At 70.3% G+C, this 57,671-nt stretch carries 49 protein-coding genes and 1 tRNA gene; 22 read left to right on the top strand and 28 right to left on the bottom strand.

Annotated features, from left to right (window positions below):
* The first annotated feature begins 7 nt into the window (after positions 1-7).
* The 5 genes from D473_RS0104540 to D473_RS0104520 are packed head-to-tail and all read left to right on the top strand — an operon-like array spanning position 8 to position 4,991.
* Positions 8-1,486 (top strand): sugar ABC transporter ATP-binding protein, encoded by a 1,479-nt coding sequence (locus D473_RS0104540; RefSeq protein WP_017607904.1) that lies wholly within the window; start codon positions 8-10, stop codon positions 1,484-1,486.
* On the top strand, positions 1,483-2,529 hold the full coding sequence (locus D473_RS0104535) for an ABC transporter permease (protein WP_017607903.1): 1,047 nt from the start codon (positions 1,483-1,485) through the stop codon (positions 2,527-2,529). Before D473_RS0104540 ends, D473_RS0104535 begins: the two co-directional genes overlap by 4 nt.
* Entirely contained in the window at positions 2,519-3,583 is a 1,065-nt protein-coding gene (locus D473_RS24200; RefSeq protein WP_017607902.1) for an ABC transporter permease, read from the top strand. The genes D473_RS0104535 and D473_RS24200 overlap by 11 nt, the downstream gene beginning before the upstream one ends.
* Complete coding sequence (locus tag D473_RS0104525; RefSeq protein ID WP_017607901.1) at positions 3,580-4,644, top strand: rhamnose ABC transporter substrate-binding protein; 1,065 nt, start codon at positions 3,580-3,582, stop codon at positions 4,642-4,644. Before D473_RS24200 ends, D473_RS0104525 begins: the two co-directional genes overlap by 4 nt.
* 11 nt (positions 4,645-4,655) lie before the next feature.
* Complete coding sequence (locus D473_RS0104520) at positions 4,656-4,991, top strand: L-rhamnose mutarotase (protein ID WP_017607900.1); 336 nt, start codon at positions 4,656-4,658, stop codon at positions 4,989-4,991.
* A gap of 51 nt (positions 4,992-5,042) precedes the next feature.
* Here D473_RS0104520 and D473_RS0104515 read toward each other — a convergent pair whose 3' ends face one another.
* Genes D473_RS0104515 through D473_RS0104495 form a run of 5 tightly spaced genes read right to left on the bottom strand, consistent with a single transcriptional unit; the run spans position 5,043 to position 9,684 of the window.
* Positions 5,043-5,777 (bottom strand): cupin domain-containing protein, encoded by a 735-nt coding sequence (locus D473_RS0104515; protein ID WP_017607899.1) that lies wholly within the window; start codon positions 5,775-5,777, stop codon positions 5,043-5,045.
* Positions 5,774-6,682, bottom strand: coding sequence for a DUF6807 domain-containing protein (locus tag D473_RS0104510; RefSeq protein WP_017607898.1), 909 nt, complete (start codon positions 6,680-6,682; stop codon positions 5,774-5,776). The genes D473_RS0104515 and D473_RS0104510 overlap by 4 nt, the downstream gene beginning before the upstream one ends.
* Positions 6,675-7,811, bottom strand: coding sequence for a Gfo/Idh/MocA family protein (locus D473_RS0104505; RefSeq protein ID WP_152436768.1), 1,137 nt, complete (start codon positions 7,809-7,811; stop codon positions 6,675-6,677). Before D473_RS0104505 ends, D473_RS0104510 begins: the two co-directional genes overlap by 8 nt.
* Before the next feature lie 42 nt (positions 7,812-7,853).
* Positions 7,854-8,729: a carbohydrate ABC transporter permease gene (locus D473_RS0104500; protein ID WP_017607896.1), complete on the bottom strand. Its 876-nt coding sequence runs from the start codon at positions 8,727-8,729 to the stop codon at positions 7,854-7,856.
* On the bottom strand, positions 8,719-9,684 hold the full coding sequence (locus tag D473_RS0104495; protein WP_017607895.1) for a carbohydrate ABC transporter permease: 966 nt from the start codon (positions 9,682-9,684) through the stop codon (positions 8,719-8,721). The genes D473_RS0104500 and D473_RS0104495 overlap by 11 nt, the downstream gene beginning before the upstream one ends.
* A 366-nt stretch (positions 9,685-10,050) precedes the next feature.
* On the opposite strand from D473_RS0104495, the gene D473_RS0104490 reads away from it, so the two are divergent.
* A complete protein-coding gene (locus D473_RS0104490; RefSeq protein WP_026126600.1) occupies positions 10,051-11,358 on the top strand; it encodes a Gfo/Idh/MocA family oxidoreductase in 1,308 nt (435 codons plus the stop codon).
* A gap of 51 nt (positions 11,359-11,409) precedes the next feature.
* Here the strand turns inward: D473_RS0104490 and D473_RS0104485 are convergent, their stop codons facing one another.
* A complete protein-coding gene (locus D473_RS0104485; RefSeq protein ID WP_017607893.1) occupies positions 11,410-12,648 on the bottom strand; it encodes a right-handed parallel beta-helix repeat-containing protein in 1,239 nt (412 codons plus the stop codon).
* A 383-nt stretch (positions 12,649-13,031) separates the two neighbouring features.
* Between D473_RS0104485 and D473_RS0104480 the strand changes: the two genes are divergently transcribed.
* The 6 genes from D473_RS0104480 to D473_RS0104455 all read left to right on the top strand — a co-directional run bounded on the left by D473_RS0104480 (position 13,032) and on the right by D473_RS0104455 (position 21,912).
* Entirely contained in the window at positions 13,032-15,074 is a 2,043-nt protein-coding gene (locus D473_RS0104480) for a beta-galactosidase (protein WP_017607892.1), read from the top strand.
* A 106-nt stretch (positions 15,075-15,180) separates the two neighbouring features.
* Positions 15,181-17,448 carry a rhamnogalacturonan lyase gene (locus D473_RS0104475; RefSeq protein ID WP_449406440.1) on the top strand — a complete coding sequence of 756 codons (2,268 nt, stop codon included), beginning with the start codon at positions 15,181-15,183 and terminating at the stop codon, positions 17,446-17,448.
* A 139-nt stretch (positions 17,449-17,587) separates the two neighbouring features.
* Positions 17,588-18,742: a Gfo/Idh/MocA family protein gene (locus D473_RS0104470; RefSeq protein ID WP_017607890.1), complete on the top strand. Its 1,155-nt coding sequence runs from the start codon at positions 17,588-17,590 to the stop codon at positions 18,740-18,742.
* Positions 18,739-19,899 (top strand): dihydrodipicolinate synthase family protein, encoded by a 1,161-nt coding sequence (locus D473_RS0104465; RefSeq protein ID WP_017607889.1) that lies wholly within the window; start codon positions 18,739-18,741, stop codon positions 19,897-19,899. The genes D473_RS0104470 and D473_RS0104465 overlap by 4 nt, the downstream gene beginning before the upstream one ends.
* Positions 19,896-20,816 carry a sugar phosphate isomerase/epimerase family protein gene (locus tag D473_RS0104460; protein ID WP_017607888.1) on the top strand — a complete coding sequence of 307 codons (921 nt, stop codon included), beginning with the start codon at positions 19,896-19,898 and terminating at the stop codon, positions 20,814-20,816. The genes D473_RS0104465 and D473_RS0104460 overlap by 4 nt, the downstream gene beginning before the upstream one ends.
* A gap of 16 nt (positions 20,817-20,832) precedes the next feature.
* Positions 20,833-21,912, top strand: a complete 1,080-nt coding sequence (locus D473_RS0104455) for a mandelate racemase/muconate lactonizing enzyme family protein (protein WP_017607887.1) — start codon at positions 20,833-20,835, stop codon at positions 21,910-21,912.
* Between the two features lie 28 nt (positions 21,913-21,940).
* Here the strand turns inward: D473_RS0104455 and D473_RS0104450 are convergent, their stop codons facing one another.
* The 3 genes from D473_RS0104450 to D473_RS0104440 all read right to left on the bottom strand — a co-directional run bounded on the left by D473_RS0104450 (position 21,941) and on the right by D473_RS0104440 (position 25,132).
* Positions 21,941-22,975 (bottom strand): LacI family DNA-binding transcriptional regulator, encoded by a 1,035-nt coding sequence (locus D473_RS0104450; protein WP_017607886.1) that lies wholly within the window; start codon positions 22,973-22,975, stop codon positions 21,941-21,943.
* Positions 22,976-23,052: 77 nt separating this feature from the next.
* A complete protein-coding gene (locus D473_RS0104445) occupies positions 23,053-23,940 on the bottom strand; it encodes an NAD-dependent epimerase/dehydratase family protein (RefSeq protein WP_017607885.1) in 888 nt (295 codons plus the stop codon).
* 43 nt (positions 23,941-23,983) lie between these two features.
* Positions 23,984-25,132 (bottom strand): Gfo/Idh/MocA family protein, encoded by a 1,149-nt coding sequence (locus D473_RS0104440; RefSeq protein WP_017607884.1) that lies wholly within the window; start codon positions 25,130-25,132, stop codon positions 23,984-23,986.
* A 475-nt stretch (positions 25,133-25,607) separates the two neighbouring features.
* Here D473_RS0104440 and D473_RS0104435 point away from each other — a divergent pair, with 475 nt between their 5' ends.
* On the top strand, positions 25,608-26,903 hold the full coding sequence (locus D473_RS0104435; RefSeq protein ID WP_026126597.1) for an ABC transporter substrate-binding protein: 1,296 nt from the start codon (positions 25,608-25,610) through the stop codon (positions 26,901-26,903).
* Positions 26,904-26,940: 37 nt separating this feature from the next.
* Here the strand turns inward: D473_RS0104435 and D473_RS25990 are convergent, their stop codons facing one another.
* From D473_RS25990 to D473_RS0104420, 4 genes are all read right to left on the bottom strand, one after another.
* Positions 26,941-27,579, bottom strand: a complete 639-nt coding sequence (locus D473_RS25990; RefSeq protein WP_051042957.1) for a Fic family protein — start codon at positions 27,577-27,579, stop codon at positions 26,941-26,943.
* Entirely contained in the window at positions 27,576-28,277 is a 702-nt protein-coding gene (locus D473_RS25985) for a hypothetical protein (protein ID WP_051042956.1), read from the bottom strand. Before D473_RS25985 ends, D473_RS25990 begins: the two co-directional genes overlap by 4 nt.
* A gap of 496 nt (positions 28,278-28,773) precedes the next feature.
* A complete protein-coding gene (locus D473_RS0104425; RefSeq protein ID WP_017607882.1) occupies positions 28,774-30,576 on the bottom strand; it encodes an ATP-binding protein in 1,803 nt (600 codons plus the stop codon).
* 276 nt (positions 30,577-30,852) lie between these two features.
* Positions 30,853-32,304, bottom strand: a complete 1,452-nt coding sequence (locus tag D473_RS0104420; protein WP_017607881.1) for an amidohydrolase family protein — start codon at positions 32,302-32,304, stop codon at positions 30,853-30,855.
* Between the two features lie 254 nt (positions 32,305-32,558).
* Here D473_RS0104420 and D473_RS0104415 point away from each other — a divergent pair.
* Positions 32,559-32,632 (top strand) — tRNA-Pro (locus D473_RS0104415).
* Between the two features lie 49 nt (positions 32,633-32,681).
* On the opposite strand, the gene D473_RS25980 is transcribed toward D473_RS0104415, so the two are convergent.
* Positions 32,682-33,212 carry a glycosyl-4,4'-diaponeurosporenoate acyltransferase CrtO family protein gene (locus D473_RS25980; protein ID WP_017607880.1) on the bottom strand — a complete coding sequence of 177 codons (531 nt, stop codon included), beginning with the start codon at positions 33,210-33,212 and terminating at the stop codon, positions 32,682-32,684.
* 40 nt (positions 33,213-33,252) lie between these two features.
* Positions 33,253-34,110 (bottom strand): flavin reductase, encoded by an 858-nt coding sequence (locus tag D473_RS27070; RefSeq protein ID WP_241474705.1) that lies wholly within the window; start codon positions 34,108-34,110, stop codon positions 33,253-33,255.
* On the opposite strand from D473_RS27070, the gene D473_RS28645 reads away from it, so the two are divergent.
* Positions 34,034-34,357 (top strand): aldehyde dehydrogenase family protein, encoded by a 324-nt coding sequence (locus D473_RS28645; RefSeq protein ID WP_394296760.1) that lies wholly within the window; start codon positions 34,034-34,036, stop codon positions 34,355-34,357. The two genes, D473_RS27070 and D473_RS28645, sit on opposite strands and share 77 nt — an antisense overlap.
* Here D473_RS28645 and galK read toward each other — a convergent pair.
* From galK to D473_RS0104385, 4 genes are read right to left on the bottom strand one after another with little or no spacing between them, the layout of a single operon-like run.
* Entirely contained in the window at positions 34,317-35,459 is a 1,143-nt protein-coding gene (gene galK / locus D473_RS0104400; protein WP_017607878.1) for a galactokinase, read from the bottom strand. The two genes, D473_RS28645 and galK, sit on opposite strands and share 41 nt — an antisense overlap.
* A complete protein-coding gene (gene galE, locus D473_RS0104395) occupies positions 35,456-36,427 on the bottom strand; it encodes a UDP-glucose 4-epimerase GalE (RefSeq protein ID WP_017607877.1) in 972 nt (323 codons plus the stop codon). The genes galK and galE overlap by 4 nt, the downstream gene beginning before the upstream one ends.
* Complete coding sequence (gene galT / locus D473_RS0104390; protein ID WP_017607876.1) at positions 36,424-37,458, bottom strand: galactose-1-phosphate uridylyltransferase; 1,035 nt, start codon at positions 37,456-37,458, stop codon at positions 36,424-36,426. The genes galE and galT overlap by 4 nt, the downstream gene beginning before the upstream one ends.
* The gene (locus D473_RS0104385; RefSeq protein ID WP_017607875.1) at positions 37,455-38,243 is read right to left on the bottom strand and encodes a DeoR/GlpR family DNA-binding transcription regulator; all 789 of its coding nucleotides are present in this window, start codon (positions 38,241-38,243) and stop codon (positions 37,455-37,457) included. The genes galT and D473_RS0104385 overlap by 4 nt, the downstream gene beginning before the upstream one ends.
* 193 nt (positions 38,244-38,436) lie before the next feature.
* Between D473_RS0104385 and D473_RS0104380 the strand changes: the two genes are divergently transcribed.
* The 6 genes from D473_RS0104380 (at position 38,437) to D473_RS28640 (ending at position 46,638) form a co-directional block, all read left to right on the top strand.
* A complete protein-coding gene (locus D473_RS0104380; protein WP_017607874.1) occupies positions 38,437-39,732 on the top strand; it encodes an ABC transporter substrate-binding protein in 1,296 nt (431 codons plus the stop codon).
* A 110-nt stretch (positions 39,733-39,842) separates the two neighbouring features.
* Positions 39,843-40,727, top strand: a complete 885-nt coding sequence (locus tag D473_RS0104375) for a carbohydrate ABC transporter permease (protein WP_026126596.1) — start codon at positions 39,843-39,845, stop codon at positions 40,725-40,727.
* Entirely contained in the window at positions 40,724-41,650 is a 927-nt protein-coding gene (locus D473_RS0104370; RefSeq protein WP_017607872.1) for a carbohydrate ABC transporter permease, read from the top strand. The genes D473_RS0104375 and D473_RS0104370 overlap by 4 nt, the downstream gene beginning before the upstream one ends.
* Positions 41,647-43,797, top strand: coding sequence for an alpha-galactosidase (locus tag D473_RS0104365; RefSeq protein WP_017607871.1), 2,151 nt, complete (start codon positions 41,647-41,649; stop codon positions 43,795-43,797). The genes D473_RS0104370 and D473_RS0104365 overlap by 4 nt, the downstream gene beginning before the upstream one ends.
* Positions 43,797-45,671 (top strand): glycoside hydrolase family 2 TIM barrel-domain containing protein, encoded by a 1,875-nt coding sequence (locus tag D473_RS25500; RefSeq protein WP_394296759.1) that lies wholly within the window; start codon positions 43,797-43,799, stop codon positions 45,669-45,671. The genes D473_RS0104365 and D473_RS25500 overlap by 1 nt, the downstream gene beginning before the upstream one ends.
* On the top strand, positions 45,643-46,638 hold the full coding sequence (locus D473_RS28640; protein ID WP_394296758.1) for a beta-galactosidase small subunit family protein: 996 nt from the start codon (positions 45,643-45,645) through the stop codon (positions 46,636-46,638). Before D473_RS25500 ends, D473_RS28640 begins: the two co-directional genes overlap by 29 nt.
* Before the next feature lie 93 nt (positions 46,639-46,731).
* On the opposite strand, the gene rpsN is transcribed toward D473_RS28640, so the two are convergent.
* From rpsN to D473_RS0104315, 9 genes are all read right to left on the bottom strand, one after another.
* Positions 46,732-47,037, bottom strand: a complete 306-nt coding sequence (gene rpsN, locus D473_RS0104355; protein WP_017607870.1) for a 30S ribosomal protein S14 — start codon at positions 47,035-47,037, stop codon at positions 46,732-46,734.
* A complete protein-coding gene (gene rpmB, locus D473_RS0104350) occupies positions 47,037-47,273 on the bottom strand; it encodes a 50S ribosomal protein L28 (protein WP_017607869.1) in 237 nt (78 codons plus the stop codon). The genes rpsN and rpmB overlap by 1 nt, the downstream gene beginning before the upstream one ends.
* A gap of 62 nt (positions 47,274-47,335) precedes the next feature.
* On the bottom strand, positions 47,336-47,587 hold the full coding sequence (gene rpsR, locus D473_RS0104345) for a 30S ribosomal protein S18 (RefSeq protein WP_017607868.1): 252 nt from the start codon (positions 47,585-47,587) through the stop codon (positions 47,336-47,338).
* Between the two features lie 3 nt (positions 47,588-47,590).
* On the bottom strand, positions 47,591-48,691 hold the full coding sequence (locus D473_RS0104340) for a CobW family GTP-binding protein (protein ID WP_017607867.1): 1,101 nt from the start codon (positions 48,689-48,691) through the stop codon (positions 47,591-47,593).
* Positions 48,692-48,841: 150 nt separating this feature from the next.
* Positions 48,842-49,306, bottom strand: a complete 465-nt coding sequence (locus tag D473_RS27060; RefSeq protein WP_152436766.1) for a hypothetical protein — start codon at positions 49,304-49,306, stop codon at positions 48,842-48,844.
* A 109-nt stretch (positions 49,307-49,415) separates the two neighbouring features.
* Positions 49,416-50,930, bottom strand: a complete 1,515-nt coding sequence (locus D473_RS0104330) for an Nramp family divalent metal transporter (RefSeq protein WP_017607865.1) — start codon at positions 50,928-50,930, stop codon at positions 49,416-49,418.
* Between the two features lie 183 nt (positions 50,931-51,113).
* Positions 51,114-53,267, bottom strand: a complete 2,154-nt coding sequence (locus D473_RS0104325; RefSeq protein WP_017607864.1) for an acetate--CoA ligase family protein — start codon at positions 53,265-53,267, stop codon at positions 51,114-51,116.
* A gap of 3 nt (positions 53,268-53,270) precedes the next feature.
* Complete coding sequence (gene frc / locus D473_RS0104320; protein WP_017607863.1) at positions 53,271-54,500, bottom strand: formyl-CoA transferase; 1,230 nt, start codon at positions 54,498-54,500, stop codon at positions 53,271-53,273.
* Between the two features lie 16 nt (positions 54,501-54,516).
* Entirely contained in the window at positions 54,517-56,214 is a 1,698-nt protein-coding gene (locus tag D473_RS0104315; RefSeq protein WP_017607862.1) for a thiamine pyrophosphate-binding protein, read from the bottom strand.
* 199 nt (positions 56,215-56,413) lie between these two features.
* On the opposite strand from D473_RS0104315, the gene sucC reads away from it, so the two are divergent.
* Positions 56,414-57,586 carry an ADP-forming succinate--CoA ligase subunit beta gene (sucC, locus tag D473_RS0104310; RefSeq protein WP_017607861.1) on the top strand — a complete coding sequence of 391 codons (1,173 nt, stop codon included), beginning with the start codon at positions 56,414-56,416 and terminating at the stop codon, positions 57,584-57,586.
* Positions 57,587-57,671 lie beyond the last annotated feature (85 nt).

Here is a 57,671-nt window from a genome sequence, read left to right as displayed (position 1 = left end):
GGTCCGTGTGGCCAAGTCCTTCGCCAGCGTGCGGGCACTGCGGGACATGTCCCTGGAGCTGCGTTCCGGGGAGATCCACGCCCTGGTCGGGGAGAACGGGGCCGGCAAGTCGACCCTGGTCAAGACGATCGCCGGCGTCCACCGCCCCGACTCCGGGTGGATCCGGGCCGACGGTGTCCCCGTCACCTTCGCCCGACCGGCCGACGCCCAACGGGCCGGTGTCGCCGTCATCCACCAGGAACCCACCCTCTTTCCCGACCTCTCCGTGGCCGAGAACATCTTCATCGGCCGCCAACCCCGCACCCGGCTGCGCACCATCGACCGTGCTCGCATGCGCCGCGAGACCGAGGAGGTCTTCAACCGCCTCGGCGTCCCACTCGGCCCCGACCACCCGGCCCGCGGACTGTCCATCGCCGATCAACAGCTCGTGGAGATCGCCAAGGCCCTCACCCGGCGGGCGAGGGTCCTGGTCATGGACGAACCCACCGCCGCCCTCTCCGGCGTGGAGGCCGAACGTCTCTTCACCGTCGCCCGCACCCTGCGCGACCAAGGCGTCGCCCTGCTGTTCATCTCCCACCGCTTCGACGAGGTCTTCGCCCTGTGCGACCGGATCACCGTCGTGCGCGACGGGTCGTTCGTCTCCTGCGACCCCGCCGCCGACCTCGACGTCGATACCGTCGTGCGCCGCATGGTCGGGCGCGGGGTCGATACCCTCTACCCCAAACAGGAGACCGAACCGGGCCGGGTCCTGCTGGAGGTCGAGGGGCTCACCCGCGGGGGCGTCTTCGACGGCATCGGCTTCACGGTCCGGGCCGGTGAGATCGTCGCGCTCGCCGGGCTCGTCGGCGCCGGCCGCAGCGAGGTCGTGCGCGCTCTCTTCGGCGTCGACCGCTACGACGCCGGCAGCGTCCGGGTCGGCGGGGCCCGGCTCGCCCAGGGCGACCCCAAGGCCGCCATGGCCGCCGGCCTGGCCCTGGTTCCCGAGGACCGGCGCGAACAGGGCCTGGTCATGGAGGCCTCCATCGCCCGCAACGCCACCTCCACCCGCCGGGGCGCGCTCAGCCGCCTGGGCCTGCTCACCTCCCGGGCCGAGGACGAGGCTTGCCGTAGCTGGGGTGAACGCCTGAGCCTGAAGTACCGGCGGCTCACCGACCCCGTCTCCACCCTCTCCGGCGGCAATCAGCAGAAGGTCGTCCTGGCCAAGTGGCTCGCCACCGGGCCCTCCGTCCTGTTCGTGGACGAACCCACCCGCGGGATCGACGTCGGAACCAAGGCCGAGGTGCACCGCCTGCTGTCCGGTCTCGCCGGAGAGGGCCTGGCGGTGGTCATGGTCTCCAGCGAGCTCCCCGAGGTCCTCGGCATGGCCGACCGGGTACTGGTCATGCACGAGGGCCGCATCACCGCTGAACTCGACCGCGACGAGGCCGACGAGGAATCGGTCATGTACGCGGCCACCGGACAACCACCCCGCGAGGCCCTCCGATGACATCGACGACAGCCCCCACGGGGCCCCGGCCCGAGGGCCCGCCCTCCGACAAGGGGACAGGCCGCGCACGCCCTCAACGCCCGGTACGCGAACTCGGCGTACTGCTGGCCGTGGTCCTGCTCGTCGCCGGAACCTGGATCCAGAACCCCGGATTCCTCTCCCAGCAGGGCGTGCGCGACCTCTTCCTCGGCGCGACCGTGCTCTCCGTGCTCGCCGTGGGCCAGGCCCTGGTCCTGATCACCAAGAACGTGGACCTCTCGGTCGGCTCGGTCATGGGCTTGTCGGCCTTCGGTACCGCCGCCCTGTTCGCGGCCTTGCCCGGGATCCCCGTCCCCCTGGCCATGGCCGCCGGGATCGGTATCGGAGCCCTGTGCGGCCTGGCCAACGGCCTGCTCGTGGCCACCGTCCAGGTGCCCGCGCTCGTGGTCACCCTGGGCACCCTCTACGCCTACCGGGGGTTCGGCCACTGGTGGGCCGACGGCGGACAGATCAACGCCCACCAGATGCCCGAGGCCTTCCTCGCCCTGGGCGGGGTCAGTGTGCTCGGGGTCCCCCTCCCCGCGGCGGTGGCCGCCGCGGTGGTCGTGGCCACCGGGTTCTACCTGGCCCGCTACCGGTCCGGCCGCGAGCTCTACGCCATCGGTTCCGACGCCCACGCCGCCCGCCTGTCCGGGATCTCCGTCGGACGGCGGGTCGTGGCCGCCTTCGCCGCCAACGGCGCCCTGGCCGGGCTGGCCGGCGTGCTCTTCACCGCCCGCTACGGCACGGTCGACTCCACCGCCGGGTTCGGCATGGAACTGGAGGTCGTGGCAGCGGCAGTGGTCGGCGGGGTCGCCATCGCGGGCGGGGTCGGAACCGTCTACGGGGCCGCGCTCGGCGCGGTCCTGCTCACCACCATCACCGCGGCCCTGCCCATCTGGCAGATCGACCAGTTCTGGCACCAGGCCGTGGTCGGCGCGCTCATCCTGTCCGCGATCGGCCTGGACCGCCTCCTGGCCCTGCGCAACGCCCGCAAGCTCGGAGGAGGCACCCATGGCCCCTGAACGCACCGCCCCCGCGCCCCGGCCCAGGGAAGAACCGGCCCCCCGGCCCGGCCGTGTGCGCTCCCTGCTCTCGGCCCGCGAGAGCCCGGTCGTGGCCGCCCTCCTGGTCTCCCTGGTCTTCGCCTCGTTCTTCCTCGACATGTTCGCGACCGGGCGCAACATGGGGTTCCTGCTGCTCAGCGTGGCCGCCATCGCCCTCATGGCCCTGCCCATGACGCTCATCGTCATCACCGGTGAGATCGACCTGTCGGTGGCCAGCACCCTGGCGCTGAGCAGCGCCACCCTCGGTGTGCTGTGGGAGGCCGGGATCCCCATCGAGACCGCACTGTTGATCTGCCTCGTGCTCGGGGCGGCACTGGGCGCCTTCAACGGGCTGCTCGTCACCGTGTTCGGCCTGCCCTCGCTGGCCGTCACCATCGGCACCATGGCCCTGTACCGCGGGCTCGCCTACGTCCTGCTCGGCGACCGCGCCGTGGCCAGCTACCCGCAGGACTGGGTCAGCGGCGTACGCGCCCCCTTCCTGGGCATCGCGGGTCTGCCCTGGATCGCCGTGGCGATCCTGGCCCTGGCCGCGCTGTTCGCCGTGCTGTTGCACGCCACCGCCATCGGCCGCTCCTTGTACGACATCGGCAACAACACCGAGGCCGCCCGTTTCACCGGTGTGCCGGTCCGGCGCACCGAGTTCTGGCTCTTCACCCTCAGCGGGACCGTCGCCTCCGGTGCCGGCGTCTTCTGGACCCTGCAGTACGGCACCTCGCGCGCCGACACCGCCTTCGGTCTGGAGTTGCAGGTCGTGGCCGCCGTCCTGCTGGGCGGGGTGTCGATCTTCGGCGGCGTCGGAACGGTCCTGGGCGTGATGAGCGGGGTCCTGCTGCTGGGCACGGTCCGCAACGCCCTCCAACTGCTCGGCGTCAGCGGCGACGTGTTGCAGATCGTCACCGGCCTCATCCTCATCGCCTCGGTGGTCGGCCCCAACCTCGTCGCCTCCCTGCGGCGCCGAATACCCGTCCCCACCATCCTCCGACCCCCGACACACCACGGAGAGAGACCATGACCGATCCGCGCCCGCGCTTCCTCCCGCTCGGCGCCCTCACGGCCGCCGTCCTGCTGACCGCGGCCTGCGGCGGCACCACCATCGACGACGCCCAGGACGAGGGCGCCGGCGGCCCCACCGGCACCTCCGACCCCGACGCCGAGATCCCCGAGGGCCTGTCCGTCGACTTCCTGCCCAAGCAGCTCAACAACCCCTTCTTCGACCTGGTCAACGCCGGCGGCGCCGAGGCCGTCGAGGAGCTCGGGGGAGAGGCCACCGAACGCGGCGCCACCGAGGCCACCGCCGACTCCCAGGTGGAGTACATCAACGCCGCGGGCCAGGTCGGCAGCGATGTCATCGTCATCGCCGCCAACGACCCCGACGCGGTCTGCCCGGCCCTGGACGAGGCCCGCGACGGCGGGGCCGTCATCGTCGGCTACGACTCGAACGCCAACTGCACCGACGTCTTCGTCAACCAGTCCTCCAACGAGCTCATCGGTCAGGCGCTGGTGGACATGGTCGACGGGCAGCTCGGCGGGGAGGGCGAGTTCGCGATCCTGTCGGCCACACCCAACGCCACCAACCAGAACGCGTGGATCGAGGAGATGGAGCAGATCCTCGACGGCGACGAGTACTCCGGCCTCGAGCTGGTCGACACCGTCTACGGCAACGACGACGACCTGGAATCCTTTCAGGAGATGCAGGGCCTGGTGCAGTCCCACCCCGACCTGGACGCCGTCGTCTCACCCACGACCGTCGGTCTGGCCGCCGCTTCGCGCTACGTCAGCGACTCCGAGTACCAGGGCGAACTCGTCGTGACCGGGCTCGGCGAACCCGGCCAGATGCGGGAGTTCGTGCACGACGGCACCGTCGAGGAGTTCGCGCTCTGGGACCCGCACGACCTCGGCTACCTCGCCGGATACACCGGCGCGGCGCTGCAGGCCGGACAGATCACCGGCGCGGAGGGTGAGACCTTCACAGCAGGCGACCTCGGCGAGTTCACCTTCGAGACCGACGGCGAGCTCGTCCTGGGCCCGCCCCTGGTCTTCGACGCCGACAACATCGACGACCACGACTTCTAGGAAGGAACCCCGTGAGTACCAGTACCGGACGCCGGCGGGTCTGCTTCGTCCTGAGGGTGCGGCCCGACCGGATCGAGGAGTACGAGGAACGGCACGCCCGCGTGTGGCCGTCGATGCGCGAGGCCCTGGCAGCCGCGGGTTGGCACAACTATTCCCTCTTCAGCGACGGCCGCGGCACGGTGATCGGGTACCTGGAGACCGACGACTTCGACCGGGCGCGCGCCGCCATGGCCGGGACCGAGGTCAACGCCTTCTGGCAAGCCGAGATGGCGCCGCTCTTCGAACCGATGGAGGGCCGCCCCGACGAGGGGATGGTCCCCCTGACCGAGATCTTCCACCTGCCCTGAACGGGCGGCCCGGGGCGCCCGTCCCCGCGGCGGGCGCCCCGGCCGGAAGGGTCAGGGCAGGGGCCCCTCGCGCGGGCGCCAGGTGTGCAGGCGCCCGCACATGCCGAACCGGTGGGGCACCGGGGCGGGGTCGGTGCGTACCACCGTCGCCTCGCCCATGATCCCTGGATCGCCCTCGGCCAGGGCCAAGAGCTGGCGGCGGGTGCGTTCGGTCTCCTCCTGCACGCTCTGTTCCCAGAGCTCCTGCCACCGCTGGACCTGCGGGCGTGCCAGCGCGGCCGCGTCACGGTGGAAGGCGTTCAACGCCCGCGGCCCCTGTTCGCGCACGGCCGCCACCAGCTCGCGGTAGCCCTGCATCGCCAGGTCACGGCGTGCGCGTGCGGCCTCGGCGAGCTCCCCCTCCGCGGCCTCGGAGGGCAGAGCGGCCGCCTCGGTGTAGGCGGCGGGGTCGGCCAGGATCTCCCGGGGGAAGGTCAGGACCGCGTCCCCGGCCTCGGGCAGCCCCGCATTCTGCATGACCACGACCAGTTCCAGGTCCTCGGCGTTGACCAGCCGGTGCACCGTACCGGGCCCGAACCACAGCACGTCGCCGGGAAAGAGCGGGTCCTCCGCGGTCCCCTCCGGGGTGAGGGTGTGCACCTGCCCGCTGCCCCCCGTCACGAGATAGGCCTCGGTCGAGGCGGTGTGCACGTGCGGGGTGCCCCCGTGCAAACCGTCCGATGCCGGCCAGCCGTAGACCCGAACCCGGCTCACGGCGGTGCTCCCGGGAAAACGCGGGGTGCTCACAGCGCGAACTCCTTCGCCAACGCGCCGCTCTCCTCGGCCGTGCAGCGGCGGTCCACGAACACCAGGCGGTGGTGCAGCGACAGCCTCTGCCCGGGCGTGAGCACGACCTCCTCGCCGAAGGCCGGGGACGGGCTCAGCACCGGTATCGGCGTCGTGCGCACGAACCATCGGATCGGTACCGGAGCGCTGCTGGAACCGGCGAGGTAGACCATGGTCGCGCCGCCGTCGATCTCGTCGTGTTCGGCGCTGAACGCGACCCAGTCCGCCTCGGCGCCCATGAGGCCGTCGCCGGTGCGGCCGTTCGAGGCGACCGCGTCCCCGCCGGTCCACGAACGCGGCCCGCGCCAGAAGAACCCGGTGTAACCCGCGTTCGGCCGTCCCGCGGTGGTCGGACTACCCAGATGCAGGTCCTGGCCCCGCACGTTGCTCAGGGCCGAGGAGAAGTCGAGCGCCCACAGGCCGCGGCCGCGGTCGACCGAGTGGAACCGGTGGCTGCGCACCTCCTCCAACCAGTGCTCCCCGGTCGAGGCCACCCAGGTGAGGTCCTCGGCGATCGTGGCCGCGCCTTCGCCGTCCTCACCGGACGAACGCAGCCGATCGTGCCGGATGCTGCCGTTGTTGTCACGCCACTGGTACCCGTCCTCGCGGGCAAAGGTCGGACCGCCCCAGAAGTTCTGGTCCGAGACGTGGGACAGGGTCATCTGCAGGCCCTTGTGCCAACGGTGGTCCGAGGGGCGGTAGCCGGTCAGCGGGGCACCGCTCAGGGTGCGTAGGGGATGCAGATAGGGCTTGGGGGACTCGGCCTGCGGGGCGTCGTCGCGCAGGACGTAGCGGGCGATGTCGACCTCTCCGACGGTGACGGCGAGGGCGTCGCCGGTCCGTGCGATGCGGGGGGTCTCAGGCATGGGCGCGCGTCTCCGTTCGTGCCAGCGCGGCCGAGGCCGCTGCCGGGTCGGGGCCGTACATGGCGTGGTGGAAGGCGTCGTCGGGGGTGAGTTCGGTGCGCCGCACGGTCGTCCCGGTCAGCGCCGAACGGTACATCCCGGCCACGAGCTCGAGGGCGCGGCGGCCGTCGTGCCCGCCGGCCGCAGGACGCCGACCCTGCTCCATCGCGTCCAGGAGTCCGGTGAGCTGGCTCTGGTGCGAGCCGCTCTCGTCCCGGGCCGGCGGCCACCACTGCGGGGCGGTTTCCTCCTCCTGCGCCGCCGGTGTCACGCGCCAGTGCGAGTTGTCGTAGCCGTACAGGTGCTCCAGCTCGACCGTGGCGTGTTCGAAGTCGAAGCGCAGGTAGCTCGTTTCCCGGGGTGAGAGCACGCTGTTGACTACCGACACGCTCGCGCCCGACTCCAGGCGCACGATCGCCATGGCCACGTCCTCGGTCCGGGTCTCGCGCGCCTTGGTCTCCATCACCGCGGTCACTTCGGACCAGTCGCCCAGCAGTGAGAACATCAGGTCCATCTGGTGGATGCCGTGCCCCATGTTCGGGCCGCCGCCCTCGGTCTCCCACCGCCCGCGCCAGGGGACCTCGAAGTAGGAGGGGCCGCGGAACCACAGAGTGTGGCACACGCCGACGAGAGGGCGCCCGAGCACGTCCTCCTCGACCAGTCGGCGCAGGTGCCGCGCTCCCGACCCGAAGCGGTGTTGGAAGACGTAACTTGCGTAGGGACCGCCCTCGCCCTCGTGGCTGCTCACCTCGTCGTACTCGGCCAGGGACAGTACCGGCGGTTTCTCGCACCACACCCAGGCCCCGGCGTCCAGGCTCGCGGCCACGGTCCCCTTGTGGTCGGCGGGGGGCGTGCCCACGACGACGAGGTCGGGGGACTCGGCGCCGAGCATGTCCTCGACGGAGGTGTAGCGGCCGGGTACGTCCCACTCCTCGGCGGTGGCCGCCACGAGGGAGGGATCGAGGTCGACCAGCGCGGTCACTGTGACACGGTCTCCCATGGCGGCCAGCGCGGGCAGGTGTGCGCCCCGGCCGATGGTGCCGCAACCGACCACGGCGGTACGTACGGGGGAGGAAGGTGGAGAATTCACTGGCGGCTCCTGGGATCCATGGAAAGCGAACGTGCGGCGGCCCTACTTGATCCCGGTCGTGGCGATGCCCTTGACCAGATATCGCTGGCCGGCGAGGAAGAACCCGAAGACCGGTCCCAGCGCCACGGCTGACAGCGCGAACAACGGCCCCCAGGAGGTGGCGGAGGTGACGTCGATGAATGTGCGCAGGGCCACGGGGACCGTGTACATGTCCGGGTCGGTCAGGAAGATCAATTGGCTGAAGAAGTCGTTCCAGGTCCAGATGAAGGTGAAGATCGTGGTCGTGGCCAGAGCCGGAAGCGACAACGGCAGGATGATCCGGCAGAAGATCCGTACGTGCCCGCACCCGTCGATGCGCGCCGCCTCGTCCAGGTCCTTGGGCAGGCCTCGGATGAACTGGACCATCAGGAAGATGAAGAAGGCGTCGGTGGCCAGGAGCTTCGGAACGATCAGCGGATAGAACGTGTTGATCCAGTCCAGCTGCGAGAACATGATGTACTGCGGCACGATCAGGACGTGGATCGGCAGCATGATGGTGCCGAGCATGAGTGCGAAGAACAGCTTCTTGCCGAAGAATTCCAGCCGGGCGAAGGCATAAGCGGCCATCGAACACCCGATGAGGTTGCCGACGATCGATCCCAGCACGACCACGGCCGAATTCCACATGTAGTGATGGAAGGGCCGGTCGAGCGCGGTCCACCCCTCCGTGTAGTTCTCCGGCGTGAAGTTCGAGGGGATCAGCCCCGGATCCCGGAAGATCTCGTCGGTCGGTTTGAAGGAACTGGAGACCATCCACAACAGCGGGTACAGCATGATCAGTCCGAAGACGATGAGGCCCGCGTGCGTCAGGTAGCGCCGCGGCGGCCGGTTCGCCGCCCGCTTCTCGGGTGTTCTCGGCCGTGTCGTCTCAGTTCTCATAATGGACCCAGTACTTGGAGGCGAGGAAGTTCACCGCGGTGAAACCACCGATGATCAGCAACAACAGCCAAGCCATGGCTGACGCGTAACCCATGTCGAAGGCGCCGAACCCCCGTTGGTAGAGGTAGAGCGTGTAGAAGAGCGTGGAGTCAGAGGGCCCGCCCGTGCCCCCGCTGACGATGAACGCCTGGGTGAAGGTCTGGAAGGCGTTGATGAGCTGCAGGACGAGGTTGAAGAAGATGATGGGGGTCAGCATCGGCACCGTGATGTGCCGGAACCGGTGCACCGGGCCCGCGCCGTCCACCGCCGCTGCCTCGTAGTACATCGCCGGTATCTGCCGCAGACCCGCCAGGAAGATGACCATCGGCGCACCGAAGGTCCACACGTTGAGCACGATGAGCGTGCCGAGCGCGTAGTCCGGGTGGGAGACCCAACCCTCGCCCTGGATCCCGACGAAGGCCAGGACCTGGTTGATCAGCCCGTCCTCGCCGAAGATCTGGCGCCACAGGATGGCCACCGCCACGCTGCCGCCGAGCAAGGAGGGCAGGTAGTAGACCGAGCGGTAGAAGGCCAGCCCTCGCAGCCCGCGGTCGAGCAGCATCGCCAGCGCCAGGGCGGCGGCGAGTTGGAGCGGGACGGAGACGAACACGTAGACGAACGTGACCCACAGCGCGCTGTGCAGCCGGGTGTCCCCCAGCATCCGCGTGTAGTTCTCCACGCCGACCCAGTCGTGTTCGCCGATCAGGTTGTAGTCGGTGAACGAGAAGTACAGGGAGGCCGCCAGGGGCCCCGCGGTGATGAGGAACAGCCCCAGGAGCCACGGGCCGAGGAACCCCAGGGCGGCGAGGTTGTCCTTGTTCTTCGGTCGGGCGCGTACTCCACGGCGGTGCTGTTCGGGCCGCGGCTCGTCGGCCGTAGGAACGGCCTCGGGCCTGTTTCTCTGTTGGGTGCTCACGCCGGTCCACCGCCTCGGGCAGCGCTCGGCGCGCTCGGCTGCGGATAGGGGGTCATGCTCGGTTTCCGCCGTTCTGGTGGGGGCAGGGAGGGACACGACGCCTCGGAAGGGCTGTTCGGGGCGGGACGGGGAGCCCGCCCCGAAGCCTGGCAAGCGCTATCCAAGGTGTGGTTTTTTTAACACCGGGCTTCGAAGGTGTCAATGGTGCGGATGGGTCGGAAACGGGAGTGTCCGCTGCTGATCGGGCTGTTTCTCGGTTCGACCGGGGGAGCGGTGGGGATTCGGGCGTCGATGCCGGGGAGGGGGATTGGGTACATCCTGTGCTGTATTATTGCCTGATATTTGGAAAGCGCTTACCCTTCTCGTGTGAGCGATTCCACCCACAGACGCAGGTACGCGATCGTCGGAACAGGCGCACGGGCGCGGATGTACACACGCGCTCTGGTGCACGAACACCGTGACCAGGGGCGGCTCGTGGCCCTCTGCGACTCCAACCGCACCCGCATGGACGTGCACAACCGGATCGTTGCCGAGGCCGGGCTGGACCCTGTGTCCGCCTACCCCGCCGATTCCTTCACCCGCATGCTCCGAGAACAGGCGGTGGAGGAGGTCATCGTCTGCACCGTCGACCGGCTGCACGCCGACTACGTCGTCGCCGCGCTGGAGGCCGGGGCCGATGCCATCACCGAAAAACCCCTGACCGCCGATCTCGAAGGGCTGCGCAGGATCAGCGAGGCCCAGGCCCGTACGGGCGGACGGGTCACGGTCGGGTTCAACTACCGCTACAACCCCGTACACCGGCGTGTACGGAGCCTCATCGCCTCCGGAGCGATCGGCGAGGTCGGATCGGTCCACTTCGAATGGTTGCTCGACGTGCGGCACGGAGCCGACTACTTCCGGCGCTGGCACCGCGACAAGGACCAGTCGGGCGGTCTCCTGGTGCACAAGGCCGGGCACCACTTCGATCTGGTCAATTGGTGGATCTCCGCCCGGCCCGAGGAGGTCTACGCCTCCGGCCGGCTGTTCTTCTACGGCCAGGAGAACGGGCTCCGGCACGGACTGGCCGGCGACTACACGCGCGGGCACGGTTCGCCGGAGGCACAGGAGGACCCCTTCGCGCTCCACATGGCCGACAGCCCTGACATGAGAGCGCTCTACCTGGAGGCCGAGCACGAGGACGGCTACCGGCGCGACCTCAACGTCTTCGGGGCCGGGATCACCATCGAGGACGACATGTCGGTGCTCGTGCGCTACGACACCGGTGCGCGCCTGAGCTACCACCTGGTGGCCTATGCGCCGTGGGAAGGGTACCGGCTCTCCATCACCGGCAGCCGGGGACGGCTGGAACTCGACATGGTCGAGTCCCCTCACACCGACACCGCGGCGCACGGCCCCGAGGCCGTGCGGGGCATGCATCCCCACCGTCCCGATGACGTCACCGCACGCCTGTGGCTGCGCAAGCACTGGCAAGCACCGGAGGAGATCCCCGTGAAGGTCGGGGAGGGAGACCACGGCGGGGGAGACGCCCACATGCTCGCGACCCTCTTCGGGCGCGTGGACGACGGGATCCGGCCTGACCACGCCGACGGCGGCCACGCCCTGGTCACCGGGCTGTGCGCCGACGCCTCCATGGCGAGCGGCCGGCCGGTGCGTGTGGACGAACTGCTCGCATGAGCCTCCGGCGGCCCCGTCCCCGGGGCCGCCGGAGGTCGCGTGTCACTCACCTCAGCAGGTGCGGTCCGCGCTGTTGTCCAGCTCCACGTTCTCCACGACGGTGTTCTCGCCGCAGGGGTCCTCCCTGACCTCCGAGTCGATCACGGTCAGGTTGGACAGGGTGATGTCGGAGTTGTTGGCGAACTCCTCCCGCGCGGCGAGGCGGATACCTCCGGGACCCTCGACGGTGCCCGCCTCGGCGGCCACGGTGACGTTGTGGCAGTTCTCGATCAGGATCGAGTCGTTGCCGGTTCCGGCGATGTCGACCCGGTCGATGGTGGCGCCGCCGCTCTCGGAGACGCAGAAGATGCCGCGTCCTCCCCCGCGGGCGGTGACCTGCCCGACGTGGACGGTGTCGCGGTACTCACCGTTGACCAGTCCGTTGCGGTTGGCCATGCGGAAGGCGGCGTACCCGCTGCCGGCGGCCACGTTCTCGGCGTCGATCACGCCGATGTCGGCGTTCTCGGAGTCGTTGAGCAGGAGTCCGGACCCGCCCACGTCGGTGGCGGTGAGCGTGCCCAGGGTGAACCCGTTGACCCCGTAGGTCTCCACGGCGTGGCTGGAGGCGCCGGTCACGTTGACGTCGTCGATGCTGATGTCGCGGGCTCCGCGCGTGTCGTCGTCGTCCCGGCTGTCGATGCGCATGCCCAGGCCGCCGGACAGGTCGAGATCGATCTGCCCGAAGCGCACGTCCTCCGAGCTCTGAACGAACACCCCGAAGTAGGGCGCTCCGGTCACGGCCAGGTGCGGGACCTCGACGTCGACCGCCTGCCGGATCCGCACGGGGGCGTGGGAGTCCCCTGCTTCCCCGGCCACGTCGAGGGAACCGCAGACCTCGAACAGGGTGTGGCTGGGCAGATCCAGCGATGCGTCGGCAGGGACCCGGCCGGAGCCGTTCACGACGACGCCTTGCTGCGCGGTGCGGGCGGGGTCGAGGGAGTCCACGGCGGCCTGCATGGCCTCCAGCAGCGCGGTCCCTTCGTGGACGACCTCTCCGGAGGCCAGAACGGTCCAGCCGATGTCGTCGTCGCCCTCGACCTCGGCCACGTATTCGCCCGATCCGCACTCGGCGGTCCCGGGGCTGCTCGCTGTCAGCTCCGGTTCGTCGCCGGGCGCGGTTTGGGCGGCGACCAGGAGCCCTGCCCCCACGGCCATCGCCGCGGGGGCGGCGATGAGCAGGGGCAGGGACGGCTTGCGGCGCCGGGTCCGTGCCCGGCCCGCGGGTTGCGGTGTGTGGTCTTCTCGTGCCATCGGGTCTCTCCTGTACGGCCCGGTGTGCGTACCGGGCGGTGAGCGGGGGTAGGAAAGCGCTTCCCGTGGAGGTGGAAGTTAGCACAGAGGGACAGCAACCGAAACGGGTGTTGCTGGCGCCCTCGGGTTCATGAATGCGACCTTCCAGGTCGGGGATGCAATGGAAACGTTTGCGCCCCCGAGGCCGAAGGAGTGGGAGTGCGGGGGTTGGCGAGAAAGCGCTTTCCGTTTAATGTCGGATCTCGTACGACCAGAGGAGCCTCCCCCGCGGTCTGCCGGTGCGGACCTCTCCGCCCGGGGCCGGGGCCTCGCGGCGGCGGCCGGCCGCGGACACAGGGCCCGCGGCCCCGGCCTGCAGCGCACACGAACCGGAAGGAGTGGGCGTGACCCACGAACGGCCCGCGCACCGGTGGATCCGGTGGCCGAACGACCCCGACCGCCCGAGGTTCGGCTACGGGGCCGACTACAACCCCGAACAGTGGCCCCGCGAGGTGTGGGAAGAAGACCTGCGTCTGATGGAGGAGGCCGGGGTCACCATCGTCTCCCTGGGGATCTTCTCCTGGGCCAGGATCCAGACCGGCCCGGACACATGGGACTTCTCCTGGCTGGATGAGCTGATGGACCGGTTGCACGAGAGCGGGATCGCCGTCGACCTGGCCACCGCCACCACCTCGCCGCCGCCGTGGCTGGTCACCGCCCACCCCGAGGTCCTTCCGGTCTCGCACTCGGGCAGGACCGTGTGGCCGGGCAGCCGGCAGCACTGGCGTCCCACGTCCCCGGTCTTCCGCGAACATGCCCTGCGCCTGACCCGTGCGCTCGCCGAACGGTACGGGCGGCATCCGGCCCTTGCGGCCTGGCACGTGTCCAACGAACTGGGCTGCCACAATCTCTACGACTACTCCGACGACGCGGCGGCCGCCTTCCGTGCCTGGCTACGCCGGCGCTACGGGGACCTGGACACCCTGAACGAGGCGTGGGGGACAGCGTTCTGGTCCCAGCACTACACCGACTGGAACCAGATCCTGCCCCCGCGAGCTGCGGCTTTCATCCCCAACCCCACACAGGACCTCGACTTCACGCGTTTCTCCAACGACGCCCTGCTCGAGCACCTGCGGGCCGAACGCGACCTGTTGCGCCGCATCACCCCCGAGATCCCGGTGACGACCAACTTCATGGTCAACCACCACACCCGGGACCTCGACTACGTGCGGTGGGCCCACGAGGTCGACTTCGTCGCCAACGACCACTACGTGCGTCTGGACGAGACCGGCCGCGACGAACTCTCCTTCTCCGCGAACCTCACGAGCGGGCTGGCGCGGGGCAGGCCGTGGTTCCTGATGGAGCACTCCACCAGCGCGGTGAACTGGAAACCCGTCAACCTCGCCAAGAGGGAGGGGCAGCTCCACCGGGACTCCCTCCTGCACCTCGCACACGGGGCCGACGCCGTCTGCTTCTTCCAGTGGAGGCAGTCGCGTGCCGGTGCGGAGAAGTACCACTCGGCGATGGTGCCGCACGCCGGCCCCGACAGCCGTGTCTTCCGCGACGTGGTCGAGCTCGGCAGGCTCCTGCGCGAGGACCTGGCCGAGGTGGCCGGTTCCGAGCGCCTCCCCGCGCGGGCGGCCGTCGTCTTCGACTACCAGTCGTGGCGGGCCGTGGAGCGCCCTTCCCTGCCCTCGGAGGAGATCGACTACCACCGGGAGGCGCTGGAGTGGTACCAAACCTTCCTCGACCTGGGGATCCGCGCGGACATCGTCCCCGTCGACGGCGGATGGGACGAGTACGACCTGGTGGTGGCGCCGCTGCTGCACATGGTCCCCGGCCACCTCGCCGACCGGGTGAACCGCTACGCCGACCGCGGCGGCCACCTCGTCACCACCTACTTCTCCGGGACCGTGGACGCCGACGACCACGTGTACCTCGGCGGCCATCCGGGCGCGTTCCGGGACCTGCTGGGGATCCGTGTGGAGGAGTTCTCCCCTCTCCCGGAGGGAGTGGCGGTCCCCCTGGACACCGGTGGCAGCGGCGACCTGTGGACCGAGGAGGCCACCGTCACCGGCCGGGACGTGCAGACGCTCGCGCGCTACGGCGACGGACCCCTCCGAGGGCGGCCCGCCCTCACCCTGCGCCGGATCCCGGGAGGCGGAACCGCTTCCTACACCACGACCCGGCTCTCGGCCCGAGCACGGCGCGGGTTCCTGCTGCGGATCACCGATGAGGCCGGGGTCGGCTCCGAACTCCCCGAACCCCTGCGCGGGTGCGTGGAACTGGCCGTTCGCACCGCGGAGGGCGCCGAGTACTGGTTCTTGTCCAACCGCACGGACGAGGGCGTGGTCCTCGCCGACCTGCCCGGAACCCCCTTGACCGGTACCGCCGGTGCGCACCTGCCTCCCGACGGGGTGGCGGTGCTGCGCGTGGAGCGTCCGTGAAACCCGGCCCGGCCCCTGGTCGGGCCCCTCATCCCCTGACCGATCACGACCCGATGGAGGCTGATCGACCGTGCCCACCCCCCGCAGGGCGTTGCGAAGCGCAGGTGTGCTCGCAACCGGAGTGAGCGTGCTGCTGGCGGCCGGCGCCGCACACGCGCCGGCCGAGCAGGACCGGCGAACGTACACCCGGATGGAACACCTCGACCGGGGTCTCGTGGCCGTGGAATCGGACGAAGGTGTCCTCCTGAGCTGGCGCTTGCTCGGCGACGAGGTCGACGGGCGGGGCGAAGCCGGTATGGAGGGCCCGGCCTTCGAGGTCCTCCGGGACGGCGAGTCCATCGCCGTGGTCGAGGACAGCACCAACCACCTGGACGAGGACGGCGGTGCCGGATCCTCCTACACGGTCGCCCCCGTGGGACAGGAGGGACCCGAGGGCGAGACCTCGGTCTGGGAGGAGGGCTTCCACGAGATCGGTCTGCAGCCTCCCGAGGGCGGTACGAGCCCGGACGGGGTGGAGTACGAGTACACCGCCAACGACGTGAGCGTGGGTGACGTGCTCGGCGACGGGCAGTACGAGTTCGTCGTCAAGTGGGACCCGTCCAACTCCAAGGACAACTCGCACACCGGGTACACCGGCAACGTCCTCATCGACACGTACACGCTCGAAGGGGAGCTGCTGAACCGTGTCGACCTCGGGCACAACATCCGTGCCGGGGCCCATTACACGCAGTTCCTGGTATACGACTTCGACGGTGACGGCCGCGCGGAACTGATGTTCAGGACCGCGCCGGGCACGCGGACCGTCGAACTGGACGGGGACGGGCGGGAGACCGGTTCCGAATACATCACCATGCCGGAGGAGGACCTGGAGGCCGGCCACTCCCACCGGGACGACCACCGCTTCGGTGCCGACGACTACTACGAGCACCTCGTGGAGATGTTCCGGAACTGGCACACCGAGCCCGAGGTCAGGAGCGGCCAGTGGCCTCGGACGTTGGAGGAGGCCTTCGGAGGGGAACCGCGCCACGACTACCCGTTGGGTGAGGACGAGGCCCGGGAACTCGCCGACTTCTTCATCGACGAGTACGCCCCTGACAAGAGCGAGAACAACGACCTGCGCGGATTCGAAGGGTTCGTCCTCGACGGCCCCGAGTACCTGACCGTCTTCGACGGCGAGAGCGGCGCGGAACTGGACACCGTGCGCTACGAGCCCGAGCGAGGCGACGACGGTCTCCGCTGGGGCGACTACGCGATGGAACGCATCGAACCCGCCAACCGGGTGGACCGGTTCCTGGCGGGCGTGGCCCACCTCGACGGGACCGAGCCCTCAGCGGTCTTCGCGCGCGGTTACTACACCCGTTCGGCCGTCGTCGCCTACGACTTCGACGGCAAGCGTATTCAGAAGCGATGGTCCGCCGACAGCGGGCACGTCGAGATGGACAACCCCTTCGACGACGACGGCATCCACATGCGGGACGCGGCCGACCCGGAGCTGGGTGCCTTGGCCGGGCAGGGTTTCCATTCCTTGAGCGTGGCCGACGTGGACGGCGACGGACACCAGGAGGTCGTCCACGGTTCGGCCGTCCTCGACCACGACGGGTCCCTGCTCTACTCCTCCTGCGACGGGAGCCCGGCCGTGGACGGGGAGGAGTGCGTCGGGTTCGGCCACGGGGACGCCCTGCACGTGGGCGACTTCGATCCGGACCGGGACGGGCTGGAGATCTGGTCGGTGCACGAGGACTCGGCGGCTCCCTACGGGTACGCCATGCGTGACGCCGAGACGGGCGACGTACTCTTCGGTGAATTCATGGGCGGTGACGTGGGCCGGGGGATGGTCGGTGACATCGACCCCGACCGACCCGGCGTGGAGGCCTGGTACGAGATGGGTCCGGGCGAGGGCGAGGCCGGGCTGCACGCGGCCGGCGGCGAGTTCCTGGGCGAGGACGTGCCGGGAACCAACATGAGCATCCGGTGGTCGGCGGACATGACCACCCAGACCGTGCACGGTACCGACACCGGGGACGGTTCCGAACCGCCCCGGATCGAGGACTGGGGCCGGGGCACGCTCCTGACGGCCGAGGGCACGCTGACCAGCAACGGGACCAAGGGGAACCCGGCCCTGGTGGCGGACGTGCTCGGTGACTGGCGTGAGGAGTTGGTGGTGCGCACCGAGGACGGTTCGGCGCTGCGCATCTACAGCAGCCCCGAGGTCACCGACCGCAAGGTTCACACCTTGATGCACGACCCGCAGTACCGCGTGGGTGTGGCGTGGCAGCAGACGGCCTACAACCAGCCCTCCCACCCCTCGTTCATGCTCGCCTCGAGCACCGACTGGTCGCAGGTGCCCGAGCCGCAGATCCGCTACCCCGACTAGGAAACGGGTGCGGCCCGGGACCCGTGCACGGATCCCGGGCCGCACCGGGCCCTGCTCCTCCTCCCCGATCCCGGGCTGGCGTCAGCCGTCGGGGTGGATTAGCCTGGAAAGCGCTTTCACAGAAAGGTGGTATCGACCCATGACCGTCCAGACACTGGGTGTCGCCATGAACGGCGTCACCGGCAGAATGGGCTACCGGCAGCACCTGAGCCGGTCCGTGCTGGAGATCCGCGACGCCGGCGGGGTGGAGCTGCCCGACGGAACCCGGGTGGTACCCGAACCCGTGCTCGTCGGCCGCTCGCCCGAGAAGCTGCGCACGATCGCCGAGCGCCACGGCATCGAACGCTGGACCACCGACCTGGACTCCGTGCTCTCCGACGACGGCGTCCCCCTCTACTTCGACGCCCAGATCACGCACGCCCGCGAGCCCGCGGCCCGCGCCGCCATCGCCGCCGGCAAGCACATCTACACCGAGAAGCCCGCCGCCGCGACCCTTGATGAGGCGCTCGAACTGGCCGAACTGGCCGAACAGGCCGGCGTGCGCAACGGCGTGGTCCAGGACAAGCTGTTCCTGCCCGGCCTGCTCAAGCTCCGCCGCCTCATCGACAGCGGATTCTTCGGCAAGATCCTGTCGGTGCGCGGCGAGTTCGGCTACTGGGTCTTCGAGGGCGACTGGCAGCCCGGTCAGCGCCCCAGCTGGAACTACCGTTCCGAGGACGGCGGCGGCATCGTGCTCGACATGTTCCCGCACTGGCACTACGTCCTGGAGCACCTCTTCGGCGCCGTACACACGGTCACCGCCCGCACCGCCACCCACATCCCCCGCCGCTGGGGCGAAAGCGGCGAGCCCTACGAGGCCACCGCCGACGACGCCGCCTACGGCATCTTCGACATCGAGGGCGGCATCATCGCCCAGATCAACTCCTCCTGGAGCGTGCGGGTCGACCGCGACGAGCTCGTGGAGTTCCAGGTCGACGGCACCGAGGGCAGCGCCGTCGCCGGGCTGCGCGGCTGCCGCATCCAGCACCGCACCGCCACCCCCAAGGCGGTCTGGGACCCCGACGTCGCCGACCCCGTCGACCACCGCGCCGGCTGGGCCGAGGTCCCCGACAACCGCGAGTTCCCCAACGGGTTCCGCGCCCAGTGGGAAAACTTCCTGCGCCACGTGGCGGCCGGGACCCCCTTCCCCCACGACCTGCTCTCCGGCGCCCGCGGCCTGCAGATGGCCGAGGCGGGCCTGCGCTCGGCCCGTACCGGCGAACGCATCGTCCTCGACGAGGTCACGAACACATGAACACACTGAACCTGCCCACGCAGAACGGAACCACCGCCCCCCACACCCTCACCGGAACCCCGCTCGGGGCCGCGCCCGTACCGGCCCCGCGCACCCGCACCGCCTACGCCGCCGCCCACGTGGTCGCCGACCCCCGGGCGAACAACGCCCCCGGCGACCCCGCCGTCCTCGACTGGGACCGCACGTTGGCCTTCCGCCACCACCTGTGGGACCAGGGCCTCGGGGTCGCCGACGCCATGGACACCGCCCAACGCGGCATGGGTCTGGACTGGGCCGCCACCGCCGAGCTCGTCCGCCGCTCCGGCAAGGAGGCCGCGGCACGATCGGCCCCCCTGGCCTGCGGCGTCAACACCGACCAGCTCACCGGCCCCGCCCCCGGCCTCGACGGGATCCTGGACGCCTACCGCGAGCAGCTCCGAGTGATCACCGAGGCGGGCGCGACCCCCGTGATCATGGCCTCGCGCGCCCTCGCGGCAGCGGCCGAGGGCCCCGCCGACTACACACGGGTCTACGGCGCCCTGCTGTCGGAGACCGAGCGGCCGGTCCTCCTGCACTGGCTCGGCACCGCCTTCGACCCCGCCCTCGAGGGATACTGGGGATACGCCGATCCGGCCGACGCCGTCGAACCGGTCGCCGAACTCATCACCGAGCACGCCGACGCGGTCGAGGGCATCAAGGTCTCGCTGCTCGACACCGCACACGAAATCCGCCTGCGCCGCCTTCTGCCCGACGGGGTACGCCTGTACACCGGCGACGACTTCCACTACCCCGAACTCATCGAGGGCGACGAACAGGGCCACTCCGATGCCCTGCTCGGCATCTTCGCCGCGATCGCACCGGCCGCCTCGCGGGCCCTGGCCGCGCTCGACGAGGGCGACACCGCCCGGTTCCGGGAGATCCTCGACCCCACCGTGCCGCTGTCCCGGCACCTGTTCGCCGTGCCCACCTACTACTACAAGACCGGCATCACCTTCCTGGCCTGGCTCAACGGCCACCAGGACGGCTTCCACATGGTCGCGGGCCTGCACAGCGGACGCAGCCTGCCCCACCTGTCCGAGGTCCTCCGCCTGGCCGACCGCGCCGGGCTCCTGGACGACCCCGACCGCGCCGCCGCCCGCATGCGCTCCCTCCTGGAGGTCTCGGGGGTGCCGCAGTGAACACCCGCACCGGAACCCCCGCCCCGGCCGAGCCGGAACCCGTGGACATCCCGTCCGGCAGGCCTGCCGACCTGCCTACCCCGGCCCCCGGCGACCCCAGGATCGAACGGCTCTCGCTCAACCAGGCCACGGTCAAGCGGGCCGACCTCGCCCGGGCCGTCGACGGATGCCTGCGCGCCGGCGTTCCCTCGATCGGCCTGTGGAGAGAACACGTCGCGGAGGCAGGACAGGAACGTGCAGAACGCATGGTGCGAGAGGCGGGCCTGCGCGTGTCCTCCTACTGCCGGGGCGGATTCCTGACCGACCCGGCCCGCACCGAGCAGGCACGCGAGTCCAACCTGCGCGCCATCGACGAGGCGGCCGCCTTCGGCGCGGCCACACTCGTCCTGGTGGTGGGCGGCCTGCCCGACGGAGAACGGGACCTGCGCGCCACCCGCGCCCGCATGGCCGAGGAACTGGAGTACCTCGTGCCCCGCGCGGCCGACCGCGGGGTCAAACTCGGCCTGGAACCCCTGCACCCCATGTTCTGCGCCGACCGCGCGGTGCTGTCCACCCTGGGCCAGGCGCTCGACCTCGCCAAGTGGTTCCCGCCCGAGACGGTGGGAGTGGTCGTGGACACCTACCACCTCTGGTGGGACCCGGACGTGTATCACCACATCGAACGGGCCGGGGCCCTCGGGCGCATCGCCTCCTTCCAGGTCTGCGACTGGCTCACCCCGATCCCCGACGACCCCCTGCTGGGCCGGGGCATGGTCGGCGACGGACACATCGACGTCCGTTCCCTGCACCGTGCCGTCCGGCGGGCCGGCTACGAGGGCGACGTGGAGGTGGAGATCTTCAACGCCGACGTCTGGGCGGCCGACAGCGACCAGGTCATCGACACGATGGTGCGCAGGCACGTGCAGTACGTGCTGTGAGGAGGTGGCGAGGGCCATGAGAGTCACCCGTGTGCGTGCGTTCCTGCGGCGACTGCGGCTGCACCGGGCCTGGGACGGCGGGGTCGATCGCAACGACGTGGTCGTGGTCCGTGTCGAGACCGACACCGGACCGACCGGGACCGGGTTCTCCTGGACCCCCGTCGTCGGAGGCAGAGCGGTCGAAGCCCTGGTCAACGCCGACCTGGCGCCGCTGTTGGAGGGCCGCCGCGCCCACCCGTGCCTGTGGGAGGAACTCCACTGGTCGCTGCGCGAGGCCGGCACCAGCGGGTTGACTCTCATGGCTCTGGCCGGGGTGGACATCGCCCTGTGGGACCTGGCCGGGAAGGCAGCGAACCTGCCGCTGGCCGAACTCATCGGCCGGCGCCGCGACCGTGTGGCCGCCTACGGCAGCGGCGTCAACCTCGACCGTTGCCTGCCCGACCTCCTCGCCCAGGTGCGTTCCTGGACCGAGGCCGGGCACCACGCCGTCAAGATCAAGGTGGGCTCGGCCGAGACCGGGCGCGACCTGGACAGGGTCGCCGCGGTGCGCGACCTCGTCGGTCCTGAACGCCTGCTCATGGTCGACGCCAACCAGCGCTGGGACGTGCCCGGTGCCCTGCGGGCCCTGGGCGGTCTGACCGAGCACGACCCCCTGTTCGTGGAGGAGCCGCTGCCGGCCGGCGACCTGGCGGCCCACGTACGGCTGCGTGCGCGCACCGACGTGCCCTTCGCCCTGGGGGAGAACCTGCGCACCGTCGAGGAGTTCGAACGCTATCTCGACGAGGGGGCCTGCGACGTGGTCCAACCCAACGTGGTCAGGGTCGGGGGCATCACCCCGTTCCTGCGCATCGCCGAGCTGGCCGCCCGGCGCAGCGTTCCCGTGGCCCCGCACCTGCTCCCGGAACTGTCCGGGCAACTGGCCCTGTGCCTGCCGAGAGTGGCCATGGTGGAGGACATCGACCAGGGGTCCTTCGCGGCGTTGGGCGCACTGGCCGCACCGAGCGGGGTGTGTATCGAGAACGGGTGGCTGCGAGCCGACACCGCGCCGGGCCACGGTCTGGTCCTCGCCGGCCCCGGTGAGGACCCCACGGGTTGAGCGGGCCCCGGTCCTCCGCCCAGGACGGTCAGGCGGGGGGCCGGGTACTCTCCCGGATGAGCACCTCGCCGTGCACGTCGATCAGTCGCGGCTCCTCCCGTTCCTCACGGGCCAACACCAATTCGGCCGCTTGCCGGCCCATCTGCTCCAGCGGCAGGCGCACCGTGGTCAGCGAGGGCGTCAGGTCCCGCAACGTCGGGATGTCGTCGAAACCGGCCACCGAGAGCTGCTCGGGCACCCGCACCCCGAGCTCGCGCAGCGCGGCGATCGCACCGGTGGCCATCACGTCGTTGACCGCGAACAGGCAGGTCGCCTCCGTGCCCAGCATCATCAGCCGACGCGTCGAGGCGTAACCGCCGTCCCGGGTGAAGTCCCCGTGCATGACGTCCTGGTAGTCGGGCTCCAGGCCGGCGGCGGACAGCGCCGAATGGAAACCGTCCATGCGCTCCCGCGCCGTGCTCAGGTTGTTGGGGCCGGCCAGGAGCGCGAACTTGCGGTGCCCCTGCTCGATCAGGCTGCGGGCCAACTCGGCCGCGCCGGCGTGGTTGTCGGGCGAGACGGTGTCGGCCGGCAGGACCGGCTGGGACACACACGCCACGCGCCCGCCCTGGCGGCGGAACAACTCGATCTCCCGCGTGAGAGCCTCGGTGCTCTTGCTGTCGGTGGAACGGGACCCGACCAGCACCACCGCCTTGGCCCGGTGCGAGCGCAATGCGGCCAGGATCGTGCTCTCCTTGCTGGGGGAACGGTCGGTCGTGCCCAGCACCACGACCAGGCCGTGTTCCTCCACCGTCTGGGTGACACCAGCGGCCACGGACGAGAAGTACGGGTCGGCGATGTCGTGCACGACCAGGCCCACCAAGGAACTGGAGTTGCGTGCCAGCGACTGCGCCGAGGCGTTGGGCAGGTACCCCAGCGCCCGGGCGCTCGATGTCACCCGTTCACGCAATTCCCCACTGACCTGGCGGGTGCTGGTGCTCCCGTTGAGGACCCTCGAAGCGGTCGCCAAGGACACACCTGCCGCCTCGGCCACCTGCCCCAGAGTCACGTACCCCGAACTCAACCCCTGCGTCCTTACAACTCGTGCCGATGGGAAATCGCTTCCCACATTAACCGAACCCGTGCGTGCGCCCCTCCTGGTCAATCCCCGGTACGCAGCCGGGAACGCCACGTCCCTTCCGGGCGCCACCCGAGCTCGGCGCGGGCGCGCTCGGAGGAGAAGACGGCCCGTCCGTCGGCCAGGGCCCCGGCGAAGGGCGCCGTGGCCGGGTGCAGGCGGGCCAGGAGCGTGTCCACGGGCCCGGGGCAGAGCGGGTCGGGCGCGACGGCGTTGTACACGCCCCCGTTGCGCGCCCGGTCCGGGTTCTCGACGAGCAGGGCGATCAGGAGCGCCGCGTCCTCGGCGTCCACGTAGTTGAACAAGGACGCACCGGCCAGGGCAGGGTCGCGGAGGCGCTCGCGGACGGTGTGGCCCTGCTGGGTGAGGGCCCCGTCCCATTCCTCGGGGGTGATCACGTACCCCGGGCGGACGGCGGAGAGGACACACCCGTCCGAACTCCGGGCGAGGGCGCGCACGGTCTCCTCCACCACCGCCTTGCTCAGGCCGTAGGCGTGCCAGGGGGCGATCGGGTGCTCCTCGTCCAGGGGCAACCGCAGCGGGGCCCAGGACGGGTGGTTGTAGCCGTAGACCGTGGGGCTGGAGGCCGCCACCGCACACTGCGCCCCCGCCGCTGTGGCCTCGGACAGTACCGACCAGGCCAGGGCCGTGTTCACGGTCAGGGTGCGCTCGTCCGGTTCGCCGAAGGGGACGGCGATCCCGGCCAGGTGCACGACCGCCTCCGGTGCGCTCTCCCGGAACAGGGCGGTGCGCGCCGACAGATCCATCAGGTCCGCGGTGCGCTGGAAGACCCCCGCGACGGCAGCGCCGGGACGGGCGTCCACGGAGACCGTCTCGTGCCCCCGCGCGGCGAGGACCGCCACGGTGCTGCGGCCGAGGCGTCCGGATCCTCCGGTGACGAGTACGCGCATGGAGCGCTCCTTTCGGGGCCCCGGGACGGGGCGGAGAGGCGGGTCAGGCCACGGGGCCGGCGGGGGCGCGGGGGTCGCCGGCGGGCGGCCGCGCCCAGGGCGCCCCGAGCTCGCTGAACAGGGACAGCGACTCCGCGCTGCGATGGACCAGTTCGGTGATCCCGTGCACGGTCCGGTGGGTGTGTCCGTCCTCCTGCCACACTTTCTGGTGGCGGGCCCCGATGGGCCGGGGGGCGGGGGCGGTGCGCACGGCCTCCAACGCGTGCGCGAAGCCGCGGGTGGCTGAGAGGGGACAGGTCAGCGGCGTGCCCTCGCGCAGGTGAGCCACGAGGTCGTCCACGAGACCGAACCGGGGGTGGACCGTCGTGTGCGGGGCCCGGCCCTCCCTGCGCAGGGTGAGGCGGTCCTCGGTGTACTCCAGGTCGATCCGTCCGCGGGTCCCGTGCACGCTCAGGACCGGGGGCGGATCGCCGGGGGCGCACAGCGTCACCGCCACGGTGATGGGGACGCCCTCCCGTGTGTGCAGTCTCAGCGCCGAGGTGTCGTCGCTCTCGATCGGGTGCGCACGGTAGAGCTCCACCTCGGTCGATCGGGGCGCACGGTGCCCTTCCCCGGCCAGGGCCAGGGACGTGGCGACCGCGTGGGCGAAGGGGTTGGTGAGAGCGCCGTCCACCACGTCGCGGCCCTCCATCCGGCGGCGGCCCGCCCAGGGGGCGCGTGCGTAGTAGGCAGAGGTGCGTTTCCAGGTGCCGGCGGCCCCGATACCGCGGAGCTCGCCCACCGCGCCCGTGCCGAGGAGCCGGCGCACCTCGCCGACCGCCCCGGAGCCCAGGCTCTGGAAACCGATCTGGCACGCGAGCCCGGACCCTTCCAGGGCCTCGGCGAGACGGTCGAACTCGGTGAGGGAGGCGGTGGAGGGCTTCTCCAGCATCAGGTGGGAGCCGTGTTTCAGGGCGGTGAGGGCCAGGGGCAGGTGGGTGTGGATCGGCGTGGCGATCACGGTGATCCGGGCGCCGGTGCGCTCCAGGGCCTCGTCCAGGTCGGTGAAGCAGGGAAGAGGACCGTGGCCCTCGAGCTCGTCGTCGGGGGCGGGAGGGTGAGGGTCGCACAGACCCACGAGGCCGACGTCGCCGCGGCGTACGAGGGGCAGGAGTGAACGCAGGTACATGCGCCCGTAACCGTGCACACCCACGAGGAGGATGGGTACCGGGCCCGGGGGCAGGGGGTGTTGCGGGGCGGGGGTGTGGGGGTCCGGGGTCCGAGGGGGTTCGCCATGTCGCACGAACAGGATGGTAAGCGCTTGCCGAGGGTCGGGCAAGGCACGTCACGATCCGCGGGGGAGCGGGCAGGCGTGTGTGGGGCCCGTCCGCGCGGGGTGGCAGTGGGGCTCTCCGGGGGCGGGTCGCCGGTGGGGCGGCCTCCGAGATCTCGGCACCCCCTTGGTTCCGCAGCCCGTGATGCCTGCGGTCAGAGCCGCCGCGGGCCGGATTCCAGCGCCCCTGCCATCATTGACACGGGTCAGAATTTGGTGTTAAAAAGCAGGAAATTCAGGATGGATAGCGCTTACCAGACTGAATCCGAGAACCCTTGACCGGTAGCCCTGTCCTCGTGGTCCCCGCACGCGAGGTCCAGTCCCCCCGTCCGCCCTTTGATCGAAGGGATCCCTCATGCCCCCACGATTCCGCGCACGCCCGCTCCTCCGAGTGGCTGCCGCCGGGAGCGCGCTCGCACTCTTGGCCACCGCTTGTGGCGATGGGGACGACGGCACGGTCGAACTCCGCTTCTCCTGGTGGGGATCGGACAGCCGCCATGAGGCGCTCCAGGAGGTCATCGCCGACTTCGAGGCCGAGAACCCCGGGATCTCGGTGTCGGGCGACTACACCGACTGGAGCAACTACTGGGACCGGTTGGCCACCAACACCGCGGCCAACGACTCACCCGACATCATCATGCAGGACGACGCCTACCTGAGTGAGTACGCCGACCGGGGCGCTCTGTACGACCTCACGGAGCTGGAAACACTCGACCTCTCGGAGATGGACCCGCTGATGGCCGAGAGCGGTGTGACCGAGGACGGTACCACCGGGGCCGTGGGCGGGGTGAACGCCATGACCATCGCGGCCGACCCGCAGGCCTTCGAGGAGGCCGGGGTGGACATGCCCGACGACGAGAACTGGACCTGGGGCGAGTACGCCGAGATCTCCGAGGAGATCACCGACGCCACCGACGGGGAGATCATCGGTACCCAGGGCCCCGGTAACGAGAACGTCTTCCAGATCTACGCCCGCCAGCACGGGGAGAACCTCTTCGACGAGAACGGGGAGATCGCCTACAGCGACGAGACCCTCACCTCCTGGTACGAGTTCAACGAGCGTTTGATCGAGGAGGGCATCCAGCCCAGCGCTTCCCGGAGCGTCGAACTCGCCGCGGCCGGCCCCGAGCAGTCCCTCGTGGGGATGAACGAAGGCGCGATGGCCTTCTTCTGGAGCAACCAGCTCGTGGCCCTCGAATCCGCCTCAGGACGCGATCTGGAGCTCCTGCGGATGCCCGGGGAGGCCGAGTTCGAGCGCACCGGGCTCTTCTACAAGCCGAGCATCTACTACTCGGTCGCGGCCGGCAGCGACCACCCCGAGGAAGCGGGCCAGTTCGTGGACTACCTCCTCAACGACCCCGCCTCCGCGCGGGTGGTCCAGGGCGAGCTCGGTATCCCCGCCAACCTCGAGGTCCGCGACGCGATCGTCGACGACCTGGGCCAGGCCGACACCAAGGCGACGGAGTTCATCGACGAGATCGAGGACTCCATCGTCGACGGCAACCCGCCGCAGCCCATCGGTGCGGGCGAGGTCGTCGACATCAACCTCCGTGTCATGGAGGACCTCGGGTTCGGCAACGCCACCCCCGAGCAGGCGAGCGAGCAGTTCACCTCCGCGGTGCAGGAGGCCACCGAACCCTCCGGCACCTGAGCCGGAACCCAGGGCGGCCCGACCGACCTACGCCCCCTCACGGTCGATCGGGCCGCCCCGCAGCACGCCTGCAGGCGTGCTCGAGCAGCACCGACACCAGGTCCGCCAGCGCCAACGCGCCCTCGGGATGGTCGGCGCGATGCGGCAGCCGCCGCAGCGGCCCCACCCGGTCCAGCGCCACACTCTCGCGGGCCAGGACGAAGACCAACACCAGGAACGCTGCCCGTGCGTTGCCGTCGCTGAAGGGATGGAAGAAGCACACGTCCAGGTAGGCGCGGGCGGCGCGTGCCGGCAGAGCGGGGGAGGGGGCGGCGGTCTCGGCCAGACACGCGTCGAACAGGCCGGTCAGGTCGGTGCCGTAGCGCTCGCGCCCGCCTTTGGCGAAGGCCGAACCCCGGCGGAACCCCACCGCGGACGTGCCCAGGACCGACCGCTGCCAGGAGGCGACCCGGGCGAACTCCAGAGGCGCCCCCACGGCGGCGTCAGAACGTGCGTGTTCCAGCGCGGCGAGCATCCCCGCCGCGCGCTCGGGGGACCGGGCCGCGTCGAAGGCCCGCACGTCGTCGGCCGCGCCGTCCCGGGCCGGAGCGACAAGTGTGTGGGTGGCGGGGCGCGTGTGTTCCCAGGGGACGGTGTCGCGCACGGTGAGCCACAGGCGCAGGTGGTCGGTGCTCACGTGCGCCCCTGTTTCTCCCACGGTGCGGCGGCCACCTGCCGGGCGACCTCCTGCACGGCGGAGTCCCCCGGCACGATCCAGCTCTCGAACGAGCCCTCGAGGATCAGCTCCGTCCACTCGACGGCCGTGTCCAACGAGAGGCCCCACATGGTCAGATACCAGGTCAGGGCCTGGGCGCAGTGCATGTACCAGGCCTCCGCTCCCTGCGTACGCTCGACGACGCGGGTGGTGATGACGGTCGCGGCGCGCTCCCACACGTCCGCGCGGTCGCCGCTGCCCATGGGGTGGCGTTCGTAGATCTCGCCCAGTTCCTCCAGCCAGGCGCGCCACTCGCACAGGGAGGCCGCCACCCGGTCGAGGGTCTGCTCCGGGGTGGTCACCGAGTCCGTGGGGCAGCACCAGCTGAACACCGCACCCCCACTGCCCTCGGCGGAGTAGCCCCAGCCGAGGACCCAGGGCCCGAAGCGTTCGTGCAGGGCGCGGGTCATCTCCCCGGTCCAGGGCCCGGCGAACTCCCGGCCCCACGCGATGCGCTCCCAGATGTCGGTGCCCTCGGGAGGGGGCGGCACGTGAGCCGCCGGGGCCAGGGCGCCGACCTCGGCGCGTGCGGTCGCGGGGTCGAAGGGGTGGGTGCGGGGGTCGATCTCGCTCCAACGGAGATCGTGGAGCTTGGGGAGTTCGTCGCGTCGGGGGGTCATGTGCCGAGCCTGCCGAACCGGCTGCGTGCGTCGCAACCGGGTTCCGGGTCGGGGCGCCGGGAGCACGCGGGAGCCGGAACCGGGCCCGGGCGCTCGGGTGTTCGAGGGTTCCTGGACGGTAAAGACTCCTCAGGGGTTCTCCCAGGTGCCGGTGCCGCGTGTCTACGGTGGCCGTGCGACCGCCCGGGTGCCTCTTCGGTGCGGGGCGGGCCGCACGGCCGTGCGAACGAGGGGGGAACCATGCGCGGTGTCGTGACGTACGGGTCGAGGAAGACGAGCCTTGCCGTGTTGGGCGCGCGGTTCGGAGAGCGCTCGGGCGAGGTCGAACAGGTGGGCGCGTTCGACCCCGTCCGGTTGCAGCGCTCCCGCGATCGCCTCCAGGCCACTGTCGCAGGCCCTGGCGATGGTGCCTCTCTCGGGCGGGTACCTCCGACCTGCGCAGAAAGAGACGCCCCGGGCCGAGCCCGGGACGATCATGGCGGAGCCGGTCGCGCACTCAGACGTGCGGGTCTTCGCCGGTGTCGGAGTGTGAGACCCCGGGGATGAGGGGTTCCGTGTAGGACAGCTTGATCTCCTTGAACGCTCCAGTCCTGCGCACGCCTTCCGAAGGTCCGTCATTGTCGAGGACGATGACTTGACCCTTGCCGCGGACCATGAGGTGGGTGCCCGCGCTGGAAGCACGCTGGTACAGGCGGTCCGAGAGGTTTTTGTCCTCGGCGTTTGCTCCGATGTTCTTGCGGATCGCATCCACTACCAGGAAGCACGGAAGGAGCGGCTTTTCCCCGTAATCGATGGTCAATCGGGTGCTGAAAGCGAGCAGGGCGAAACTGTAGGCAACGTTGACGGCGGCCTTCGTGCCACCACCGAGCTGCTCGAATTCCTGGCCGTCGATCAGTGGGAGATAGCTCTTGCGGTCGAGAGTTGCCGAACCAACGAACCAGGGAAGATCGATATTCTTGACTTCCTCGTAGAAGTACTCTTCCAGTTCGTCCAGAGTCACCTCTCGATCGACAATCTGCGCCCGCACGGTCTTCAGCTTACGCTCGACCTGTTTAGCCTCGGCCTTTGCGGCATCGGCTCCGGCGAACAGGTCGCGGAGTGCCTCGATCCTTGGCGTGAGTTGATCCAGGCGCTCACGGTAGGCGGACTTCTTGTTCGACAGCTCTTCGATGGAAGCGCGGGTATCGTGCGGTTCGTTCGCTTCGTGTTCCTGTAGAGCCTGCCGTGCCTGGTCGAGTGCGGTTGAGGCTCGGGGGAATTCTTCGTCCGTGTTGACCGAGCCGACCGGCCCGCGGGTAGGTATCGGCGTCTTCCGTGGCTTTATCTGCAAGCACAGGTCACATGCACCTGCGTCGGCTCGGCCGGACCGGACCCCCTGTCCGCAGGCAGGGCACGATACGGGTGCATGGCCGGAATGATCGAGAGTTCCGGGTACAGGCTTCATGTCCTGCCGTTCGATCGCAGCTGCTGCTCTCGCCCAGGCCTTTCGGGCGCCGTCGTGCTCGTTCCGCAGTACCGTGCGTTTCTTCTCCCAGTCGGCCACATGTGATCGGAGAGGGGCCAGCTCCGAGGTGACGCGTTCGAGTTCCCGCTCAGCCTCCCTGTGCTCGGCGGCCGCCTGATCGGGTGAGGTCCCGGACTCAGCGAAGAACGCCTGAACACTCTGCACCGTGCTCTTCTGTTCGCGGATGATCTTCCGGGACTCGCTGAGTTTCGCTTCCAGCAGGCGTTCGTCGGTGCTGCTGAGGCCGAAGAGCAGTTCGAAGAGGGCCTTGCGGGCCGACGCGCGGCCACCGGCGTGCAGGATTACCTGGCGGTCTAGTTCGGACTGTGTGCGATACAGGTACTGCCATAGGTCGGTGAAGGTCAGTCGGGTCCTTTCTGCGCCGAGGGCCCGGATCGCGTCAGGGTCGATGGCCTGCTTGAGGTGGAGCTCGGTGAGGATCCAGTCGGAAAAGGAAGGCTGCGAGGGGTCGCCGTTCTTCTTCACCGATAGGCTCGCGACGAATTCGTGGCCGATGTTCGTGACCTCGATATCTGCTCCTGCCGCTCCGAGGGAGCGGTGCAGGATGTACTCGGAGTTCCCGATTCGGACATGAAGTTCGCATTTGGTGACGAAGTCTCCGAACGCCTTTTTCCACCTGACCTTCTGCCCCATGCAGTAGGATATCGCGTCGGCCAGGGACGTTTTTCCGGTGTTCGTGGGCCCGTGTACCGCGACAAAGGAATGATCGAGGTCGAAGGTCCGTCCCCCTCGTGGTCCGTGGATCGTCAGTGAGATGACGCGCATACCCAGCATCGGGTCCTCCTCCTGTGTCGACCGTGATGCTGGCAGGAGGGGGCATTGCTTGAAAAGACCGATCGATGGGAGTCAGGGTTCAGCCGGCACGGAATTCCATCATGCCCTGTGTCCTTAAATGTCGACCTTAGTCATGCTGTGGCCATCAATGTCGCTCCGCGTTCTTTTCAATTCGGGTGAACGGGACGTCGGTGGGTACACGATTCGGTCAGTCACCCGGAACGCACACAGGGGCGTCCCGGGCCCGTCCCGGGACGCCCCTGTGGAGGCGGGGACTCAACCCCCGTGGGTGGAGGCGCTCTTGTAGTCGGTGTAGGAGTACGGGTTGTCGAGGATCGTCGGCTCGGGCACGTCGGGGTTCATGCCCTTGGTCCATTCCTCCTCGCCGAGCTCACCGCGCAGGTGGTCGATGGTCGACTCCACGTTCCGGCGGATCGTGGCCAGGTCGACGTCGAGCAGGCGGTGCTCGTGCTTGACCACGCGCCCGTCGACCATGACCGTGTGCACGTCGCCGCGCTGGGCCTGGAAGGCCACGTGGCCGTAGGGGTTGAGCATCGGGAAGGAGACCGGGGAGTGGTCGTTCTTGATGAGGACCAGGTCGGCCTTGGCGCCGGGGCTGATCCGGCCCAGGTCGTCGCCGCGGCCCAGGGCGCGGGCACCGCCGCGGGTCGCCCACTCCACGACCTGGTCCGCGCGCAGGGCCGCGTGGGTGACGGTCTCGCCGCGCGACTGCGCCTCCAGGTGCTCGCGGGAACGGTCGGCGCTCAGAGTGGAGCGCATCGCGGAGAACAGGTCACCGCTCCACCAGGCGCTGCTGTCCATCGACAGCGACACCGGGATGCCGTGCTCGCGCAGCTTCCACGTGGGCGGATACCCCTGGCCGGCGCTCTGCTCGCTCTCGGTGGAGACCGATACACTGCCGCCGGTCGCGGCGATCCGGTGGTAGGAGTCGGTCGACAGTGACGCGGCGTGCACGTAGACGGTCTCGGGGGTCATGAACCCGTGCTCGTGCATGAGCCGGATCGAGTCGTCGCCGGTAGCGCCCCACACACCCGCGTGGGTGGTCACGGGCAGGCCGAGCTCGCGGGCGGTCTCGAAGGCGGGCTTCTCCGGGAACTCCGGGTCGCCGGTGACGTCGAAGGCGATCTGGACGTCGAGCATGTCGCGGTCGCCGTCGAACCGGCGCCGCACGAAGTCGCGGAAGGCCGGGTCGGTGGCCCACTCGCCGGGCTGGGCGTGGATGTTGCCGTAGGCCAGCACGTAGCGGCCCGGGACCGATTCCAGGGCGTCGGCGGCGGCGTCGGCGTGGTCGACGGTCTGCAGCCCGTGCGACCAGTCCACGACCGTGGTCACTCCGGCTTCGAGGGCCTCGGCCGCGGCCAGGGCGTTGCCGGCGTGGACGTCCTCGGGGCGGAAGAGCTTGCCGCCCTCCATGTAGTACCAGACGAAGTACTGGGTCAGGGTCCAGTCGGCCCCGTATCCGCGCATCGCGGTCTGCCACATGTGGCGGTGGGTGTCGATCATGCCCGGCATGACGATGCCGTCGGTGGCGTCGATGACGGTGGCATTGTCGGGGACGGCCAGGTCGCGGCCGATCTCCACGACACGGTCGTCGACGACGAGGACGTCGGTCTCGGGAAGGACGGTGCGGGCGTTGTCCATGGGCAGCACCGTGCCACCGCGCAGGACGACGGGGCGTCCGCGCTCGAACCGGCTGTTCTCGGTCATCCTGAGGGCACTCCTCGCATGGTTGTTTACAGCGTCGGACTGTTTGTCCATTTGCTGAACATATGCGCTGTTTTTAGCCGGAAGTGGGGGATGACCGTCCTGGGCCGCGGAGTGTGCGGTGATCCTCATTCGCTCACGGGTCTGCGTGCGGGCCCCGGCCCCGCCGGGCACCGGAACGATGTCCGGTCAGTGCCACGGATGCGATAGAGTCGACCCGTCGGCGGCCCCGTGCACGCGGTGCCGGTCCGGATTCACGGGACGTGGCGCAGTTTGGTAGCGCACTTGACTGGGGGTCAAGGGGTCGTGGGTTCAAATCCCGCCGTCCCGACGACACGGAGGGGCTCACCGCGCGGTGAGCCCCTTTTCTGTTTCTCGGGTCACCGATCACGCACTCGTTGCAGACGGAGCGCGATCGAGCGCTGCAGAATCACCGGATAGAAGTGGACCACGACCCCGGGCAGGAGAATCCACAGCGCCCCCGGGGCGTGACCGGTCGCCGCGGCGAGTACGGCGAGTGCGACGTGGACGAGGAAGCACGAGCCGTGGGCGGCGACGTTGCCGCGCAACGACCGGTCCAGGGCGGGCAAACCAGCTCGGGTGCCGTCGAAACTGCGCATCGGGTCGGCGATGGCGCGGTTCCAGCCCGAACGCTGCAACAGCCGGCCGAAGGCTGCCACCCCCAGCGCACGGTGCAGTTTTCGCTCACCCTGCGGGACGCGGAACCACGTGTCGGCCATCCGGCGTTCGATCGGGCCGCCCAGCACTGGGCCTGCGGCGAAAGTCCCGGCCACCACCAGCAGACCGTAGACGGGGTGGTTCGGGCCGATCGTGAACCACCCCCAGGTCAGAGCGGTGGCCAACACCGCAAGGACGACGACGGCGAGCAGGCCGGCGCGGAGAGGGCCCACTGGCTGGAGCGAAGAGTGGTCGGCAGGCACAACCGCGATACTAGAGGGTGGTCGTCAGCGGCCCGGCCCCTCCGAGATGCGCGACGGGCGCAACCCGGGCACCCGCCCAGCTCCGAGGTGTCGCCGCGGACGAAGCCCGCCCGCTCCAGCACGGTCGGCGATCCGGGGTGGTCGAAGGTCGTGGCGGCCCGTAGTGAGGCCGGGCCGTGCTCCGTCGAGGCAAAGGCACACACCGCTGCACGGCTGCGACGGCCAGACCGCGTCCCGCCGCGTTCTCGGCGTTCCGGAAGCCCGGTTCGGCCGAGTCCCGGTCCACGTCCACCGGGCCGATCCGCCCGAGTCCTCCCAGGGGAGAGAACCCGGTGCCTGCCCGGCGCCAGCTCAGCGGATCGAGCTTGCTCCCGTCGTAGAACCCGCCCGAGCTGTAGACCATGGGCGCGTCGTCGCCGTTCTCGACCTCGACGACGTGCCCCATGAAGATGGTGTGGGCGGTGGTCTCCAGACGCTCTCCGATCCGGGCCACCAGCGCGGCCGAGCAGCCGTCCGACAGGGGGATCCCGGCTTCGCCCCGTGCCAGGAAACTCCGGAGGACTTGTCGGCCGACGCGGTGGCGAACCGTGCCGCCACCTGCTGTTGTGCCGAGCTGCTCGCCAGGGCCGAGAACAGCGACAACGGCAAGTTGCTGCGTGAGATGCGGGGCCGGCCGACCAGCCTGCCGGAGTGCTTCTACTACTACACGGGGCCGGCCGACAAGATCCACGGTGACGTCGTGCCACCGAACCGGACCGATCTGCTCAACTACACGCTGCGCGAACCGGTCGGTGTGGGTGGGAGCCCTCACCCCGTGGAACTCCCCGCTGCTGCTGACCGCCACCAAACTCGCACCCGCACTGGCCACGGGCAACACGGTGTTGAACACACGTCGGCCTCGCTTCTGGCCCTGGTGCCTCTGCTGGAGGAAGCCGGACTCCCGCCCGGCGTGCTCAACGTGGTCACCGGGGACGGCCGCGGTGCGGGTGCACCGCTCGTGGAACACCCCGGTGTGGGCAAGGTCAGCTTCACGGGCAGCTCGTCCACCGGTGCCGCCATCGGACGGGCCGGGGCTCAGCGCAGGCGTCGGGCCCCGGCCGAGGGCAGGGCCGTGAACACCTCCGGTGCGCCGAACCCGCGCCCGGCGAAAGCCGCACGCACCGCGTCGGAGCACGCCCGCACCTGCTCGGAGTCCACCAGCGCGATCACACAGCCACCGAACCCGCCACCGGTGATGCGCGCACCCAGGGCGCCCGCGGACAACGCCGCCTCCACCGCGGTGTCGACCTCGGCGACGCTCACCTCGTAGTCGTCGCGCAAGGACACGTGCGAGGCGGTCAACAACGGCCCCACCTCACGCAGCCGGCCCGACCGCAACAGCTCCACCGACCGCAGTACCCGGTCGTTCTCGGTCACCACGTGCCGCACCCGCGCCCGCATCGGTCCCTCGGGCAGCCGATCCAGCGCCTGCTCCAGGTCCGGCCCCGAGATCTCACGCAACGCAGCCACCCCCAGCACACGCGCGGCCTCCTCACAGGAGGCGCGGCGTTGGGCGTAGGCGCCCTCCACCAACCGGCGCGGCGCCTTGGTGTCCACCACCAGCAGCGACATTCCCTGCGCGGCCAGGTCGAAGGGCTCGGACCCGGTGGCCGAGGAACGGCAGTCCAGGAACAGGGCCCGGCCCTGCTCGGCCAACATCACCGCAGACTGGTCCATGATCCCGCACGGCATCCCGACGAAGTCGTTCTCCGCGCGCTGGGCCAGTCGCGCCACCTCGGCCGGGGCGGGCTCGCGACCGTACAGTCCGGTGGCGGCCAGGACCGTCGCACAGCACAGCGCCGCCGACGTCGACAGGCCGCTGCCGGCCGGGATCGTACTGTCCACGAGCAGATCGAGCCCGCCGATCCCGTGGCCCTCCTCCAGCAGGGCCCACAGGGCCCCGGCCTGGTAGGCAGCCCCCTCCGGCACCGAACCGGGCGCCAGACCCTCCAGAGAGAACCCGTGCGGCTCGGGGAACTGGTGCGAACGCAACCGCACCCGCCCGTCGTCGCGGCGCGCGGCGGCCACGGTCAGGGTGTGGGGCAGCGCGATCGGCAGCGCGAACCCGTCGTTGTAGTCGGTGTGCTCACCGATGAGGTTGATCCGCCCCGGCGCGGCCCACACCCCCTCGGCGGAGGTCGCGAAGGTTTCCCGGAACTGTGCGGCCAAGTCGCTCATGGTGCCACCTGCTGTTCCGTACGGCCGCGGACGAAGGCCCAGGCGTCGGCGACGATCGTGTCCAGACCGCGCAAGGGCTGCCACCCGAGCTCCCGGCGCGCACGGTCGTTGGCGGCCACCAGGACCGCCGGGTCGCCTGCCCGCCGGGGGCCCTCGAGCGCGGGCAGGGGGTGCCCGGTGATCCGCCGGACCGCCGACAACACCTGGCGGACCGTGTACCCGCCGCCGCTGCCCAGGTTGTAGACACGGTGCGTGCCCGGCTCGGTCCGCTCCAGCGCGCGCACGTGGGCCTGGGCCAGGTCGCGTACGTGCAGGTAGTCGCGGACGGCGGTGCCGTCGGAGGTGGGGTAGTCGGTTCCGTGGACCGAGGCGTGCTCGCTCTGCCCGGCGGCGACCTTCAGCAGGTTGGGGATCAGGTGGGTCTCCGGGTCGTGGCGTTCGCCGAAGCGGCCGTGGGCGCCGGCGACATTGAAGTAGCGCAGGCTGACCGCGCCCAGGCCGTGGGCGCGGGTCCAACCGGTGAGCATGTGGTCCACGGCGAGCTTGCCCGCGCCGTAGGGGTTGGTGGGTGCGGCCGGGTGGCTCTCGTGCAGGGGCGCGTCCGTGGGCGGGTCGCCGTAGGTGGCGGCGGTGGAGGAGAAGACCAGCCGGTCCACCCCGTGTTCGCGCATCGCCTCCAGCAGGGCGAGGGTGCCGCCGACGTTGGTGTGCCAGTAGGGGCCCGGGTCCTGCACGGACTCACCCACCAGGGACTTGCCTGCGAAGTGCAGGACGGCGTCGAAGGTGGGATCCAGGACCCGGGCGGCGTCGTGGACGTCGCCCTCGACGAAGGAGGCCCCGGTGGGCACGGCGTCGCGGTGTCCGGCGGAGAGCACGTCGAGCACGGTGACCTCGTGCCCGACCTCGAGCAGCAGGGCGGTCACGACACTGCCGACGTATCCGGCGCCGCCGGTGACGAGGAGTTTCATTGTGCGGCCTCCCGCAGGCGCCGGGCGGTGGCCTCGGGCGCGACGTCGTTGATGAACACGCCCATGCCGGACTCGGTCCCGGCCAGGTACTTGAGTTTGTCGGCGGCGCGGCGCACGGAGAAGAGCTCCAGGCGCAGCCGGGACAGGTCCCGGTCCCGGCCTTGGCGCACGGGTGCCTGGTGCCAGGCGGAGACGTAGGGCAGCGGGGCGTCGAAGAGGCGGTCGAGCCGGCCGAGCAGTTCGGTGTAGAGCTCGGCGAAGGCGTCGCGTTCGGTGCTCTCGAGGGAGGGCAGGTCGGGCACGTGGCGGTGCGGGTACACGTGCACCTCCACCGGCCAGCGTGCGGCCTCGGGCACGAACGCGGTCCAGTGCTCGTTCCGGGCGACCACGCGCGGGCCCTCGCGTTCGGCGGCCAGGATGTCCTCGAACAGGTCGCCGCCGGTCTCCTGCCTGTGGGCACGGGCCGAGGCCAGCACGGTGCCGGTGCGGGGTGTGACGAAGGGCAGGGCGTAGATCTGCCCGTGCGGGTGGTGCAGGGTCACCCCGATCTCCGGTCCCCGGTTCTCGAAGCAGTACACCTGCTCGGTGCCGGGCCGCTCGGCCAGCGCGGCGCTGCGGTCGGCCCAGGCGTCGACGATGGTGCGCATCCGCTCGGTGCCCAGCCGGGCCAGGGAGGTGCCGTGGTCGGAGGAGAAGCACAGGACCTCGCAGCGGCCCTCGTCGCCGCTGAGGGAGGGGAAACGGTTCTCGAACGCGACCACGTCGTAGTCGGGGGAGGGGACCTCCGTCTGCCGGCCGCCCGTGGAGGGGCACAGCGGGCACTGGTCGCTGGGCGGCAGGTGGGTGCGGCTCTGGCGGTGGGCGGCGACCACGACCTGTTCCCGGGTGAGCGGGTCCCGGCGCAGCTCGGATCCGGGCGCGCGTTCGGGCAGTTCGCGGGGGTCTTCGTGCGGGACGCGGCGGGCGTTGCGGGATTCGTCGTAGTAGATGATCTGCCGGCCGTCGGCCAGCGTCGCGGTGGTCTTCCTCATCCGGTCTCCGGGGGGACGTCGGTGACCACGAGGCGGCCCACGTGGTCCTCCAGGGCGTGGCGGGCGTCCGGTGCGAGCCCGCCGTCGGTGACGAGCACGTCGCAGCGCTCCAGCGGGGCGATGGTGCTCAGCCCGACCGTGCCCCACTTGCTGGAGTCGGCGGCGACCACGAGGGACTCGGCGGACTCCACCAGGGCGTGGTCGGTGTCGGACTCCATGAGGTTGGGGGTGGTGAACCCGGCCCGCTCGGCCATGCCGTGCACGCCCAGGACCAGGGTGTCGAGGTTGATGCCGCGCACCGAGGCCAGGGCGAGCGGGCCGACCAGGGCGTCGGAGGGGGTACGGAACCCGCCGGTCAGCGCCACGGCCTGGTCGGATCGTTCCGATCGGTGGAAGACCTCGGCCACGTGCAGCGAGTTGGTGATGACGGTCAGGCCGGGCTTCTCGCGCAGGTACTCGGCGACCAGCGCGGTCGTGGTGCCGGCCGACAACCCCACCGCGCTGTGGGGCTCGACGAGCTCGGCCACGGCGCGGGCGATGGCGTGTTTCTGTGCGGCTTGAAGGGTGGACTTGGCGGCGAACCCGGGCTCCTCGGTGCGGGGACCCTCGGGTGCGACGGCGCCGCCGTGCACCTTGCGCAGGGCGCCGCGGACCTCCAGGACGTCGAGGTCGCGCCGCACGGTCATGTCGGAGACCGACAGGTCACCGACGAGATCGGTGACGCGCACGCTCCCTTCTCTGCGGAGCCGTTCGAGGATCTGCTCCTGCCGTTGCGCGGCCAGCATCCGGCCCCCGTCCGTTCAGGTGTGTTGATTCTTGTTGGTTCAAGTCTGATCCTTGGCATCGGAGGTGTCAACGGGGCCCTTGCGTGATTTGTTGTGTTGAAATTAGTTGTTAAGTGTTGACACTGCTCCAGTGGGCTGTGAATCATTGTGGGTGTTTGTGGCATCGTTCACAGCCTGTTCCGGAGGATTCACCATGCACCACCACGACCCGGGCCCGCCCGCCCTGCGGCGGCGGACCCTCCTACGGGGGCTCGCCGGGGCCGGGGTCCTCGGCGTCCTGCCCGCTCTGGGCGGATGCGGAACCGACCCGCGCAACGACCCACTCCGGATCACCATGGCCTCCAACCGGGCGCAGGAGCTCGAGGCGGCGGGCATGGCCGCCGTCCTCGAGTCCTTCCGCACCGGCAGCGACTACACCGTCGAACTCAACACGGTCGAACGCAACGCCTTCCAGGAGAGCATCAACAACTACCTCCAGGGCACCCCCGACGACGTCGTCGCCTGGTTCGGCGGCTACCGGATGCGGTTCTTCGCCGAACGCGGCCTCATCAGCGACCTCTCCCACCTGTGGGAGGGCCCGCTCAAGGGCTCCTTCAGTGACGGCCTCGAGCGACTGTGCACCGGAGACGACGGCAAGCAGTACCTCGTGCCGGACTTCTCCTACCCGTGGGCGTTCTTCTACCGCAAGAGCGTGTTCGAGGAGCACGGTTACGAGGTCCCCCATACCCGTGCCGAGCTCCTGGACCTGTGCGAACGCATGCGCGAGGACGGCCTCGACCCCATCGGCTACGGCAACCGCGAGGGCTGGCCGGTCATGGGTACCTTCGACTACCTGAACCTGCGCGTCAACGGGCCCGAGTTCCACGACCAGCTGCTGCGCGGCGAGGCCTCCTGGGAGAGCGCCGAGGTCCGCGAGGTCTTCTCCGCCTGGGCCGAACTGCTGCCCTTCCACCAGCCGGACCCGCTCGGCCGCAGCTTCGACGAGGCCCGCCTGTCCCTGGTCCAGAAGGAGTGCGGCATGCTCCTGGCCGGGCTCTTCGTCTCCCAGTCCTTCCCCGAGGGCGAGGAACGCGAGGACCTCGACTTCTTCCCCTTCCCCGAGTACGACCCCGCCGTCGGTACCAGCGCCGTCGAGGCCCCCACCGACGGGTTCATGCTCAGCGCCGACCCCCGCAACCCCGAGGGCGCCGACGACCTCCTGACCCACCTGGGCAGCCTGGAGTCGCAGGAGCTCTACGCCGACCAAGACCCCCAAGCGCTGCCCGCCCACGTCGACACCGACACCGACCGATTCAGCGACCTGGACCGCAAGGCCCTGGAGCTCATCGACGGCGCCGACACCATCACCCAGTTCCTGGACCGTGACACCCGACCCGACTTCGCCGCGGTGGTGGCCATCCCCGCCTTCCAGCGCTTCCTGCGCCGACCGGACGACATCAGGGAACTCACCTCGGACCTCGAACGCCAGAAACGATCGATCTTCGGTTGAAGGAGGCCGTCGTGGCGTCGCACAGTACGTCCCCACCGCCCGCACCACCGTCCACAACGTCCCCGGACCGGCGCCCGCGAGGAGCCCGGAGGTCCGGGGCCGGCGGAACCCTGCGCAACGGCCGCGGCGACCGCATCACCATCGCCCTCATGCTCGGGGTCCCCGCGCTCCTCGTGCTCGGCCTGGTCTGGCTGCCCGCCCTGGTCACCGTCGTGCTCTCCTTCACCCGCTGGGACGGAATCGGCGGCTGGGACACGATCGAGTGGACCGGCGTCCAGAACTACGTGGACGCCTTCACCATCTACCCGCCCTTCCAACCGGCGCTGAGCAACAACCTGATCTGGTTGGTGGTGCTCTTCACCGTCCCCACCGTGCTGGGCATGTTCCTGGCCGTGCTGCTGGACCGCGAGATGCGCGGGGGCGCGGTCTACCAGAGCATCTTCTACATGCCGGTCGTGCTGTCCCTGGCCCTGATCGGGTTCATCTGGCAGCTGATCTACTCCCGCGACCAGGGGCTGCTCAACTCCTTCCTGGCCTTCGCCGCCGACGCCCCGCCCGTGGACTGGTTCGGTGACCCCGACCTGAACCTGTACGCGGTCCTGGTCGCAGCGGGATGGCGCCACACCGGCTACATCATGCTGTTGTACCTGGCCGGGTTGAAGGCGGTGGACCCCTCCCTGCGCGAGGCCGCCGCCATCGACGGGGCCGGGCCGGTCCGCACATTCACGCACGTGGTGTTTCCCGCGCTGTTGCCGATCAACCTGGTGGTCGTCGTGGTCACCGTCATCGACGCACTGCGCGCTTTCGACATCGTGTGGGTCATCAACCGCGGACGCAACGGGCTCGAACTCATCTCCGCCCTGGTCACCTCGAACGTCATCGGCGAGGCCAGCCGGGTCGGGTTCGGTTCGGCCCTGGCGGTGATCATGCTGCTGATCTCGGTGGTCTTCATCGTCGTCTACGTCGCCACCATGCTGAGAGGGGCCCGCCGGTGAGTACTTCCACGACCACCCCCGAGAGTCCGGCCTCCGAGGAAAGGACCGTGCGCGCCGAGACACCGCGGCGGCGTCTGCGCCCGGGCCGGGTCCTGCTGCACCTCTTCCTCATCGGCACCGCTCTGGCCTGGTTCTTTCCGGTCCTGTGGGCCGTGATCAACTCCTTCCGGGACTACGACCACACCGCCGTCCACGGATACCTGTCCCTGGGCGGGTTCACCCTGGACAACTACACCCGGGCCTGGGAACAGGGCGAACTGCCGCAGTACTTCCTGAACTCGCTGATCATCACCGTCCCGGCGGTGCTGATCACCCTGTTCCTGGCCTCGTGCGCGGCGTTCGTGCTCTCCCACCACTCGCGCCGGTTCAACCTGGTGATGCTCGCGGTCTTCCTGGCCGCGAACCTGCTGCCGCCCCAGGCGCTGCTGGTGCCGCTGTTTCGGATGTACACCTCGATCCCGCTGCCGTACTGGATCAGCTCCTCCGGTTCCCTCTACGACAGCCATCTGGGGATCGTGCTCATCCACGTCGCCTTCCAGCTCGGTTTCTGCACCTTCGTGTTGAGCAACTTCATGAAGGCGATGCCGCCGTCGCTGCTGGAGGCCGCCCGCATCGACGGCGCGACCGTCTTCCAGCAGTACCGGCGGGTCGTGCTGCCGCTGTGCCGTCCCAGCCTGGCGGCGCTGGCCACACTGTTGGTGACCTGGGTGTACAACGATTTCTTCTGGGCGTTGGCGCTGCTCTCCAGCGGTGACAAACTCCCCGTCACCACCGCCCTGCAGAACCTTCAGGGGGCCTTCTTCCTCGACTACAACCTGTTGTCGGCCGGGTCGATCCTGGTCGCTCTGCCCACCCTCGTCGTCTTCTTCCTGCTGCAACGCCACTTCGTGGCCGGACTGACCCTGGGAGCGAGCAAGGAATGACCGACCAGCGCACCATCACCCTGCGGGCCGCCGGAACCGCCCTGATCCTGCGCGTACCCGACCGGGGTCTGCCGCACGTCCTGCACTGGGGCGCCGACCTGGAGGCCCCCGAGGGGCTGGCCACGGCCGCCGCACCCGCCGCAGCCAACAACGGTGTCGACGTGCCCTCCTACCTCTCCCTCGTCCCCACCCAGGGGGAGGGCTGGCGCGGGCACCCCGGCCTGGCCGGCCACCACGAGGGCCGCGTGAGCCACCCTGACTGGTCCGGTGTCCACGTCGACATCGATCCCCTGGAGAACGCGCCCCCGGGCGTGGGCGGGCACATCACTGTCACCGCCGAGGGCGCCGGACTGGGCCTGCGCACCGAGGTGCGCATGGAACCCCAAGGCCTGGTCCGGATCCGCCACACCGTCACCAACCTCCAGGACGCCCCCTGGACCCTGGACACCCTCACCGCGGCCCTGCCCCTGCCCAAGGAGGCAGAAGAGGTCCTGGACCTGACCGGCCGCTGGGTACGCGAACGCGCCCCGCAACGCTCGCCCCTGACCATGGGCACCCGCATGCGCGCCTCCCGCCGGGGCCGCACCGGCCACGACGCACCGCTCGTCCTCACCGCCGGCACCCCCGGGTTCGGTTTCCGCCACGGTGAGGTCTGGGGCGTGCACACCGCCTGGAGCGGGGACCACCTGCACCTGGCCGAACGCCTGCCCGAGGGCGCCGGGCAGGCCGACGCCGTCCTGAGCGGCGGCGAACTCCTCCACCCGGGGGAGGTCCGACTGTCCCGGGGCGAATCACACACCGGCCCGTGGACCTTCCTGAGCTGGTCCGGCCAGGGGCTGGACGGCATGTCGGCGCGGTTCCACCAATGGTTGCGCGCCCGTCCCGCCCATCCCGCCTCCCCGCGGCCGGTCGTGCTCAACACCTGGGAGGCGGTCTACTTCGACCACGACCTGGACCGTCTCACCGAGCTCGCCGACGCCGCCGCCCGCATCGGCGTGGAACGTTTCGTCCTGGACGACGGATGGTTCCGGGGCCGGCGCGACGACACCGCCGGCCTCGGTGACTGGACCGTCGACGAGGAGGTCTGGCCCGAGGGCCTGCACCCGCTCTTCGACCACGTGCGTTCCCTGGGCATGCAGGTGGGATTGTGGGTGGAACCGGAGATGGTCAACCCCGACTCCGACCTCGCCCGCGCCCGCCCCGACTGGTTCCTGGCGCCAGAGGGACGCCGAGCCCCGCCCAGCCGCAGCCAACAGTTCCTCGACCTGGGCCGGCCCGAAGCGTTCGAGTACGTCCTCGAGCACCTGGACGCCCTGGTCACCGAGTACCGGCCCGACTACCTCAAGTGGGACCAGAACCGCGACGCCATGGAGGCCGTCCACGTCCCCACCGGCCAGGCCGGCGTGCACCGCCAGACCCGGGCCGCCTACGACCTCCTGGACCGCTTGCGCGCCCGCCATCCCGGCCTGGAGATCGAGTCGTGCTCCTCCGGCGGCGGCCGCGTCGACCTGGGCATCCTCCAGCGCACCGACCGGGTGTGGGCCTCCGACAACAACGACCCGTTGGAACGCCTCACCTTGCAGCGCTGGACCGAACTGCTCCTGCCGCCCGAACTCATCGGCAGCCACGTGGGCCCACCGCAGTCGCACACCACCGGCCGCGTCGCCCCGCTGCCCACCCGTCTGCTCACCAGCCTGTTCGCGCACGCCGGCATCGAATGGGACGTCACCACCTGTGACGAGGGCGAACTCGCCGCACTGGCCTCCTGGATCCGCCTCTACAAGGAGCTGCGCCCCCTGCTGCACACCGGCGAGGTGGTGCACGCCGACGCGCCCGACCCCGCCGAACAGCTCGACGGGATCGTGGCCGCCGACAGGAGCCGGGCCCTGTTCCGCTACGCACGCCTGGAGGCCTCGGCCCGCGCCCTGCCCGGACGGGTCCGCCTGCCCGGCCTGGCCGAGGGACGCCGCTACCGGGTGGCCTGGCGCCGGGAGACCGGGTGGCCCTCCACGATGCAGCAGGCCATGCCGGCCTGGACCGGCGCCGAATCCGCCGTCGTGTCCGGGGCGGTCCTGGCCCGCGCGGGCCTGCAGATGCCGAACCTGAACCCCGGCCAGGTCATGCTGCTGGAACTGGAGGAGATCTGATGGCACCCGATCCCGACCTGCAGGGTTTCGCCCCCTCCTCGGGTGCCCGCGCCCCGCGCGCCCGACTGGACTCCGACGCACCCGAACTCGACCTGGAAGGCACGTGGAAGTTCCGGCTGCTGCCCACCGCCCCCGAACACACCGGGGACTTCGCCGCACCGGACCTGGACGACTCCGGGTGGGAGGGGCTCCCGGTGCCCTCCCACTGGCAGCTGCACGGACACGGCCGGCCCGCCTACGTCAACTTCCACTACCCTTTCCCGGTCGACCCGCCGTTCGTGCCTGAGGAGAACCCCACCGGCGAGTACCGGCGCGCCTTCGACCTGCCCGCCGACTGGCCCGAGGGTGAGACGGTGCTGCGCTTCGACGGGGTGGACTCCTTCTTCCGGGTCTGGCTCAACGGCACCGAACTGGGCTTTTCGACCGGCAGCCGCTTGGTGGCCGAGTTCGACGCCGGTCATCTGCTGCGGCCCGGACGCAACGTCCTGGCGGTGCGGGTGCACCAGTGGTCGGCCGCCAGTTACCTGGAGGACCAGGACATGTGGTGGCTGTCGGGGATCTTCCGCGGCCTCACCCTGCAGCATCGCCCCGCCGAGGCCATCGAGGACCTCACGGTGGTCGCCGGCTACGACCACACCACCGGCACCGGGAGCCTGCGGGTGGACGTGGCCGGAACGTCGCCCGCCCGCATCGACCTGCCCGAACTGGGCCTGGTCGGCGCCGCCACCGGCACCGTGCACGAGGTCGGCCCGGTCCAGGCCTGGAGCGCCGAGACACCCCGCCTGTACGAGGCCGAGGTCAGCACCCCCGGCGAGCGGGCCCGCCTGCGGGTCGGGTTCCGTACCGTCACGATCGAGGACGGCCGGCTCAAGGCCAACGGTCGTCCCCTGCTCCTGCGCGGCGTCAACAGGCACGAGTGGCACCCCGACCACGGCCGCGCGGTGCCACGGGAAACCATGCGCGAGGACGTGCTGCTCATGAAGCAGCACAACGTCAACGCCGTGCGCACCAGCCACTACCCTCCTCACCCCCACTTCCTGGACCTGTGCGACGAACTGGGCCTGTGGGTGGTGGACGAGTGCGACCTGGAGACCCACGGGTTCGAGGCCGTGGACTGGCGTGCCAACCCCTCCGACGACCCCCGGTGGCGCGAGGCCTACCTGGACCGGATCCGGCGCACCGTGGCCCGTGACCGCAACCACCCCTCGATCGTGCTGTGGTCGTTGGCCAACGAGGCCGGCACCGGGCAGAACCTGCGGGCCATGGCCGACTGGGTCCACCGGAGCGACCCCACCCGGCCGGTGCACTACGAGGGCGACTTCGACAGTTCCTACGTCGACGTGTACTCGCACATGTACTGGCCGCACGCCGAGGTGGAGGCGATCGGCCGGGAAGCCGAACCGCAGGCCGGGGACCCGGCCGCGGACGCGCACCGGCGCGCACTGCCGTTCGTGCTGTGCGAGTACGCCCACGCCATGGGTGCCGGTCCCGGCGGGCTCGAGGAGTACCAGCGCCTCTTCGAGCGGTACCCGCGCCTGGCCGGCGGGTTCGTCTGGGAGTGGATCGACCACGGCATCCGCCGCCGGGAGGCCGACGGCACCGAATGGTTCGCCTACGGGGGCGACTTCGGGGAGGTGCTGCACGACGGCAGTTTCGTCGCCGACGGGCTGCTGTTCCCCGACCGCACCCCCGGCCCCGGGCTGGTCGCCCTGGCGGCGACGTTCGCCCCGGTCCGTGTCACGGTCGGTACCGACGCCCGAACGGTGGGACTGGAGAACCTGCAGACCTTCGCCGACACCGCCCNCCCTGCCGGTCCCGGTATTGGCCGCGGGCGAGCACACCGAGGTGCCCCTGCCCACCGTTTCCGGGGGTGAGGGCGGCCAGGTGTGGCTGACCGTCTCGGTGCGCCTGGCCCACGAGCTGCCCTGGGCCGGGGCCGGACACGAGATCGCCTGGGGTCAGGGGCTCCTGGCCGAGGCCGCCCCCGCCCCCGCACCGGCCCCGCAGCGCCCGGTCACCGAACGAGGCCGGGTCCGTCTCGGCCCCGGGCTGTTCGACGCCCGCACCGGAAGGCTGCTGTGCCTCGACGGGCTCGCCACCGGCACGCCCCGCCTGGGCGCCTGGCGTGCGCCCACCGACAACGACGAAGGCACGCACGGGGTGCCGGTGGCCCCGTTCTGGCGGGCTCTGGGCCTGGACCGGCTCACCGAACGGTGCCTGTCGGTACGTGCCGACGGTGACGCCTTCCAGGTGCGCACCCGGGTGGCCCCGGCCGCCAGTGACGTGGGCCTGGAGGTCACCTACCGGTGGAGCGCCGCCGCCGGCACCCTCTGGCTGGACCTGCAGGCCCGGGCCGTGGGTCAGTGGCCTTGCCCGCTGCCTCGGATCGGTCTGGACCTGGCCCTGCCCGGGGACCTGGACGCGGTGCAGTGGTTCGGCCGCGGCCCCGGTGAGGCCTACCGCGACGTGGACCAAGGAACGCGGGTGGGACGCTTCACCGACACGGTCGCCGGGCTGCAGGTGCCCTACCTGCGACCCCAGGAGAACGGGCACCGCATCGGCACCCGGTGGCTGGAGCTGCGCGGCGCCGACGGCGCCGGGCTGCGGGTCAGCGGTGGCGGACCCACGTTCGGGTTCACCGCGCGCCGGTGGGACGACCACGCCCTGGACGCTGCCCGCCATCCGCACGAGTTGGTGGCGGGGGAGCGGGTCCATCTGCGCCTGGACGCCGACCACCACGGGACGGGTTCGGCCTCCTGCGGGCCGGGGGTTCTGCCCCAGCACCAACTCACGCCCGGGCTCCACAGCCTGAGGGTGGGGTTGTCCCGTCTGCCCGGCTGACCCGGGACCGGCTCTGCGGGGCGGATCCCGGGGGAGGGGGGTGCTCTCCCCGGGGCCCGCCGGCCGGCCGGATCGCCGGCGGCCCGCCCGGGGTCACCAACTGGACTTGGTGACCCCGGGCAGTTCTCCGCGATGCGCCATCTCGCGGAAGCGGATCCGGGAAAGGCCGAACCTGCGCAGATGCGCGCGCGGACGCCCGTCGACGGCGTCGCGGTTGCGCACCCGGGTGGCGCCGGCGTCGCGCGGCTGACGGTTCAGCCCGGCGACGGCCGCGGCGCGCTCCTCCGGGCCGGTGGCGGGGTCCTTGATGGTGCGCTTGAGTTCGGCCCGGCGCTCTGCGTAGTGGGCGACGGTGCGTTTGCGCTGTTCGTTGCGCACGATCTTGCTCTTCTTGGCCATCAGACCTTCTCCCCTCGGGCGCGGAGGCCGGCGACGACCCGCTCGATGCCGCGGGCGTCGATGACCTTCATGCCTTTGGTACTCACACGGAGCTTGACGTGGCGGCCCTCGCCGGGCAGCCAGTAGCGCTTGTTCTGGATGTTGGGGTCGAACCGGCGGCGGGTGCGCCGGTTCGAGTGGGAGACGTTGTTGCCGAACGCGGGTTTCTTTCCGGTCACCTGGCAGATGTGGGACACGGTGCTTCCTTCCTGGCGGGTGGGCCCGGTGCGGCCGCGGGGCCCGGCCCGGGCCGGGGCGGTCAGTTCTGCTTGGTCGAGGAGGGATAGGGCAGCAGCGCCATCTCTCGGGCGTTCTCGACCGCCGAGGCGATGAGGCGCTGCTGGCGGGCGGTGACCCGGGTGACGCGGCGGCTGCGGATCTTGCCCTTGTCGGAGATGAACTTCCTGAGCAGGGCGGTGTCCTTGTAGTCGACGTGGTCGGCCTCGCCCAGCGGGTCGGCGAAGGCGCGCTTGCGGGCGGGCTTGCCGCTGCGGCGGTTGTCGGCGGCCATGGGTCAGCGCTCCGTGAACGTGGCGAAGGGGTCGTTGTGGAACTCGTGCTGGTCGGTTTCGTCGTCGGTGACCAGGCAGGAGTCGAGGAGCTCCACCAGGGCGAGGGCGTCCAGGCCCACGCCGGTGAAGGCCAGGTGCTGGCGGCGGTCGCCGGTCTCGGGACGCCAGTCGCGGTGGGCGGCGTCGCGGCGGGCGGGGCCGACCAGGTCCAGGGCGGCCGAGGGGAGGGAGTTCAGCCACGGCCCGCCGTTCTCCACCATGAGCAGGTCCTGGTGGGACTCCCAGAGCATGAGGTTGTCGGGCTTGCTCGCGAGCCAGAAGCGCCCGCGGCCGCGCAGGGTACGGGCGGCGATCTCCTCCAGGGCGTCGGCGAGGCGTTCGGGATGCATGGGCCGGGTGCGGTCCCAGACCACGGTGCTCACCCCGTGCTCGTCGGCGTGGCCGGTGTAGTGGGCCCAGGCGGGATTGAGGCGGGCGTGGGCGGCCCCGGTGTCGAACTCGGCGCCGAACCACCCGTCGGCGGCCGCGTCGGTGGTGACGGTGTCGGCGGCGGGGTTGAGCTGGGCGAGCAGGGCGCGGGCGTGGGGGGTGGGTTCGCCGCGCACGGTGATGCGGCCGGGGTACTCGATCTGGCGGGTGAGGACCTCGGTGAGGGTGCGGTGGTCGTCCTGGGCGAGGTCCAGGCCGCGGTCGGCGAGCTCGTCGTGGCTGCCCAGATCGGCGGTGAGGCGGGAGGCGTCGACGGCGGTGACCACGGCGGCGAGGTGGAGTTCCTCCTGGGCCGCGATGGCCTCGGCGATGGGCTGGGGTTCGACGCTGTTCCAGGCCTCCACCACGCACAGGTCGTGGTGGCCGGCCGCGGCGGTTCGCAGGAGGAAGGGGATCAGGTCCTCGCGCAGGGTGCAGGAGGCGCAGGCGTGGTCGAGGTGGACCCGTCCGCGTTCGTGGGTGCCGTCGCTGTCCTGGGTGAGGCGGTGGACCGACCCCTGGCCGATGCGGGCGAGGTCGTGGTGGACCGCGAGGGACCGCGGGGCCGACAGCAGGGCCTGTACGGTCTCGTGCCGTGCGAGCCCGTGCAGGCCGGTGACGAGGGCGATGCGCATGGGGCGCTCCTTCCAGAGAGGAGACTCCTCCAGAAATGAAAATGAAAATCGTTTTCTAAGTCTAACCATCCCCGGGCGGTGATCGGAACCACCCGGGGCGAACAGAACCCTCGAGGGACTTCAGCGCGCCGTCCTCGACCCCCTTCGCGGCTACCGGACCACCGACGGCGCGCCGCGCCGGGGCCCGTAGGCCGACCGAAGCATGAGGATCTCCGCCGGAACGCCTACCCCGGCCCGGCTCATCGCCAGGGCCGCCGCCACGGTCGCCGGCCACGTGGCCACCGCCACCAGCACCGCCGAGCAGCCCGACAAGTCCACACCCGGCCCCCAGCCCCCAGGCGGCCGGCAACGGCGGGAACACCGGCGACTGCGCGGGAGGACCGCTGGCGCCCCAACGCCACCAGCGCCCGGGCCGAGCACGTCCAGGTGTTGCAGGGCCAGAGCCGTTCCGGCGACCCGCCCGGCAGCGAGGCCGAACACCGCCACCCGGCGCAGCAGCGGCAGGTGCCGTGAGGGCTCCTCCGGCACGTGGTGGCGCGCCGCCGGCAGTTCGACCAGGAAGGCCGTGGGCAGGGCCGGCGTCAGAGCACACCCAACCGGACCCGCAACCGGCACGAAAGGGCCCGCCACGCCCGCGAACACGACCGGCCGTGAGCGCCGGCGCCCGGGGCGCGGGCCCTGGGGCGGCCCCCGTGGTGCCAGGGGCCGCCGGCCCTTCGGTTCCTCAGCCGAACAACGGGCTCAGGACCTGCATGTAGAAGAAGTAGACGCTGACCAGGACGAGAGCGCTCACCCCAGTCCACGCCCACGCGAACTGGAACTTCGAGGGCATGAGGAGCTTGTCCTCCTCGGTGAAGTTGTCCTTGATGGCCTTGATGTTGAGCCAGTAGAGCACCGGCGAGAACAGCAGGGCCGTCACGGAGGCCAACTGCACGATGAAGATCGGCTCGGGCATGCCGACGATGATGGCCGTGCCCGCGACCAGCCACAGCACCTGGAAACCGCGGTAGAGGAGCTTGCGGGGACCGGGCTTGTTCCACACCTTGCGCAGGCGCACGGAGGCCTCTTCGAAGACCCGGGCCTGGCCGTCGAAGTAGGTGAAGACGGTCGACCAGAGCGCCGCCGCGGCACCGATGATGATGATCGGGAAGATCCACTGGCCGAAGAAGTCGGTGTAGACCCGTGCGATCGTGATGCCCATCTGGTCGCCCGCGGGGACCAGTCCGAGCGGGTTCAGCACCGCCGCGCCCACGATGATGAACGCCATACCCGTGAAGAACGACATCACGTAGGAGATCTTCATGTCCCGCCTGAACAAGGTCAGGTGGTTCTTGAGGTAGTCCTTGTCCACCTCGACGTTGTAGCCCTGGGCACGCAGCTCCTTGACCTTGACCATCCCGACCTTCTTGTCCACGGCCCAGTTCGACTGCATGGTCGAGACCTCGAGCGTGGTCGGGAAGTAGCCCCACATGGAGCCGAACAGCATCATCGCTGCCACGGGCGGCAGGGTGGGCAGCAGGTTGGCCACGTACTCGGCCGGTGGCGGAGCCTGCAGCACGAAGGTGAGCAGGACCATGACCACGAAGAGGATGACGCAGATCTTGATCGCGAATTCCAAGGCCTTGTACCTGCCGATCCACAGCAGGACGATGCTGGAGAGCAGAACGAGGGCCGCCCACACCGGCAGAGGCAGGAACGGCAGCCCGGCCCAGAGCAGGGCGCCGGCGCCCAGGGCTCGGCCGGCGATGCCGAAGGTGTTGGCCAGGGACTGGGCCACCAGGTACCACAGCGGCCAGTTGCCGTACCTCTTGCCGGTACGTTCGTAGGCCTCCATCACGCTCTCGCCCCGCGCCAGGGTGTAGCGGTGCGCGAATTCGAAAGCGTGGTACTTGAGCAGGTAGGCGAACAGGATGACCCACAGCAGCGAGTAGCCGAACTCCGCGCCTGCAGTGGGGCCGTGCATGATGTGGCTGGCGCCGATCCCGGTCATCGCTGCGACGATGCCCGGTCCCATCGCACGCCAGGTGTCCCTGACGCCGGTGCCCGGCGCCTTCAGGTGGATCGTCTCTTCGGGGCTCTCGGCGGGGGCACGGGGGTCGGTGGAAGGGGGCGGGGGTGGAGCACCGCCGGTGTCGTCGGGGGAGGCGGTTCTCTGCTCGGGGATCGAGGGGGTTTCGCGGCTGGTGTCGGGCGTGGTGTCCGTGCCCGGCTGCTCGGAGGGTTCAGGGCTCGGGGCCATGGGCGGACTCCCCTGTCTGGGATGGTGCGTGGATGTGGCATTGCCCCAACAGCAGCCCCCGGGGTTCGGTGCCTCCTTTCTCCAAGGGCCGGGACGGCTCTCCCGGCCTCTGCTCGCGGTCGTGGTGTCCCGGGGCGCGCGCGACGGCTACGCGCGCCCCGGGCACAGGGTCGCCGGTCGGATCTAGAGCAGACCGGCGGAGCGGGCCCAGCGGTACTTGGCTCCCAGTACCTTCACCGGCATCTCGGTGGTGTAGGGGTAGGCGACGATACCGTGATCGAAGAGCTTGGCGGCAGCCTGTTCGACCTCGGTGTCACCGGAGAGCGAAGCCACGATCGGCTTGTCGATCCCGGCCTCCCGTGCTTCTTGCGCCACCTTGATCACGAGGTCGGCGAAGACCAGCGGCGGGGTGACGATCGTGTGCCAGTAACCCAGCACCAGCGAGTGGATGCGCGGGTCCTGCAGCCCCAGCCGGATCGTCTTCTCGTAGGTCTCGGGGGGTTCGCCGCCGGTGATGTCCACCGGGTTCCCGGCGGCGCCGAAGGGCGGGATGAACTCCCGGAAGGCGCTGTCCAGGTCCGGCGGGATCTCGTACAGCGACATGCCGTTGTCGACGACCGCGTCGGAGAGCAGGACCCCCGAGCCCCCCGCGCCGGTGATGATGACGATGTTCTCCCCCGACGGGGCAGGCATGGCCGGCAGGGCGCGCCCGTACTCCAGCAGTTCGGTCAGCCCCGGAGCGCGCACCACGCCGGCCCGGCGCAGGATGTCGTCGTAGACCTTGTCGTTGCCGGCCAACGCACCCGTGTGCGAGCCCGCGGCGGCGGCACCGGCGGAGGTGCGCCCCGCCTTGAGGACCACCACGGGTTTCTTCGGCACGACCTCGCGGGCCGCATCGACGAAGGCCCGGCCGTCCTTGAGGTCCTCCAGGTGCATCGCGATGGCGTTGGTGTTCTCGTCCTGGCCGAAGAAGGTGAGCAGGTCGTCCTCGTCGAGGTCGGCCTTGTTGCCCACGCCGACGATGGCGGAGACACCGGTGCGCGTACTGCGGCTGTAGCCCAGGATCGCCATGCCGATCCCGCCGGACTGGGAGGTCAGGGCGGTACCGCCGAGGACGTCGTAGGGGGTGCAGAACGTGGCGGACAAGCTCTGCGGCGTGTAGTAGTAGCCGTAGATGTTGGGGCCGAGGACGCGCACACCGTGGCGCCTGGCCACCTCCAGCACTTCTTCCTGGAGTTCGTGTTCGCCCGTCTCGGCGAACCCGGAGGGGATCAGGACCGCGCCGGCGACCCCTTTCTGCCCTGCTTCCTCCAGCGCGCTCGCCACGAACTTGGCGGGGATCGCGAATATCGCGACGTCCACGTCCCCCGGGATGTCGGAGACCGAGGAGTAGGACGGGCGGCCGTAGACCTCGGAGGCCTTGGGGTTGACCGGATGGATCTGGCCCTGGTAACCGCCGTCCACGATGTTCTTGATGACCGAGTTGCCGATCTTGCCCGTCTCGTTGGACGCACCGATGACGGCGATGGAACGCGGCTTGAAGAGGCGCTCCATGGACCCCAGGATCTCCTCGCGGGAGAAGCGCTGGGGCGGGGCGGCGGGCTCGAAGTCGAGCACGAACCGCAGGTCGGCCGCGGTCGCCCCGTGCTCGGAGGCGAAGACCGGGTTCAGGTCGGCCTCGGCGATCTCGGGGAAGTCCCCGGCCAGGTCCGAGAGGCGCACGAGCAGGTCGGCCAGCTGCTTCTTGTCCACGGGAGGGGCACCACGGACACCGGAGAGCACCTCGGCTGCGCGGATGTCCTCGATCTGGGCCATCGCTTGCTCATGGCTGACCGGGGCGAGCTGGAACGCCACGTCCTTGAGGACCTCCACCAGGACCCCGCCGAGGCCGAACACCACGATCTTGCCGAAGGTGGGATCGGTCGTGGCGCCGATGAGCACCTCCTGTCCGCCGCCGACCTGCTGCTGGATCTGGATCCCGGTGATCTCGGCGTCGGTGTCGTAGGCGCGGGCGTTGGAGACGATCCGCCGGTAGGCCTCGGCGACCTCCTCGGCACTGTTCAGCCCCACCTCGACACCGCCGGCGTCGGTCTTGTGCAGGATGTCGGGGGAGACGATCTTGGCGACCACGGGAAAACCGATGTCGGTGGCGATGGCGGTCGCCTCCTCGGCCGAGCGGGCGAGCGCCTCGGTCGGGACGGGGATGCCGTAGGCGTCGGCGAGCACCTTGCCCTCGGGTGCGGTCAGCGACGTGCGGCCCTCGGAGCGGGCGCGGTCGAGCACCGATCGGACCGCCGCCCGGTCGTAGTCGGACCGCTGGGGGGTGTAGTGGGCCATCGTTCAGATCACTCCGTTCGACTCGAGTTCGGCCAGGTCGTTCTCGGACAGACCCAGTTCTGCTCCGTAGAGGTCGGCGTTGTGCTCGCCGAGGAGCGGTGAGCGGACGACGTCCACCGGAGAGTCCGAGAGCCGGATCGGCGAGCTCACGGTCTCGTAGGTGCCCCGCCCGGGGTGCTCGACGGTGGTGATGACCCCGTTCTCCCGCAGGGTGGGGTCCTCGATGATCTCCTTGGTGGACAGGATCGGCCCGCAGGGGATGTTGTGGGCGTTGAGCTCGGCGAGCACGTCCCATTTGGGTTTGGTGCTGGACCACTCCTCGATGAGGGCGAAGGCCTTGTCGAGCTTGCCGAGCCTGGCTTCCGGGGTGGCCCACTCGGGGTCCTCGGCCAGTTCGGGCCTGCCGATGAGGCGGGTGATCGCCGCCCAACCGACGGGTTGGATGATCACGTAGACGTAGTCGTTGGGGCCGCCGGGTGCGGTACGCACCGCCCAACCGGGCTGGCCGCCTCCCGAGGCGTTGCCCGAGCGCGGGACCTCGTCGGTGAAGTCCTCGTTGGGGTACTCCGCCAGCGGGCCGTGCTCCAGGCGCTGCTGGTCGCGCAGCTTGACCCGGCACAGGTTGAGCACCGCGTCCTGCATGGCGACCTGGACGCGCTGGCCCCGGCCGGTGGTGGTGCGCTGCAGCAGGGCCGCGAGGATACCGGCTACTGTATGCATTCCGGTGCCCGAGTCGCCGATCTGGGCGCCGGTGGCCAGGGGCGGCCCTTCCTCGAAACCCGTGGTGCTCATGGAACCGCCCATGGCCTGGGCGATCACCTCGTAGGCCTTGAAATCGGCGTAGGACCCCGGGCCGAACCCCTTGATCGAGGCGTAGACGAGGCGGGGGTTGGTCTCCTGGAGGAGCTCCCAGGTGAACCCCATCCGGTCCAGTGCACCGGGGGCGAAGTTCTCCACGAGCACGTCGCTGCGGCGGACCAGGTCCAGGAAGAGCTCCTTGCCCCGATCGCTCTTGGTGTTGAGGGTGATGCTGCGCTTGTTGGAGTTGAGCATCGTGAAGTAGAGGCTGTCCACGCCGGGCTTGTCGCGCAGCTGACCCCGGGTCACGTCCCCCTTGGGGGCCTCGACCTTGAGGACGTCGGCGCCCATCCACGCCAGGATCTGGGTCGCGGAGGGCCCCGACTGGACGTGGGTCATGTCGAGCACGCGGACACCGTCGAGTGCCTTGGCCATGTTTGTCCTTCCCGACCTACTTGTACATGGTCTGGTTCATGGTCCCCGGGGCGTAGACCTCGGGGTCGATCCACACGTTGATCAGCGAGGGCTTGCCGCTCTCGCGGGCGCGTTGCAGGGCGGGGCCGATCTGGTCGGGCTCGTGGACCTCCTCGCCGTAGCCTCCGAGCATCTGCGCGAACTCCGAGTAGCGCACGTTCCCGAGCGTGTTGCCGATATCGCCGCGGTCGGCCCCGTACTTGGCGATCTGCCCGTAGCGGATCTGGTTCATGGAGGAGTTGTTGCCGATGATCCCGACGAAGGGCAGGTCGAAGCGGACCAGCGTCTCGAAGTCCCATCCGGTGAGGCTGAAGGCCCCGTCGCCGAAGAGCGCGACGATCTCCTTCTCCGGGAAGGCGTACTTGGCCGCCATCACGAAGGGCACACCCACACCGAGGGTGCCGAGCGGCCCCGGGTCCATCCAGTGCCCGGGTGCCTTGGGCTGGACCACCTGGCCGGAGAAGGTGACGATGTCACCGCCGTCACCGACGTAGATCGAGTCCTCGGTGAGGAAGTCGTTGATCTCGCTGACCAGCCGGTAGGGGTGGATCGGGGTGGAGCTGGAGGACAGCAGCGGTGTGCGCTTCTCCAGAGCCTTGTGCTCCTGGATGCGCAGGTCCTCCAGCCACTCCTTGCGCTTGGAGGCGCCGGTGTCGCCGTAGGCGGAGGCCGCCTGGAGCAAGGAGGACAGGATCACGTCGGCATCGCCCACGATGCCCAGGTCGATGTCGCGGTTCTTGCCGACCGTGGCGTAGTTCAGGTCGATCTGCACGACGGTGGCATCGGGGGACAGGCGCTTGCCGTAGCCCATCCGGAAGTCGAACGGGGTCCCGAGGATGATGATCAGGTCGGAGTTGGTGAAGGCGTAGCGCCGCGACAGCTGGAAGTGGTTCGGGTCCTTGGGCGGCAGCGTGCCGCGTCCGGCGCCGTTCATGTAGGCGGGCACGTTGAGCGAGCGCACCAGCTCCGTGGCCGACTCGGTGGCGCGTGTGGTCCACACCTGGTTGCCGAGCAGGATGCTGGGCCGTTCGGAACGCACGAGCAGTTCGGCCAGCCGTTCGACGGCCTCGGGGTCGCCTCCCTGGCGGGTGGAGGCCCGGTAGTGGCCCGCGGCCGGCACGCGCGCGCTGTCCACGGGTACCTCGGCGTCGAGGATGTCGCGCGGGATCTCCAGGAAGGAGGGGCCGGGCGCTCCGGAGAAGGACTCGCGGAAAGCCATCGACACCAGGTCGGCGATGCGGGCCGTGTGGGGGACGGTCGCCGCGAACTTGGAGATCGGGGTGATCATGTCCACGTGCGGTAGGTCCTGGAGCGAACCCATCTTGTGCTGGCTCAGTGCGCCCTGACCGCCGATCACCAGGAGGGGGCTCTCGGCCCGGTAGGCGTTGGCGATACCGGTCACCGCGTCGGTGGTTCCGGGCCCTGCGGTCACGACCGCACAGCCGGGTTTTCCGGTCAGGCGGGCGTAGCCGTCGGCGGCGTGCGCGGCGACCTGCTCGTGGCGCACGTCGATCACGTCGATGCCTTCGTCGGCGCACCCGTCGTAGATGTCGATGATGTGACCGCCGCAGAGGGTGAAGACGACGTCGACCCCTTCCGCTTTGAGGGCCTTGGCGACGAGGTGGCCGCCGCTGATCGTCTCGGTCGTGTCGGTGTTTCCTCGGGCTTCGGTCATCGCTGCAACGACCCCTTTCGCGGGCTCGGTGGAGTCTCTCGGGGCTGGATACTGTATGCCGTTTACCTGGCATTGGAGCATGTCTCCGCTCGGCTGTCCAGGCTTGGGCGGAAGAAAGGGCGATCGGAGCGGCTATTGAATACTGCATACAGTATGTAGTAAAACTGAGGTGTCTGAGAGCCCACGGACGGGAGGATCGATGGATCTGCGGGAGTACGAGGCCAAACAGCTCTTCGGCGAGTACGGCGTTCCCTTGGTCGAGGGGCAGATCGCCGACACCCCAGAACAGGCACGGCTCGCCGCTGCCGGTATGGGCGGCCGTGTCGTCGTCAAGGCGCAGGTCAAGGTCGGTGGCCGCGGCAAGGCCGGCGGCGTGAAGGTCGCCCACGGCGCCGAGGACGCCCGGGACAAGGCCGAGCAGATCCTCGGTATGGACCTCAAGGGCCACACGGTCCACCGTGTCCTCGTCGAGGAGGCCTCCGAGGTCGAGGAGGAGTACTACTTCTCCTTCCTGCTCGACCGCGCCGACCGCACCTTCCTCTCCATCTGCTCCGCCGAGGGCGGCACGGACATCGAGGAAGTGGCCCGGGAGCGGCCGCAGGCCGTGGTACGTACCCCCGTCCCACCCGGGGGAGTGGACCGGGCCGCGGCCCTGGAGATCTGTCGGGAGGCCAAGGTCCCCGAAGGGGCCCACGAGTGTGTGGCCGGGGCCATCACCCGGCTCTGGGGCATGGCCGTGGGCGAGGACGCCACCCTGGTGGAAGTGAACCCGCTGGTACGCACGGTGGACGGTCGTGTCATCGCCCTCGACGGCAAGGTCACCCTGGACGACAACGCGCTCTTCCGCCACCTCGAACGTGTCCCCTTCACCGACGAGGCTGACTTCGACGCGCTGGAGCTGCGTGCTGCCGCCAAGGGTCTGAACTACGTCAAGCTCGACGGTCAGGTCGGCATCATCGGCAACGGTGCGGGTCTGGTCATGTCCACCCTGGACGTGGTCGCCTACGCCGGCCAGAAGCACGGCGGTGTCGAGCCCGCCAACTTCCTGGACATCGGTGGCGGTGCCTCGGCCGAGGTCATGGCCAACGGGCTGGAGATCATTCTCGGCGACGCCGGCGTCAAGAGCGTCTTCGTCAACGTCTTCGGCGGCATCACCGCTTGCGATGCCGTCGCCAACGGCATCGTGCAGGCGCTGGAGATGCTCGAAGGGCGCGGCGACGATGTCAGCAAGCCGCTGGTCGTGCGCCTGGACGGCAACAACGCCGAGCTGGGCCGCCAGATCCTGACCGAGCGCGCCCACCCGGCCGTGCGACAGGTCGACACGATGGACGGCGCCGCCGCTCAGGCCGCCGAGCTCGCGGCACAGCGTTGACCGGCGAGACAATCTTCGACAGGGGACGCAAGCCATGGCTATCTTCCTGAACAAGGACAGCAAGGTGCTGGTCCAGGGCATGACC

It is taken from the genome of Nocardiopsis xinjiangensis YIM 90004 (assembly GCF_000341145.1).
Taxonomy (GTDB): Bacteria; Actinomycetota; Actinomycetes; order Streptosporangiales; family Streptosporangiaceae; genus Nocardiopsis; species Nocardiopsis xinjiangensis.
The sequence above is the reverse complement of the archived record's forward strand: the minus strand, read 5'-3'. Positions and strand labels throughout refer to the sequence as shown.

Bases quoted from the DNA above. Each gene is read 5' to 3' on its own strand.
- frc (WP_017607863.1), bottom strand. From the start codon at position 54,500: ATGGCCAAGGCACTCGACGGTGTCCGCGTGCTCGACATGACCCACGTC.
- galE (WP_017607877.1), bottom strand. From the start codon at position 36,427: ATGAAACTCCTCGTCACCGGCGGCGCCGGATACGTCGGCAGTGTCGTG.
- D473_RS0104470 (WP_017607890.1), top strand. From the start codon at position 17,588: ATGACCGTCCAGACACTGGGTGTCGCCATGAACGGCGTCACCGGCAGA.
- D473_RS0104325 (WP_017607864.1), bottom strand. From the start codon at position 53,267: ATGGCCCACTACACCCCCCAGCGGTCCGACTACGACCGGGCGGCGGTC.
- D473_RS0104485 (WP_017607893.1), bottom strand. From the start codon at position 12,648: ATGGCACGAGAAGACCACACACCGCAACCCGCGGGCCGGGCACGGACC.
- D473_RS0104510 (WP_017607898.1), bottom strand. From the start codon at position 6,682: ATGCCTGAGACCCCCCGCATCGCACGGACCGGCGACGCCCTCGCCGTC.
- D473_RS0104500 (WP_017607896.1), bottom strand. From the start codon at position 8,729: ATGAGAACTGAGACGACACGGCCGAGAACACCCGAGAAGCGGGCGGCG.
- rpsR (WP_017607868.1), bottom strand. From the start codon at position 47,587: ATGGCCGCCGACAACCGCCGCAGCGGCAAGCCCGCCCGCAAGCGCGCC.
- D473_RS0104425 (WP_017607882.1), bottom strand. From the start codon at position 30,576: ATGCTGGGTATGCGCGTCATCTCACTGACGATCCACGGACCACGAGGG.
- sucC (WP_017607861.1), top strand. From the start codon at position 56,414: ATGGATCTGCGGGAGTACGAGGCCAAACAGCTCTTCGGCGAGTACGGC.
- D473_RS0104535 (WP_017607903.1), top strand. From the start codon at position 1,483: ATGACATCGACGACAGCCCCCACGGGGCCCCGGCCCGAGGGCCCGCCC.
- galT (WP_017607876.1), bottom strand. From the start codon at position 37,458: ATGAGGAAGACCACCGCGACGCTGGCCGACGGCCGGCAGATCATCTAC.
- D473_RS0104330 (WP_017607865.1), bottom strand. From the start codon at position 50,930: ATGGCCCCGAGCCCTGAACCCTCCGAGCAGCCGGGCACGGACACCACG.
- D473_RS0104340 (WP_017607867.1), bottom strand. From the start codon at position 48,691: ATGCGCATCGCCCTCGTCACCGGCCTGCACGGGCTCGCACGGCACGAG.
- D473_RS0104385 (WP_017607875.1), bottom strand. From the start codon at position 38,243: ATGCTGGCCGCGCAACGGCAGGAGCAGATCCTCGAACGGCTCCGCAGA.
- galK (WP_017607878.1), bottom strand. From the start codon at position 35,459: ATGAGCGACTTGGCCGCACAGTTCCGGGAAACCTTCGCGACCTCCGCC.
- D473_RS0104465 (WP_017607889.1), top strand. From the start codon at position 18,739: ATGAACACACTGAACCTGCCCACGCAGAACGGAACCACCGCCCCCCAC.
- D473_RS25985 (WP_051042956.1), bottom strand. From the start codon at position 28,277: ATGACCCCCCGACGCGACGAACTCCCCAAGCTCCACGATCTCCGTTGG.
- D473_RS24200 (WP_017607902.1), top strand. From the start codon at position 2,519: ATGGCCCCTGAACGCACCGCCCCCGCGCCCCGGCCCAGGGAAGAACCG.
- D473_RS0104455 (WP_017607887.1), top strand. From the start codon at position 20,833: ATGAGAGTCACCCGTGTGCGTGCGTTCCTGCGGCGACTGCGGCTGCAC.
- D473_RS0104315 (WP_017607862.1), bottom strand. From the start codon at position 56,214: ATGACCGAAGCCCGAGGAAACACCGACACGACCGAGACGATCAGCGGC.
- rpsN (WP_017607870.1), bottom strand. From the start codon at position 47,037: ATGGCCAAGAAGAGCAAGATCGTGCGCAACGAACAGCGCAAACGCACC.
- D473_RS0104365 (WP_017607871.1), top strand. From the start codon at position 41,647: ATGACCGACCAGCGCACCATCACCCTGCGGGCCGCCGGAACCGCCCTG.
- D473_RS0104525 (WP_017607901.1), top strand. From the start codon at position 3,580: ATGACCGATCCGCGCCCGCGCTTCCTCCCGCTCGGCGCCCTCACGGCC.
- D473_RS0104445 (WP_017607885.1), bottom strand. From the start codon at position 23,940: ATGCGCGTACTCGTCACCGGAGGATCCGGACGCCTCGGCCGCAGCACC.
- D473_RS0104380 (WP_017607874.1), top strand. From the start codon at position 38,437: ATGCACCACCACGACCCGGGCCCGCCCGCCCTGCGGCGGCGGACCCTC.
- D473_RS0104435 (WP_026126597.1), top strand. From the start codon at position 25,608: ATGCCCCCACGATTCCGCGCACGCCCGCTCCTCCGAGTGGCTGCCGCC.
- D473_RS0104420 (WP_017607881.1), bottom strand. From the start codon at position 32,304: ATGACCGAGAACAGCCGGTTCGAGCGCGGACGCCCCGTCGTCCTGCGC.